Origin of the sequence: Pedobacter sp. 22163 (assembly GCF_052045595.1) — a bacterium.
Lineage (GTDB): Bacteria > Bacteroidota > Bacteroidia > Sphingobacteriales > Sphingobacteriaceae > Pedobacter.
This window is the reverse complement of sequence record NZ_JBQEPM010000006.1, coordinates 1-57,671: the sequence shown is the minus strand read 5'-3', so window position 1 is coordinate 57,671 and position 57,671 is coordinate 1. Positions and strand designations below refer to the sequence as shown.

Genomic DNA, 57,671 nt, shown 5'->3' with positions numbered 1-57,671 from the left:
GTTTAAAATTATGTCGCAAAGGAAAGGAGAAATTCAATGAAAATAATCACGGATTTGCAAGAATCGCTTCGCGGGTGATTACACAGATTTTAGGATTACAAGGATGTTTCAGTTGGCAAGAGAAACCGATTCTTCGATGATATAAATTCGGATTACAGTAGTCTCTTATCTTAAATAAACCCGATCAAAGCGGGATGCCGATATTTTCATCGGCAGAAGCGGGAGCGGGACTGCTGCATCCAAAACGTACAGAAACCTGCTTTTCACATCTAAAAAAAAATTGTGCTTTAAAAAAGATCCTGAATAAATCCGATAGCTATCGGATCAGGACGACGATTGTATCTTAAACCTCCATCAACTTAGTCACATGCTGTGTTAAGGCCACAAAATCAGCCACGGTTAACTGCTCGGCACGTTTCTCGAAGTAGATGTGATCGTCCATTTTATCTTTAGGCATTACGGCAGAAACTGCGTTACGCAAAGTTTTTCTCCGCTGGTTAAAACCAGCCTTAACCACCCGCCAGAATAATTTTTCATCGCAGTCTAAAGTTTCCACTTCGTTTCTGGTTAAACGGATCACCGCCGAATGCACCTTTGGAGGTGGATTAAAAGTGCCCGGTTTAACGGTAAACAGGTATTCAATTTTATAATAGGCCTGAAGAAATACGCTCAGAATCCCATAATCCTTACTTCCAGCAGGTGAAGCACAACGTTGGGCAACTTCCTTCTGAAACATCCCAACCATTTCTACAACCTTGTTGCGGTTATCTAAAATCTTAAATAAAATCTGCGAAGATATATTGTATGGAAAATTACCAATAATGGCAAACTGACCTGGGAAAATAGCATCGAAATCGAGTTTCAGAAAATCACCATTAATCAACCGATCGCCAAGCTGAGGATATTTTTCATTTAAAAAGTGGAAAGATTCGGTATCGATATCGATAAGATAGGTTTCTAAGTCTTTGCGCTGTAGCAAAAAATCAGATAAGATTCCCATCCCTGGCCCTACTTCTAAAACCTGATTGTATTTATCGGTGTTCACCAATGCCTCTACAATCCGGTTGGCAATGCCTTTATCGGTTAAAAAATGTTGCCCTAAATGTTTTTTCGCTTTTACTAAACTCATCTTTTCTTTTTATTTTGCCACGGAGGCACAGAAATCGCAGAAAAGTTTTATCGAAGAATGAGATTATCCTATTTCTTTTCCGTGTAAACCGTGTTTCCGTGGCTACTCTATTTTGTACAAAATAACTAATTTTTATCCGGTAAGCACCTGTTTAAACGAAAATCAGTAATTTGCGCTAAATTTTCCAGTAATTATGAGCGATAAACTTAAAATTGGCATCAGTATAGGCGACGTAAACGGCATAGGTTTAGAGGTAATCATTAAAACATTATCCAATCCTGCCATTTTAAATTATTGCACACCGATTGTTTATGGCCATACCAAGGTTTCATCTTTTCATAGAAAAGCAAATAACCTGGGCGATTTCAGTTTTAACGTAGTTAGCCATGCCAACCAGGCACAGCAAAAAAAAGCAAACATGATTAACTGCTGGGAAGAGGATGTGAAAATCGAATTGGGACAGGTAACGCCAACAGGCGGAAAATATGCCCTTTTATCACTAGAACGTGCAACAGCCGATCTGGTAAATGGCGATATTGATGCACTGGTTACTGCTCCGATCAATAAACATAACATTCAATCAGAAACTTTTGCTTTTCCCGGCCATACTGAATACTTGCAAGAAAAAAGCGGAAGTAAAGATGTGCTGATGTTTTTGATCAGCGAAAATTTACGCGTGGGTGTAGTTACTGGCCACATTCCTGTAAAAGATGTTCCAACCTCTATTACAAAAGAGAAAATTATCAGTAAATTAAAACTGATTAACGAAAGCCTGAAAAAAGACTTCTGGATCGAAAAACCAAAAATTGCCGTTTTAGGTTTAAACCCACATGCCAGCGATAATGGTTTATTGGGCACCGAAGAGGCTGAAATTATTACACCGGCCATTCAGGAAGCCTACGATAAAGGTATTGTTTGTTTTGGCCCATACCCTGCTGATGGCTTTTTCGGAAATGGTAGCTACAAACAGTTTGATGCCGTTTTGGCCATGTACCATGACCAGGGCCTAATTCCTTTCAAAACATTAGCGTTCCATAATGGCGTAAATTATACCGCTGGTTTAAACTTCGTGCGCACCTCTCCAGATCATGGAACAGGCTATGATATCGCAGGTAAAGATTTAGCGGATTCTACTTCATTTACCGAAGCTTTGTTTTCGGCCATCCATATTGTAAAAAACCGTAGGGAGCAAGAAGAAATGTTGGGTAATCAGTTGCGTACAGGTGGAAAAGTGGTTGAAACGCAGTTTGATATTAAAGATGATGCGTCTTAAGGTAAAAGGCTGAGGGTATTAAGGTTGAGGGTTTGTAAAGAGCAGAAAGGCAAAAGCATATAAGAACGATAGGCTATAATAAACTTGACTTCGGACATCTGACCCCAGACTTTCTAAAACCAAGATTGTCGACATTCTTTTTTTGTAAAGCAAGGCCTTGTGTTTCATCGGTTCCGAAAGTCCTGCTATACGTTTCAATCCTTTTCAAACCTATAAAGTTTTGAAAACCTTATAGGTTTAGTAAAAAATATTTCCACTACTATCAGGTTTATTTTTGGTAAAATTGTGCATCAAATTCAAAATGAACGGCACTAAAAAACCCAATTACATCCTCCCCACAATTGTTATTGCGCAGTTTCTCTGTACATCGCTGTGGTTTGCCGGCAATGCGGTATTGCCCGATATTGTTAAAAGTTTTCCAACTGAAACAAACCTATTGGCCAACCTCACCAGCATGGTACAGTTTGGTTTCATCAGCGGAACATTAGTTTTCGCTTTTTTTGCCATTTCCGATATTTTTTCACCCTCGAAAGTGTTCTTTATCTGCGGAATTGCGGCCGCCTTGTTTAATTTGGGCATTTGTTTAGAACTACCCGACATACATTTATTGTTGCTTTTTCGCTTTTTAACTGGTTTTATGTTGGCTGGAATTTATCCTGTAGGCATGAAAATAGCATCTGATTACTTTAAAGACGGACTAGGAAAATCGTTAGGTTTTTTAGTTGGTGCTTTGGTTTTGGGTACTGCCTTCCCTCATTTATTAAAAACATTTACAGCAAATTTTGCCTGGCAATATGTAATCTTTGCCACTTCGGGTTTATCTCTAATTGGTGCAATTGCTATTTTATGGCTTGTGCCAAACGGTCCATTTAGAACAGCCGGACAGAAATTCGATTTTCGGTCTTGTTTTAATGGCTTTAAAAATCCTGATTTTCGATCTGCAGCTTTCGGCTATTTCGGGCACATGTGGGAACTTTATACCTTTTGGGCTTTTTTACCCGGCATGCTGCTGCTGTACAACACTAAACATGCACATGCAACTTTAAATATCCCACTGTTTTCGTTCTTAATTATCGCATCAGGAGGTTTATCCTGCATGATCGGCGGTTTGCTCTCACAAAAATTTGGCGCAAAACGGATTGCCACCATTGCGCTGTCCATTTCAGGATTATGCTGCCTGCTCTCGCCGCTTTTCCTATTCAGCGGCTCGGTATACCCCTTTCTTATATTTTTATTTTGCTGGGGCTTGTCCGGTACAGCCGATTCACCCTTGTTTTCTTCTTTAATTGCCAAACATGCGCCCCAAAGCCTGCGGGGAACTTCGTTAACACTGGTAAACTGTATCGGCTTTGCCATTACGATTATGAGCATCCAGGTGATTAATCTTTTGGCTAAAGAGATAAATTCCCATTATATTTATATGCTACTAGCCATTGGCCCCATTCTGGGAATTTGGGCACTGCTAAAAAAGCCAAATTACAATATTAAATGAAGAAATTTCAATTGATAATTGCCTTATTATGCCTAATAAATATACAGGCATTTGCTTGTACATGCTATGAAATAACAACAACAGAGGCCATTAACAGCGCGCAGATTGTAGTTAAAGGTAAAGTTATTTCAAAAGTTTTAACACACGATTTGTCTGACTTAAGCATTACAAGAACCAGCGACACCACAAATATCAATTATTTGATGACTCAAAGGCTCTTAATGGCCGTGGTAAAAATCAAGGTAAACAAACGTTATAAAGGAAAAACAATATCCGATACCATAACCGTGATCACACCGAACAATAGCGCAAGTTGCGGCTTCAACTTTGTAATAGGAAACGAATATATAGTATATGCCACCAATTACGATTCAACATTTAGGTCAAGCAAATTTGAGCGAAAATCAAAAGACATGAATACTTATTGGACGGATTTATGTAGCAGAACCATGCTGTCTGACCAATCAGAAGAAAATCAGATAAAAAAGATATTAAAAAAACAGAAAATATAATATGAAGCCTCTTTCTCCAATTATAAAACCAGCAGAATTAACCTGGTTAAACCAAGACGATGAAATCGTAATTATCGATGCCAGTGCCGGATCAAAAGCAAGATATGATGACCAACATTTGGCAGGTGCACTTTTTGCAGATGTAAATAACGATTTAGCCAATATTGCAGATTTTGCTATTGGAGGAAGACACCCCTTACCAACATTCGACCAGTTTTCGACAGTTTTACAAAAACTCGGTATCACAAAAAACAGCCATGTGATTGTTTACGACGACAAAAACGGTGGTAACGCCGCTGCGAGGCTGTGGTGGATGCTAAAAGCAATCGGCCATGAAAAAGTACAGGTAATTGATGGAGGCTTTCAGGCGGCTGTTAAAGCAGGCTTCCCGACTACAGATAAAGTAGAAATCCCAAAATCTGTCGAAAAATACGAAATCACAGCATGGAACTTACCGTTATCAGATATCAATGAGGTAGAAAAAGTTGCCAAAACCGACGATTACATTGTGATTGACGTGCGCGATGCCAACCGTTTTGCAGGTCTTACCGAGCCTATCGATTTAATTGCGGGCCATATCCCTGGTGCGGCAAATATTCCCTACACCGAAAATTTAGATGCTGCGGGTGCTTTCCTGGCCCCTGAAATATTGAAAGAAAAATATGCAGAAGCTTTGGCTCACGTTAAACCCAAAAATGTAATTGTACACTGTGGCTCGGGTATTACCGCTTGCCATACCCTATTAGCTATGGATTATGCTGGTTTACCCATCCCTAAGCTTTATGTTGGTTCCTGGAGCGAATGGAGCAGGAATAACAAGGAAATGGTTTTGGCAGACTAAGCTTCTTACAGACCTTAAAGGTTTCAGAAACCTGTAAGGTCTTTCAGTATTTCGATTAACATTCTGAAAACCTGTCCCATTAACATCAACAATTTTTAAAAAACATTTTTAATCTAATTATTTTATCCCTACATTTGCAGGCTAAAATTTTACAGTACTTTGAACCCACTAAAACAATTTTCATTACCGTTTACCGGATTAAAATTGGGAACTCATCAGTTTGATTATGAGCTTGATGACGCCTTTTTTAATGCATTTGAGTATTCGCTAATTAAAAGTGGAAATTTAAAAGTAGACCTGGAACTTGAGAAACAAGAGACCATGTTGCTTCTAAAATTCAAAGTTATTGGTACAGTTAATTTAGATTGCGACAAATGTTTATCTGAGTTTTCATTGCCTGTAAATCTTTATGAAAGGCAGATTGTAAAGTTTGCTGAAGATGAACTGGAGAGCGATGACGAAGAAATTATTTCGTTAAGCCGTAAAGACACCGAGATTGATATATCTGGTCCTTTATACGAAATGATTAACGTAGCGGTACCTTATATCAAAAACTGCGAGCAGGCAGGTAAAGATTGCGATCAGGAGATGATTGATCGTTTAAATCAATTATCGATCGAAAAGCAGGCTGAAGAAAATGAACAAACAAGCGACCCACGTTGGGAAGCCCTTAATAAGTTAAAAAAATAATTAGATTATACACCAATGGCACATCCAAAACGGAAAATCTCGAAACAGAGAAAAAATAAAAGAAGAACACACTATAAAGCGGTTACTCCTTCTTTAGCAACATGCTCGGCAACAGGTGCTATTCACGTACCTCACCGTGCTTACAACGTTGATGGTAACTTATACTACAACGGCAAACTGGTTATCGAAAATACTCAGATAGGGTAATTTTCTTAAAAAATTGTTTGTGTTTTCAGCGGCTTTAGTCATACCTTAGTCAACTGAAAAATTCAGGATTACACCTGACTTAACACAAACAGATTTTTTCTATGAAAATAGGCCTCGACATAATGGGCGGAGACTATGCTCCCAAAGCAATTGTTTTGGGAGCAATAGCTGCTCATCAATCGCTTAACGCTGGAGAGCATTTAGTTCTTATTGGCGATACCGAACAGATTAAACCCATTCTTGCAGAAGAAGGTTTTAATCCAGATCATTTTGAATACGTTCATACTGATGAAGTAATTGGTATGGGCGAACATCCCACCAAAGCAATCGTTCAGAAACCAAATTCGAGCATAGCAGTTGGTTTTAACCTTTTAAAAGAAGGCAAAATCGATTCTTTCGCAAGTGCTGGTAACTCTGGAGCAATGTTGGTTGGCGCAGTTTTTAGCGTTAAAACCATTCCGGGCATTATCCGCCCTTGTTTATGTACAATTCTTCCAAAAATTAAAGGCGGCACAGGCCTATTGCTAGATGTAGGTGCCAATGCCGACTGCAAACCCGATATTTTATTACAATTTGGTGTTTTAGGCAGTTTATATGCAGAAAATCTTTTGCAGATAAATGATCCGAAAGTTGCCCTGATAAATATTGGCGAAGAAGATGAGAAAGGAAATATGCTAAGCATGGCTACTTTTCCGTTAATGAAAGAAACCAACCTTTTCAACTTTGTGGGCAATGTGGAAGGACGAGATTTATTTAACGATAAAGCCGATGTGATTGTGTGCGATGGTTTTACCGGAAATATAATGCTAAAATTAGCAGAATCTTTTTACGTGCTTACCATTAAAAAGGGACTTAAAGATGAGTTCTTCGATCGTTTTAATTATGAACAATACGGTGGAAGTCCGGTTCTAGGCGTTAACGCTCCCGTTGTTATCGGACATGGAATTTCTAGTCCGCTAGCTGTTAAAAATATGGTTCTGCAATCCAGAGAAATGATTACCACAGGATTGGTAGAAAAAATTAGAGTGGCATTTAAATAATTTATTAAAATTCTTAAAATGAGTAAAATTCACGCTGCTATTACAGCAGTAAATGGTTACGTTCCCGACTATGTGCTTACAAACGCAGAGTTAGAAACCATGGTTGATACTTCGGATGAATGGATTACCAGCAGAACGGGAATTAAAGAACGTAGAATTTTAAAGGGAGAAGGTTTAGGTACTTCGGATATGGCTGTTCATGCTGTAAACGGTTTACTTAAAAAGAGGGGAATTGATGCAAAAGAAATTGAACTGATTATCTTTTGCACCACTACTCCGGATTTTACTTTCCCTGCAACAGCAAACGTTTTAGCTGATAAAATTGGCGCTACAAATGCCTGGGGTTACGATTTACAGGCAGCTTGCTCCGGCTTTATTTTCGGGCTTTCTACCGGCGCATCATTTATTGAGTCTGGAAGACACAAGAAAGTTTTAGTTGTTGGCGGCGATAAGATGTCATCAATCATCAATTACGAAGACCGTACAACCTGTATCATTTTTGGTGATGGTTGCGGTTGTGCTTTATTAGAACCAAACGAAGAAGGCTTTGGTATTCAAGATTCTATCTTGAGAACAGATGGTTCGGGAAGAGATTTCCTGGGCATGAAAGCAGGTGGTTCGGTTATGCCGGCAACACACGAAACTGTTGACGCAAGACTACATTTTGCACACCAGGAAGGCCCAACAGTATTCAAATTTGCCGTAACCAATATGGCCGATGTTGCTGCCGAAATTATGGAACGCAACGGCTTAACCGCTGATGATGTTGCATGGTTAGTACCTCACCAGGCCAACAAACGCATTATAGATGCCACTGCAAACCGCATGGGTGTTACTACCGACAAAGTAATGATCAACATTGAACGTTACGGAAATACAACCAACGGAACAATTCCTTTATGTTTATGGGAATGGGAAAGCAGACTGAAAAAAGGCGACAACATCGTTTTAGCTGCATTTGGTGGTGGTTTTACCTGGGGTTCGGTATACCTCAAATGGGCTTACGACTCTAATTAGTCAGAAGTCTTTAGTCGGGAGTCCGAAGTCGGGGTTCGCTTTAAAAAAATAAAACAAAAAAAGTATAACTTAGTTAATTCAATAAACACTATTTTTTACATAACTAGCCTAAAAAATGGATATCAAACAAATACAGGAACTGATTAAATTTGTTTCTCGTTCTGGAGTAAATGAAGTTGCTATTGAGCAGGAAAACTTCAAAATCACGATCAAAACAAACCAAGCACCAACAGTTGTGCATGCTACCGTACCACAGGCTCCGCTTGTACAGGCTGCTGCCCCTGTTGCTACAGCTCCTACTGCACCAAATGCAGCAACACCTGCTGTACCGGCTGCAGAAGACACCTCAAAATACATTACTATTAAATCGCCAATGATCGGTACGTTCTACCGTTCAGCTAGCCCAGACAAGCCAATGTTTGTTAATGTTGGCGACGAAATCAGCACTGGTAAAGTAGTTTGTATTATCGAGGCAATGAAACTTTTCAACGAAATCGAAAGCGAAGTTTCTGGCCGTATCGTTAAAATCCTGGTTGATAATGCATCACCGGTAGAATACGATCAACCGTTATTTTTAGTAGAACCTATTTAGAAGCTGATTTCACAGATTAATTTGATTTACAGATTATCGTGATTCCACTAAAATCAGTGTAATCCTATAATCGGTGTAATCATCAATTAAAAAAATTATGTTTAAAAAAATACTAATTGCCAACAGGGGTGAAATCGCTTTGCGTATTATCCGTACCTGTAAGGAAATGGGCATCAAAACGGTTGCTGTTTACTCTACCGCAGATCGCGAAAGTTTACACGTACGTTTTGCTGATGAGGCTGTTTGTATTGGCCCCCCTCCTAGTAAAGATTCTTATTTAAATATTCCAAATATTATCTCGGCTGCAGAATTAACCAATGCCGATGCCATACACCCAGGTTATGGTTTCCTATCAGAAAATGCTAAGTTTTCTAACATCTGCCGCGAATACAACATCAAATTTATTGGTGCAACTCCAGAGCAGATCAATGGCATGGGCGATAAAGCCTCTGCAAAAGAAACCATGAAAATTGCCGGTGTACCAACCATTCCAGGATCTGAAGGTTTGCTTACAAGCGTTAAAGAAGGTATTGCAATTGCGAATGAAATGGGCTATCCTGTTATTCTAAAAGCAACTGCCGGTGGCGGTGGCCGTGGTATGCGTGTAGTTTGGAAAGACGAAGATTTCGAAAATGCATGGGATAGTGCCCGTCAGGAATCTGGTGCAGCTTTTGGTAACGATGGCTTATATTTAGAAAAATATATTGAAGATCCACGTCACATCGAGATTCAGATTATCGGAGATCAGTTTGGCAAAGCCTGTCACTTATCAGAACGCGATTGTTCTATTCAACGCCGTCACCAGAAATTGGTAGAGGAATCTCCCTCTCCTTTTATGACAGATGAACTCCGTGTAAGAATGGGCGAAGCAGCTATTAAAGGTGCAATGGCCGTAAATTACGAAGGTGCTGGTACAATCGAATTCCTGGTTGATAAACACCGTAACTTCTACTTTATGGAAATGAACACCCGTATCCAGGTAGAGCATCCGGTTACTGAAGAAGTAATCAACTTCGATTTAATCAAAGAACAGATTAAAGTTGCTGCCGGAATTCCGATTTCGGGTAAAAACTACTTCCCTGATATGCACGCAATCGAGTGCCGTATCAATGCAGAAGATCCAGCAAATAATTTCCGTCCATCACCAGGAAGAATCACTAATTTCCACTCTCCGGGTGGCCATGGTGTTCGTGTTGATACACATGTTTATGCAGGATATTCGATTCCTTCCAACTATGATTCGATGATTGCCAAATTAATCTGTGTGGCACAAACTCGCGAAGAAGCAATCTGTACCATGGAACGTGCATTAGGCGAATTTGTAATTGAAGGTGTAAAAACGACCATTCCTTTCCATCTGCAGTTGATGAAAGATCCTAATTTCAGGGCAGGAAATTTCACTACGAAATTTATGGAAACGTTCGAATTTTCGGAATAATAAAATATTTCTATACTTAATAATACAAGAAGGCTATTCAAATAATTTGGATAGCCTTTTTTATTGTTTTAGATTCAGTTATTCTGAGGTAAATACCTGATAATTAATATTTATCGAACACTGTAGCGTTTAATTAACTCCTTACGTTTAACAGTAAAACACTCCAATTATTATGAAAAAAAATCTAATTAACTTACTGCTCTTTCTACTTGTTTTCGCTGTATTTACAGGATGCAAAAAAGACGAGTATGAAATGATAAAGATTGTAAAAATGATTTCGGTTCAGCAAATGAGGGCTTTACCTGTAGGCATGACAAAAGCTATTCCTGCCAAAAAAACCGGAAAAATATACATTTATAACGATTATCTTTTCATTAATGAACCAAATGAAGGTATCCATATCTACAACAATGTTAATCCGGGTGCTCCGATAAACGTGGGTTTTCTACAAATTCCGGGAAACGTAGATTTAGCGATCCACAACAACATCCTTTACGCCGACAATTTTATTGATTTGCTGACTTTTGATATCTCGAATATGAACAACATCAAACAGGTAAAAAGAGTAACCGATGTTTTCAATCAATTGTATGCCACAGGCGTTCAAAAGTATCTCTACATTTATAAAGATACCCTGGTAAAGAAAGAAACTTACAAAGAAAAGAAATATTACGATGCCGCCGCTTACAGCAGCAACTCTTCTTCGGGGCAAGGTGGCTCTATGGCCAGATTTACCTTAATGAATGACTATTTATATACTGTTGGTATGAATAATTTAAGCCTGTTTGACGTTAAGACTGCATCGAACCCAACTTTTTTAAAGGCTATTCCTTTAGGTTGGGGTGTCGAAACTATCTTTCCATACGAGAATAAATTATTTATAGGTACCAATAGAGGCATGCACATTTTTAGTGCTACCGATCCGGCTAATCCAGTACAACTATCTACTTACAGCCATATTTTTGCCTGCGACCCGGTAGTGGTGCAAGGAAAATATGCTTACGTTACCTTACGCACAGGCAATATGTGCATGCAAGCAAGCAATCAGCTGGAAGTTGTAGATATAGAAGATCCCACCAAACCAAAACAAATTGCAGTTTATGCTATGCAAAACCCACATGGCTTAAGTACCAGTGGCGATATTCTGTTTCTCTGCGAAGGCAATTATGGAATAAAAAGCTTTAATATTACCGATAAAACCAAAATAGGAAACAACATGTTGCAGCATTTGACTAACATCAAAAGCTTTGATGTTATTGCTGGCCCTAAATCTTTAATCGTTACAGGAGAAGATGGTGTATATCAGTTTAATTATAACAACGCCGCAAATTTAAAGCAACTGAGTATAATTAAAGGGCAACGTTAAAAACAATTTTTGTAGCTTCTTCTATTTTTGTAGTCATTTCTCATAATAATATAAACTATTTCTATATTTAACACGTAAATACCATTCTATTCAAATAGAATGGTATTTTTGTTTTCAACATGAGCGACACTAAAAAAACTTCACTAACAAAAGCTATCGGACAAAAGAGCACCACATTAGAGGCAGAAATGTCTTTTTTTGATCACCTGGATGTTCTCCGTAAACATTTAATCAGGGCCGTAATTGCCATTGCCGTTTTTACCGGTATTGCTTTTTACTTCAACGAATTCATTTTAGATAAAATCATATTTGGTCCAAAAAAGCCCGATTTCTGGACTTACAGGATGATGTGCAAACTGGTGGAAAAATTTCCTTCACTTGGTGCAGATATGTGTATCACCAAAATTAATGGAGAGATTATTAACACCGAAATGGCCGGTCAGTTTAACCTTCAGTTAAATGTTTGTGTAATGTGTGGTATTGTAGTTGGTTTCCCTTATTTATTATGGGAAATCTGGCGTTTTATTAAACCGGCATTACATGAAAATGAGCGTAAATCTGCAAGTGGTTTCGTGTTCTTCGCTTCGGTACTTTTCATTGTCGGTATCTTTTTTGGCTACTTTATAGTATGTCCGTTATCCGTTAACTTTTTAACAGGTTACACTGTTAGTGCCGAAATCAAAAATACATTTACAGTTGATTCGTATCTATCATCTGTAGCAACTTTAACTTTAGGCACCGGGATTATCTTCGAACTTCCGGTTATTATTTTCGTGCTGTCGAAACTTGGGTTGATGACACCAAAGCTGATGAGATCAAGCAGAAGGTATGCAGCCGTAATTATCTTAATTATTGCCGCTATCGTTACGCCAACGCCTGATATTATGACGATGCTAATTGTAGCTACGCCATTGTTCTTGCTTTATGAGCTCAGCATTTTTGTTTCGGCCTACATCGAAAAAAAGAAGAAAAAGGCTGATGCTGCTTTCTACGCTAACTAACAAAAACATTACGAATAGATTTTATAATTCTCTATAAATTTGACAATGTCTGATACAAAAATTAAAATTGCTATTGGAGCGGATCACGCTGGGTTTGAATACAAAGAAATATTAAAAGATTTTTTACAGGATTACGAAGTAAAAGATTTTGGTACTTACTCAGAAAACTCTGTTGATTACCCAGATTTCGCTCATCCGGTTGCTGCTGCTGTAGAAAATGGGGAATTTACCTATGGGATTTTACTTTGTGGATCGGCAAACGGTGTAGCCATCACCGCGAACAAACATCAGCACATCAGAGCAGGTTTATGTTGGGAGAATGAAGTTGCTTCTTTAGTCCGCAAGCACAATAACGCAAACGTTTTGTGTATACCAGCCAGGTTTGTTTCGGAAGAACTGGCTAAAGAGATTACCACAACCTTTTTAACAACTGAATTTGAGGGCGGGCGTCACCAAAACAGAGTTGAAAAGATTTCGTGCTAACAAGAAACTTAACTAACTATTATCATAATGAACAAAAAGTTTTTAACCCTTGGTCTAGTATCATTTGTTACCGCAAGTTGCTTTAGCCAGGTAAAGCCACTTATACCGAATAAGGATGCAATAAAATTCAGCAAGGCCATTAATCCTGAAAATGCTTACAAACACCTTTCTGTATTGGCTTCTGATGAATACGAAGGCCGCGAAACAGGCACAAAAGGCGCTTGGATGGCTGCTGATTATATCCGCGATTATTTCAAATCTTTAGGCTTAAAAGCTCCTGTAAATGGCAGCTATTTCCAAAAAATCGATTTGGTTAACGTTACCTTAAAAGAAAGCCATTTAACGGTTAACGGCCAGCCTAAAGAATACCAAAAAGATTATCTGGTATCTCCAAGCTTAATCAGCGATCAGGGTTTTACTTTCTCAGCCAACGAACTTGTATTTATTGGTTATGGTTTAAAGAAAGACAGCTATAACGATTTCACAGGCACTGATATTAAAGGTAAAGTGGTTATCATGTTTAATGGCGGAGATCCAACTGTAAAACCAGGTACAAGAATTGATAGAGCAGCTTATCGTGCTACGCTTGAAGCAAGGGCAAAGTATTTTGCAGAAAATAACGTGAAAGCAATTATCCTGATCGACCCAGCAGTTGATAGAATAACCGAAAACACCAAGCAAACCCTTAAAAATGGTAGGGTAATGGTGAAAACCAATGCCGCTATCGAAGCTCAAAAACAAAACGATATTCCACGCATTTCGATATCAGTTGCTTTGGCAAACGAGCTGTTTAAGGCCTCGAACACTACTGTGGCTGATCTGCAAAAGAAAATAGCAGATAGTCAGGCTCCCGCATCGCAAGTATTAAATGTGCCTTTTTCTGCAAGTGCTGCAAAAACAGAAACACCAGTTAGATGCGAGAACGTTCTGGGTTATTTAGAAGGTTCAGACCCGATACTTAAAAAAGAAGTTTTAATCCTTACAGGTCATTACGACCATATCGGACTGGAAACAGATCCAAATGCAAAAGATAAAGTGAACAACGGAGCGGACGATGACGGATCGGGAACTACCGGCGTTTTATTAATGGCAAAAGCATTTACAGATGCAAAAAAAGCAGGAAAGGGTTCCAAACGCAGTATCCTTTTCATGACTGTTGTTGGTGAGGAAAAAGGGCTTTGGGGTTCTGAATGGTACTCGGAGCATCCTGTTTTCCCTGTCGAAAATACCATTGCTGATTTGAATACCGATATGATTGGCCGTACTGGCGAAGAATATTTAGGCAAAGCAGACTCGGCAAATTACATTTACTCTGTAGGTTCAAGAATGTTGAGTAGTGATTTGGCTAACTTAAGTGAGCAAGTTAATGCAACCTATACCAAAATGAAACTGGATTATAAATACGATGATCCAAAAGATCCTGAGCAGATTTATTACCGTTCAGATCATTATAACTTTGCAAAATTGGGTATTCCAATTATCTTCTATTACGATGGCATGTTACAACAAGACTACCACAAACCTGGTGATGAAGTAAGCAAAATTAACTTCCCACTTTTGGCCAAAAGAGCAAAATTAACCTACTTTACCGCATGGGAACTGGCCAACAGACCTAAACGCCCAGCAGTAGATATGGACGGAAAAGGAAATCCAAAGAAATAATAATTCAAAATACTAAGTCCCGATTTTACATCGGGACTTTTTTATGCCCGACGGTGTAACTTTATATTTTAAAATTAAAATGGTATTTTTGATAAAAGCGAGTTTATGGATCAGTTGCATATTTTAGAGAAAATTAAAATGATCCCTGTTGCCTACCAGCAAGAGGTGGAAGACTTTATCGATTTTATTTTACAAAAAAAAGTAAATAAAAAAAATAAAGAAAAGACACAAAGAAAACTTGGTCTACTTAAAGGAAAAATGAAAATGAGCGATGATTTTAATGCTCCACTGGATGATTTCAAGGATTACATGTAGTGAAAAAATATCTGCTTGATACTCACGTTTTACTTTGGATGCAAGATGATAATATTGCACTATCTAAAACAGCAAGAAAAATTTTAGAAGATTCCAATACTCAACTTATTTAAGCATAGTTAGTTTATGGGAGATTACCATAAAACAATCAGTAGGTAAATTACAATTAGAATACTCCTTAGATGAACTCATAGATTCTTGCAACACAAGTAACATTACCATTCTTCCTATAGATTACGGAACACTAAAAGTACTTAAAACGCTACAATTTTTACATCGTGATCCTTTTGATAGAATCATCATTGCAACAAGTATAGAACTGGGTTTAGATCTTATTTCGAATGATGAAATAGCAAAAAAATACATCACCAAAGTTGTCTGGTAATATTCTTTAAAAAGGCAACCTTCTTCTTTGTTTTAATTTCCAAAAATAAACTCAACAGGGTTTCCTATCTTTGATGTTATAACGAAATAGCTAAAAACTAAAATCAGTTAATATTCGTTACCCTATTACAAAATAACTATTGATGAATATTGCCGAGGAATTTTTAGAGAAATCTGACGAGAAAGCTTTCGATCTACCGCATCGTAAAACCATAAATTATAATATTGGGAAATACAATGCAGCTGTTGAACGGGGCTTATCAAAATTCGAAAATTTGGAGGCATCCAAAAAAAAGGCACACGTAATTAAATGGCGTGTGATGGAAAACCTAGATAAATTCTTACCAGAATTCGAATCAAATTTCCAACGCCGTGGCGGTAAGGTAATCTGGGCAAATGATGCCGAAGAAGCCCAACAGGAAATCCTCAACATCATCAAAAGAAACAACGGTAAAACGGTTATCAAATCAAAATCGATGACCACCGAGGAAATCCACTTAAACGATTTCCTGGAAAAGAACAACATCGAATCTTTAGAAAGTGATCTGGGCGAATACATTGTTCAACTACTTGGGCAGGCTCCCTACCATATTGTTACCCCGGCCATGCACCTAAGTGCGACAGATATAGCGCAGTTATTTCACGATAAATTTGGCACACCTATAGATGCCACTCCTCCGCAGCTGGTACAAAAAGCAAGAGAATTACTCCGTGATAAATACCTGAATGCCGATATCGGCATAAGCGGTGGAAATTTTTTAATTGCCGATACCGGAAGTATTGCATTGACTGAAAACGAAGGCAATGCTCGTTTAAGTACTACTTTCCCTAAAATCCACATTGCTATAGTAGGTATCGAAAAGGTAATTCCCTCTATGGCTGATCTTGATCTGTTCTGGCCTTTACTGGCATCGCACGGAACTGGGCAAAACTTAACGGTTTATAATACCATTTTAAGTGGTCCACGCCAAGCCAATGAAACAGATGGGCCAGAGGAAATGTATGTGATTTTGCTGGACAATGGCCGCACCAATTTATTGGCACAAAAAGACCAGAGACAGGGCTTGTACTGCATCCGTTGTGGTGCATGTTTAAATGCTTGCCCGGTTTATAAAAATATTGGTGGGCATACATACAATACAACCTATAGCGGCCCGATCGGCTCTGTTATCACGCCTCACTTAAAGGGTATGGAAGAGTTTAAACACTTAAGTTATGCTTCCAGTCTTTGTGGCAAATGTTCAGAAGTATGCCCGGTAAAAATCGATATCCATAAAATGCTCTTGCTTAACCGTAGAGATGCCGCCGCGGGGCATGAAAACGGCAAAAAAGAGGAAATTGGCTGGAGCATGTTTAGCAGAATGATGCAAAAACGCAAATGGATGGATTTTTTTGGCGGAAAGTTTAAAAACTTTATGCTCAAAAGGTTTTTCAAAAAGAGCTGGGGCAAATACCGGGAAATGCCTAAAGTTGCCGATAAATCTTTTGCAAAACAATGGGAAGAATTGAAAAAAAATAAGGAGTCTTAAATCAGGACTCATTAGTCAAAATAACCAGATATGCAATTTAACAGAGGTGATAAAGACGACAAGTTCTTATTGAACTTATACAGAAGATTGCTTTACCCTCGGATGGTTGAAGACAAAATGCTCAAACTGCTGCGTCAGGGTAGAATTGGCAAATGGTTTTCGGGCATTGGCCAGGAAGCTATAGCTGTTGGCAGCACCTTAGCGATGCAAAGCGAGGAATACATTTTACCCATGCACCGTAATTTGGGTGTTTTTACCGCTCGCGATATTCCTTTAAAAAAATTAATGGCCCAATGGCAGGGCAAAATTACCGGCTTCACCAAAGGCCGCGACCGTTCTTTCCATTTCGGCACACAAGAATATAAAATCATTGGGATGATATCCCACTTGGGGCCACAAATGGCTTTAGCAGATGGCATTGCTCTGGCAGATGTTTTAGCCAATAAACCGCACGCCACATTAGTTTACACCGGAGAAGGGGCAACCAGTGAAGGCGATTTTCATGAGGCGGTAAATGTTGCCGCAGTTTGGAACCTTCCAGTTATTTTTTTAATCGAAAATAACGGATACGGTCTTTCCACTCCAAAATCAGAGCAGTTCAGGTGCAAAAACCTGGTTGATAAGGCCATTGGTTATGGAGTGGAAGGTATTCAGATAGATGGAAATAATATTTTAGAAGTTTATAATACCATTAACCAGCTGGCTATGGAAATCCGAAAAGATCCAAGACCAGTTTTGGTGGAGTGCTTAACTTTCAGGATGCGTGGCCATGAAGAAGCATCGGGCACGAAATACGTTCCGCAAGAATTGTTGGATGAGTGGGGAAAGAAAGATCCCTTGAATAATTACGAAGCGTATTTAATTGAGCAGGGTATTTTAAACTCAGATTCAATTATCGATATTAAAATCAAGGTTAAAAGAGACATTGAGTTGGAAGTTGAAGAAGCTTTTAATGAGGATGAGCCGATTGCTAATGCCGATCGGGAAGAGGCCGATATGTATTTTCCATATCAGCAAGATGTTGTCCAACCTAATAAAACTTCCACAGAAAAAAGATATTTAGATGCAATAACCGATGGATTAGACTTGGCCATGCAAAAGTATCCTAACCTGGTTTTAATGGGGCAGGATATTGCCGATTATGGTGGGGCTTTTAAAATTACAGATGGTTTTACCGCTAAATATGGCAAAGGTAGAGTCCGCAACACCCCTATTTGCGAATCTGCCATTGTAGGTGCAGGTTTAGGCCTATCCATAAATGGTTACAAAGCTGTTGTAGAAATGCAATTTGCAGATTTTGTAACCGTCGGCTTTAATCAGATCGTAAATAACCTGGCGAAAACGCATTATCGTTGGGGCGAAAAGGCTGATGTGGTGGTGCGTATGCCCACAGGTGCCGGAACAGGGGCTGGACCATTCCATTCACAAAGCAATGAAGCCTGGTTTACCAAAACACCGGGTCTAAAAATTGTTTATCCCGCTTTCCCTGAAGATGCAAAAGGGTTGCTGTTGGCAGCGATTGAAGATCCAAACCCAGTGCTTTATTTTGAGCACAAATACCTCTACAGGAGTTTAAGCGCTCCTGTTCCTGATGGCTATTATACTACAGAGATTGGTAAAGCGGTTAGGCTTGCCGAAGGAAATAAATTTACGATCATTACCTACGGATTGGGTGTACACTGGGCATTAGATTACCTGAAACAATATCCAGAAAGCGATGCCACGTTAATTGATCTGCGCACGCTTCAGCCCTGGGATAAAGAAGCTGTAAGAGCAGCCGTTAAAGCAACCGGTAGGGTTTTAATTTTGCATGAGGATACTTTAACAAACGGTTTTGGAGCCGAATTATCTGCCTGGATCGGAGAGCACTGTTTCTCTGATCTCGATGCACCTGTAATGCGCTGTGCAAGCTTAGATACGGCAATTCCAATGAGTAAAGCATTGGAAGAAGATTTTTTAGCTAAAGCAAGATTAGCAGAAACAATTGATAAATTATTGAAATATTAAATAGTTTTGCCACGGAGACACAGAAATCACGGAGAACATTAATTATTAATTCCGTGCCAATCAGTGTTTCCGTGGCTAATTTATATAAACAGCATGAGCAATTTTAAAGTCGAAGGGAATATCATCAACATCACAAAGCGGAATATTTTCTTTGGCGAAGTAGCCGTTGAGGATGGAAAAATAAAATCAATCTCAAAAATTTCTGAGCAGAAAGAAGGAGCACATTTTATCTCACCAGGCTTTATAGATAGCCATGTGCATATTGAAAGCAGCATGTTAATTCCAAGTGAATTTGCGCGGTTAGCAGTAGTTCATGGAACGGTTTCCACAATTAGCGATCCACACGAAATTGCCAACGTTTGTGGAATGGAAGGTGTAGAATTTATGATTGAAAATGGCAATACTGTACCTTTTAAATTTAATTTCGGTGCACCAAGCTGTGTTCCAGCAACTATTTTTGAGACGGCCGGAGCTGAATTGGATCATGATGATGTAAAATCACTTTTAGAACGTCCAGAAATAAAATACCTGAGCGAAATGATGAATTTCCCAGGCGTACTTTATAGAGATGAAGAAGTTTTAAAAAAGATTGCTGCTGCGCACCAGTTGGGTAAACCTGTTGATGGACATGCCCCAGGCTTACGTGGCGATGCTGTTCAACAATACATCAATGCCGGAATCTCTACCGACCATGAATGTTTTACTTCAGATGAAGCGCTGGATAAATTGCAACGTGGCATGAAAATCCTTATCCGAGAAGGAAGCGCGGCCAAAAATTTTGAGGCGCTGATCGATCTATTGAATGATTGGCCGGAAATGATGATGTTCTGCAGCGATGATAAACATCCTGACAGCTTAGTCGAAAACCATATTAATCAGCTCTGTGTCAGGGCAGCAGAAAAAGGGATCAATATATTCAATATACTGCGGGCAGCCTGCATCAACCCTATTCTTCACTATAAATTAGATGTCGGCTCACTTCAGATCAATGATGATGCAGATTTTATCGTGCTGGAAGATTTAAAAACATTCAAGGTTAAACAAACCTATATTGATGGTTTGTTGCTTGCCGAAAATGGCAAGGTGGTAGGCGATTGGGTAAAACATGTCGAAGATCGCGAATCAGTAAACCATTTCGATTGCAGTTTGAAAAAGGAAGAAGATTTTATTTATCCATTCACCGGACAAAAAGAAATTCCAGTTATCGAAGCATTGGATGGACAATTGATTACCAACAGGCTATCTTCGAAACCGAAAGTTTTAAAGCAAAATGTCATCAGCGATCTGGAAAATGATGTTTTGAAAATGGTGGTGGTAAACCGTTATCATGACGCGCCTATTGCAATATCCTTCGTAAAAAACTTTGGCTTAAAACAAGGTGCCATTGCATCAAGTGTTGCACACGATAGTCATAACATTATTGCCGTCGGCGTAGATGATAAAAGCATCTGTGAAGCCGTAAATCTGGTGATTAATGAAACCGGTGGTGTAGTGGCACTGGGGAATGGAAAAAAAGAAGTTTTAGCTTTACCGGTAGCAGGTTTAATGAGCAACCATAACGGCTATCAGGTTGCAGAAAGTTATACCTCAATAGATCAATTTGCAAAGGATTTAGGCTCTACCTTGCTTGCCCCTTTTATGACCCTTTCTTTTATGGCCTTATTGGTGATTCCGCACTTAAAACTAAGCGATAAAGGTTTATTTGATGGGGATGGGTTTAAGTTTGTGTAGCTGATTTGTCATTCTGAGCGCAGCGAAGAATCTGTTTACTATTGACACCTCAAATGGCATTAATCTAAAGTATCTTCAAACGCAAAATGTAATTGCAGAGTTATGTTGCAAAAGATTCTTCATTGCATTCAGAATGACAGCAAATTAATCTCATTCCACCACAAAAACCTCCGCCAAAGGATTAAACAGATATAGCCGTTTATCATCTAAACAAATACAACGGTACCGCTTCCTAATCCGTTCGCCTTTGGTAAAACGCCGGCCATCTTTAATTTTAAAGTTGGTATTAATGGGTAGCTGCTCTAAATGCAAAGTCTCGGTTTTATTGCTATCGTATTTTTTTAGGGCCCGCGATAAATGCAGATCAGAACAGCTGGATGCCGCAGGGTTCGACATATAATTATCAATCGCTTTGTGGATATCGGCTGGAAAGATATTCAGTTCAAAAAAGGGAACCATCATCCGCTGAAAGTTCTTCTTCCACTCTGTGCCATGCGGCTTTACTTTATTCTTGAAATCGTTCCAGGTGAGTAAATGCGCGAACTCGTGTACGGTAGTAACCAGAAAGGCATAATGATTGAGGTTAAAATTCACCGAAATGCGGTGCCCTTTGCCCTGATAAGGATGGCGGTAATCGCCCAATTTTGTAGAACGGGTTTTGGAAATCTTAAATTCGCACTGAAAATAATCTATCCATTTTGCAATTAGCGGTGCCGCTGGTTCGGGCATGTACTGCGCTAAAACTTTAACCTTTTCCATTTAACCGCAAAGTTCGCAAAGTTTTTCGCAAAGAAACAAAATATTCATATAGCTTTTAACCACAGAGGGCATTGAGTTTGCACAGAGAAAACAGAGGCAATTTTAATAACCATTTACTACACGCTTAATTCCATCTTTTAATCTTAAAACATTAAAATTCATTAATAGCCCGAATCTATATCCTCCTAATTTCATATAGGTTAACATTTGTGCAAGATGAATATCATGTAGGGAATCTATACTTTTCAATTCTAAAACCAGTCTATCCTCAACTAAGATATCAATTCGATAACCACAATCCAACTTTACATCTTCAAATCGCAGGGGCATTATTTTTTCTTTTTCAACCTGAAAACCTGCTTTATCAATTTTATAAAACAAACATTCTTTGTAAGCACTTTCAAGTAATCCCGGACCAAGACCTGTATGAACATCTATAGCCAAACCAATAATGGTCCTTGTTAATAAATCCTCTTTCATAATACTTAGTGTTCTCCGTGCCTTACTCTGTTCTCTCTGTGGTAAAAAAAAAATCCTCGAATTTCTTTGCGGTTAAACCTAAGGTTATTCCTCTGATGGGAACAACGATGCCAAGACTAGCTTGATCTCTCCAAAAGAATAATCTTTACCTAAAAACTCCCTTATTGTGGCCATAGATTTTGTTTTCTGACTTTCAATTGCATCGGTAATGTTTTTGATTTTATTGGCTTTTACCAGTTTGGTTACATCCAATTGTTGTGTAGAAACATAATAAGCCAGATGCCCTTCAATGGTACCGGCAGAAAAGCCACGCTCTTTTGCAATTTCGTCGATAGTTTTGCCCTGCTCATAAAGCTCAAAGCTCACTAACTTGGTATCAATCTTTGGCTCTTTTTTCTTTTTCTCTGCTGCAGATTTTACTTTAAGTGTTTCTCCTTTTAGCTGAATGGCTTTTTGGAGCTGATTGTTTCTTTCGACCGTATTTAACAATGCGTCGGTGTCGGCTTTGCTAAATTCTTTCCCAGCAATGAGCGCTTGCAACAATGCTTTACTTTTATGCATTTTTTTCAATTGCTCATACACCAAAATTTCGAGTTCTAACAGTTCTGTAACATAAGTTTTAATCTGCTTTTCTTCTTTTATCACTTCAATTTGGGTCAGAAAACGATCAGAAATTTCCTTAACTAAAGGATTAAAATATTTTAATGCTGCCTCTACCCTTTTCGATACATTAAATAAAGTATGTTCGGTTTGCTGTGCGAACAGGTTTTTAAGCTGATTAACAAACGTATCGGCCGTAGCTGTGATTTTTTGAAAGTCGGTATAAATGGTATCGGTCCAATCTTCGTGCCTTTGCTTAGCTGATTTTTCGCTTTTATCAAAAGTCTGACGGTGTTCCTTTAAGTAATAGCGGATCAGGTTCAGATCGAATGCCGCAAGTAAATAACTGCGGATAAAGGTATAACTCTCTATACTGATCTGCTCGTTTAGCACCTCAGAAGGTTGTTTTGTTTTAGAGAAGTAGTGCACATTTTGGTCCTGTTGCAAACCACTCTCGCGAAGATGAGAAGTTAAAACCAAACCTTTCAGGGATCGTAAACGCGATAAGGCAACATAGGCTTGACCAGGTGCAAAAGCATCACCTACATCAATAATGGCCTTATCAAAGGTTAAACCTTGACTTTTATGCACGGTGATGGCCCAGGCCAGCTTAATCGGGTATTGAATAAATGAACCTGCTACATTTTCTTTAATTTCGTTGGTTGCTTCATCCAATTTATATTTAACATTCTCCCAGGTGTAGGGCGAAATCTGGATCACCATTTTATCTTCAGGCAGTTCGATTTCAACTACATCCTTTTCGATGTGGTGCACCACTCCGATCTTACCATTGTAATACCGCTTTTCGGCAGTCATGTCATTTTTAATGAACATTACCTGTGCACCTACCTTTAATTCTAAACTTTTATCATTCGGGTAAGCATATTCATTAAATTCACCCTGAATCTTTGCATCAAAAAAGTAAGATTTGGTTTTCAGCTGTGTTAACCTTTCACGGTTAATGCTATCAGCTTTATTGTTATGGGTGGTTAAAGTGATATAATTTTCATCTGCCGAGGGTTTAAAATCCTGTTTGAAATGCTGCCTGAGCAAGGCTGTATCTTGTGCGGTGATTTTGTTGTTCCGTAGGTTGTTGAGCAGATCGATAAAAACAGCATCATCCTGACGGTAAATTTTATCCAGTTCGATATAAACCGGTGGATTATCCTGCAGGGCCAGCGCATCGAAGAAATAAATACTCTTATAAAATTTGGCCATAATGCGCCACTCGTCATTTTTTACCACCGGAGGTAACTGGTGCAGGTCGCCTATAAACAATAACTGTACCCCGCCGAATGGAAGGTTTCTGTTCCTCCGTACATAACGCAAGGCAAAATCTATGGCATCGAGCATATCGGCCCGCAACATACTTACCTCATCGATAACAAGTAACTCCAGTTCCTGCAACATGCGGCGCTTATTGCCCTGCATGTTTAAGTGTTTAACTAAAGTTTTGGGCGTATTGAAGTTAAAATTGATATTTTCATTGATCAAGGCGCCAGCAGCATCAGGGAAAAAAGCCCCAAAAGGAAGTTGAAAAAGCGAATGGATAGTTACCCCGGCTGCATTGATTGCAGCAATACCCGTTGGTGCCACAATTAAGGCTTTTTTATGCGTAAGCTGAATGAGTTTCCGTAGAAAAGTTGTTTTACCTGTTCCTGCTTTTCCGGTTAAGAAAACGTGTTTTGAGGTATAATTAACGAATTTAGCCGCAATTTCTGCGGGCATAGAAGTTTCTTCCAAAGTAGGCATCGGCAGTAAAATTTTAGTCAACAATAAACGGAGGGATGAATAAAGCTAAACATTTTAGCACAAAACTAAACAATGATTAGTGAGAAATTTTAAAATTTATTGGATAATTTTTGATTTGAGCCCTGTTTAGCAGATAAAGTATTTAATTATCGGGAATAAAACCCTCAATAGAATTACTGGAGCAGTAACCTAAACCTGCCATAACAAAAGAACCGTTGCTACTGCTTTTCAAAAACAATAAACACGCAACCTATTTTCAATTAAACAATTAACCTATTCAAACTTTAAGCAAATTCCTTATCTTTGCGGCCTGATGAAACAACAATATTCAAATCTTATCGCTGTTAAATTCCTTTAACAAGGTTTCATCACTCTTTATACCCAAAATTTTATTATGCTTAACCCTGAAATAGAAAAACGTAAAACCTTTGCCATTATTAGCCACCCCGATGCGGGCAAAACCACACTGACAGAAAAATTTCTACTTTTTGGTGGTGCTATTAATACTGCTGGTGCGGTAAAAAGGAACAAAGCAAATCAGAGTAATACCTCCGATTTTATGGAGATCGAAAAGCAGCGTGGTATCTCGGTTGCGACTTCAGTAATGGGTTTCGAGTATAGTGGTAAACGCATCAATATTCTCGATACACCTGGTCACAAAGATTTCGCGGAAGATACCTACAGAACTTTATCGGCGGTTGATAGTGTGATTTTGGTGGTAGACTGTGTAAAGGGCGTGGAGGAACAGACCGAAAAACTGATGTCGGTTTGCCGGATGCGCAACACCCCGGTAATTATCTTCATCAACAAAATGGACCGTGAAGGTAAAGAGGCTTACGATTTATTGGATGAAATTGAAGAAAAATTAAATATCAGCCTTTGCCCACTTTCATGGCCTATCGGACAGGGACATACTTTTAAAGGTGTTTACAGCATTTATAACAAACATTTAAATTTATTCAATTCGGATAAAACCAAAGTAACCGATTCGGTTGTGGCGGCAAGCGATTTAAATGATCCATCTTTACTGAATTACCTTAAAGAAAACGAAATCAATACCCTTAAAGACGACGTTGAATTGGTTGACGGTATCTACGGTAAGATAGATAAGGATTTATATACCGATGGTTTGGTTGCACCAGTGTTTTTTGGCAGTGCGATTAACAACTTCGGGATAAAAGAGCTTTTAGATACATTTATCGATATCGCTCCAAGCCCTCGTCACCGTGAAGCTGAAGAGCGTGATGTATTGGTTGAAGAGAAAAATTTCAGTGGCTTTGTATTTAAGATCCACGCCAATTTAGATCCTAAACACCGCGACAGGATTGCCTTTCTAAGGATCTGCTCCGGCAAGTTTGAACGTAATAAATTTTATTACCATACCCGCCAGGATAAGAAACTAAAATTCTCTAATCCGATGGACTTTATGGCGAACGAAAAAAGCATTGTTGAAGAGGCATGGCCAGGTGATGTGGTGGGTTTATACGATAGTGGTAACTTCAAAATCGGCGATACTTTAACCGAAGGTGAAAAACTGCAGTTTAAAGGTATCCCTAGTTTCTCCCCATCTATTTTTAAAGAGGTTGAAAATATGGACCCAATGCGTACCAAACAACTGGAAAAAGGTATTGAGCAGTTAACCGACGAAGGAGTTGCACAGTTATTCGTGATGCAGCCTGGAAACAGGAAAGTGATCGGTGCAGTGGGTGAACTTCAGTTTGAGGTAATCAACTTCAGGTTAGAGCACGAATATGGTGCAAAATGTCGTTTCCGTACCTTAAGTTATACCCGTTCGAGCTGGGTAACTTCTACCGACAGAAAGAAACTGGATGAATTTGTAAAACGTAAACAACAGCACATCGGTTTCGATAAAGAAGCCAATCCGGTATATTTGGCGGATAGTGAATACATGATCAATTTAACAAAACAGGACTATCCTGATATCGACTTCCATAAAACAAGCGAGTTTAAAAGCTAGAATTGAATGAGAGAATTTGAGAATGATTGAATGAGGAAATGTTGGATGAGCGAATTTATTAATAGAGTTGCCTACATCCTCTCATTCAATCATTCAAAATTCATTTATATCCATCTCTTCTTTAGTTTCGTATTGACTAAAAGTTTGTTCTAAACGCTTTTTAATTTTTGAAATCAACAATCGTGGCGAAAGCACTTTAACACACTCTCCAAAGCCTAAAATTTCGCGCTCCAGTTCGTAGTTTAGTACCACATCGATCCTAAAAGTTGTTGTTTTCTCGTTCTTACTTAATACTATTTGCGATTGATGAATCGGTTTCGTTACCACGTAAGGCGCATGATCATTTGTAAATTCGAGGATCACTTTCTGTGCACGGTCACGTTCGCTTTTGGTTACGCCAATTAAATCATCGTAATACCGATCGAAATCTACGCCTTGATAACTTACAAACTCTTCGTTAGGCAATTCCTGAAATTCTACTATCCTATCCAATGCCAAATTTAAGATTCCCGGCCGCTTTTTCGCTTTACAGATCAAAAACCATCTGTTGCGGTATTCTTTTAACAGATACGGATAGTAAATTCCCTGTTGTGATTGTTGCGCCTTGAAAGATTTATATTCTATTAATAAAGATCGTTTGTTTAAAACCGCTTGATACAAGGACGGAATACATTCTAAACCTTTAACCAGCTTATTACTTTCCAATTGAATATTATTGCCACTCTGTTTGGTCGATTTGTAGAGGTTATTTTCTAAACGGGCAATCATATCGCTCATTTCGTCGAAATAATTGAAGGCATTAAACTGTTTCAGTACACCTACAATTTCTTTCATTTTATCTACATCAGCGTTATTGATCGGTGCTTTGGTAATACTAAAACCAGAATCTTCGTAGGCATAAAAGCGTTTATCCTTCACCACAATCGGCGCATTATAGCCAAGCTTATCACTCCGCATGAGCTGGATATCTGCCTGAATCGTTCGCTTGCTCACCCCGGTGGTAATCCCTTCGAGCTCATACAGGGTTGCCGACACCTTTTCGATAAGATCATCTAGTGTCCATTTACGGTAACGGTTCTTCAAACAATCGTCGATGGTTTTATACCGGATAAGCGCCAATTTATTTACTGCCATTTTTAATCAATTTGAGTTTCAAGCAAAACATCTGATCGAAAAGCTTAACTAAATATAGCAAAGCATTTATCATCTACGCAATACAACTGCGTAATTGAAGGATAAAAGTAAAAATATAATGGGTAAATTAAATTTATAACTCTAATTATCAGATACTTAATGATTTAATAACAAAATAAATTTCACTGCGCAAATTGGCCGCGCAGTGGTGGTGGCATCTTTGTAATGTCGCCAGTCGATAAAGTTCTTTGATAAATATTAATAACACAATATGATTGACAGAAACAGTTTACTGTTCTAAATGATATGCGCTCTCGTTTATGAAGCCCCTGTTCGGGATACGCCGGACAGGGTTACATTAATAGTGGTTATCATAATCAGATTGATATAAAGAAATCCCGAAAGGGATGGCAATACTAAATAAAACTTATCCAATGTTGTGGGTTTCGGAATAGCCCCAAAGTATTCGGGCAAATTGCGTAGAATATACTGATAAGAATTATGATAGATTGTCTAAAACACGTTGTGTGTCGTGGGTTCGAATCCCACTTCCGAGCAATCGGAATAATTCAGGGGTAGAATAACAACAAAACCATGCAGGTTCGAATCCTGCTTCCAACCATCACTTGGAATAGCTAATTGGTAAGCGTTTAGGACTCAAACTCCAAAACAAAAAGAAGAGCAACTTTTAAAATCGCTCAAAAGAACAGCATTGTAAAACCGCATTCGGCTTTAAGATTTTTAATAAATCTGAAATGCAATTTGCCTTTTGCTTTGAAAGTAAAAAAGATGAAAGAGCTGATTTAAAAATCAAATCTCGCTGAAAAATTTATTTAAGTCCTCGGATTTACCTACTTGCTAAAGCTTGATTTCATTCTTAAAAACATCCAGATTCAATTTGCTTCCGCAAGAAAAAAATGAATGTGCTTTTGCAATGCCTTGTAAAACAAAAATTAAATAATTATAAATCTTAACATCAAAAAAACATGAAAAGAGTAACAATTAACACCAATTATGTTGGATTGGTGTTTAAAAAAGGAAAATTAAAAAATGTTTTAACAGCTGGAACTTACTGGTTAGGTTTCGGTGAAGACATGATTTTGTATGATATGGCAAAAGAGTACTATTACACGGTTGCCGAATTGGATATCTTATTGGAAAATACAGATTTTGTGAATTTAATTCACTTGGTAAGTGTTGCCGATAATGAATTGGCCTTGGTTTATCAAAACAAAAATTTCAAGAACGTTTTAACGGCTGGCAGACATGCCGTCTGGAAAGGTTTGTCTGCATATAACTTTATTAAAGTAGATATCAGTAACATCAAAATTGATGAAAGCATTGATAAAAATTTGTTAGAGAAAGCACCATTATTGAATTACATCAGGGCCTATAAAGTAGAATCTTTCGAAAAAGCTTTGTTATTTATCGATGGTAAATTTGAAAACGTATTGGAAGCAGGAAACTATGTTTACTGGAAAAACAGTACGACTGTTCAAATTTTGAAAACCGATATGAGGCAATTGAATATGGAAATCATCGGACAAGAAATTTTAACCAAAGATAAAGCACAATTGAGGGTAAATTTCAGTATTCAATATAAAGTTGATGACATCATCAAAGCATTATTGGAGAACAAAGAATTTGAAAAACAATTGTACATCACCATGCAATTGGCGTTAAGAGAATGTATTGGCTTAATGACTTTTGACGAATTGATGGAAAGCAAAGAAAAAATTGCCGAAATGGTAATGGCCATCACCTTGGATAAGGTTGAAAACTTGGGTGTAAAATTAACCAACTGTGGTGTTAAAGACATCGTTTTACCTGGTGATGTTAAAGAAATCATGAACCAGGTTTTAGTGGCCGAAAAAAGAGCCCAAGCCAATATCATTACCCGGAGAGAAGAAACGGCCTCAACCAGAAGTTTGTTAAATACGGCTAAATTGATGGAAGACAATGCTATGTTGTATAAGTTGAAAGAGATGGAGTATGTGGAGAAAATCGCAGAAAAAATCAACAACATCAGCTTATCGGGTAGTGGACAAATTGTAGATCAATTGAAACAAATCTTCGTAAAATAAATTAAATTTAGAAACCCCCTCGGTTAGGTGAGTATTACCTGCCGGGGATTGAACAAGAAATAAAATGAACAACAACATAACAGGGAAAGACCTTATAGAAATAGGTTATTCCGAAGGAAAAATAGTAGGCCTGGCTTTAGATATCCTAAAAGAAAATTTTGCGGATATTGAGGAAAAAGAATTACTGGCCTTATTTAAAAAAGTAAAAGATTATCCGGAAAGTTTTTTGGATGACGAAATATTAAATGTATTGGCAACCGCTGTGATCGAGGAAGCCAATCCAAAATCAGATGGAACCATTGAATTGATCAAAAACGCTAAGGACTATTCAATTTTTGGTGCTGATTATATAGAAGAAGGAGCCAGAAATCAAATGGATATTGCCATGAAATTGCCTGTTTCGGTAGCCGGGGCATTAATGCCTGATGCCCACCAGGGCTATGGTTTGCCCATTGGCGGTGTATTGGCCACCAGAAATACAATTATCCCTTATGGTGTAGGGGTAGATATCGGTTGTAGAATGGCTCTAAGTATTTTCGATATCCCAGAGAAACATTATTTCGGGAAAGATGCAATGTATAAACGCGAGTTAATTGCTTTCACCAAATTTGGTGCAGGTCAAAATTTTAAAGGTAATGAAAGAGCTGATCATGACGTTTTAGAAAATGACGCATTTAACTCCACGCCCTTTCTTAAAAATTTACACGGAAAAGCTTGGGCACAACTGGGGACTTCGGGTGGTGGAAATCACTTTGTAGAATGGGGGATTATTGATTTTGTCGAACGCGACGAGATTTTAAATATCGATAAAGGCCGTTACGTAGCATTATTGACCCATTCGGGTTCCCGTGGTTTTGGCGCAACCATTGCAGGTCATTACACCAAACTGGCAAAAGAGATCTGTAAACTCCCAAAAGAGGCTGCAAACCTGGCTTATTTAGATCTAAATTCTGCCGAAGGACAAGAGTATTGGATTGCCATGAACTTGGCTGGCGATTATGCTTCTGCCTGTCATGAAGTGATCCATAAAAGATTAACCAAAGCGATTGGTGCTAAAGTTTTGGCCAAGGTAGAAAACCACCATAATTTTGCATGGAAAGAAATGTTTGATGGGGAAGAAGTAATTGTGCACCGAAAGGGTGCTACACCTGCAGGTAAAGGTGTGATGGGGATTATTCCAGGAAGTATGACCGCTCCAGGATTTTTGGTTAGGGGAAAAGGCGAAATGAGTGCGATCAATTCAGCATCTCATGGAGCAGGACGTCAAATGAGCCGAACCAAAGCGATTCAATCGATTACCAAATCGGATATGAAAGCCATTTTAAAAGATCATAACGTTACCTTAATCGGAGCAGGTTTAGATGAAGCGCCAATGGCCTATAAAGACATTAACAAAGTGATGGCAGCACAAACTGAACTGGTTGATGTAGTGGCCAAATTTGAACCAAAAATGGTGAGAATGGCTGATGATGGAAGTAGAGAGGACTAGTTGGAAGTTTTTAAGTTTGGGGTCTTGAGTCCAAAGTCCTTAGTCGGAAGTTAAATCGTCATTGCGAGAAGGAACGACGAAGCAATCTTATAACTTAAGGTCATAGCGACCGCGTTAGGATTGCTTCGTGCCTCGCAATGACGATCATTTGTAGAAATTAATTAGAATAAAAAAACCTCTTCAAATTAACTGTAGAGGTTTTCTTATATGCTTAGAATCTTATTTTAACTTACTCAAAGCGGTTTTAATCCTTGGTAACATATCTTTGATATCCTGCAAGGTACAAGCCCCAACCGAAGCCCTGAACCAAGGCATACTGTCTTCATTTCCAAACGCAGAGAATGGAACCAAAGCTGCTCCGGCTTCTTTGATCAGGTAAAAATTTACATCTGCACTGTCTTTTAAAAGCTGACCATCTTCAGTAGTTTTCCCGATATAATCAATTTTGATTGTTAAATAAATTGCACCCATTGGTTCAACAGCATCAACATTAAAACCCTCAGCTTTTAATTCGTTAAAGCCATTATAAAGTGCGTTTAAGCTATCTTGAATCTGGCCTTTAAAACTTGTCAAAAAATTATCAACCTGTGCTTTATCGTTAAAATAATTAGACATAGCCACTTGCTCGGCTTTTGGCGCCCAGGCACCCATATGACCGACCAAAGCTTTCATTCTATTGATAATATCCTCCGGACCAAAACCCCAGCCTACACGTACACCCGTTGCAGCCAAACATTTCGAGCTACCATCAACAAAAACGGTAAAAGGACGCATTGCAGGGCGCAAAGAAACTGGGTTTACATGCTCTTTTCCGAAAGTTAAAAGCGAATAAATCTGATCATACATCATGTATAACGGTTTTTCATCAGCTCCACGTGAGGCATTTTCTTCTAAAACGGCATCACAGATTTCAGCTAAGGAATCTGCATCAAACATGGTTCCTGTTGGGTTTAATGGCGAACACAAGGCCAATAAAGTTGCTCCTTTTAAATGCGGTTTTAATTGCGCTGCTGTTGGCATAAAATTATGCGCAGCATCAGTTTCTACCGCAATTGTTTTTGCCGAAGTTAAGTGAGAATAGTGGTTGTTGTTCCAAGATGGAGCGGGGAAAACCACAGTATCTCCAGGATCGATCAAAGCCAGGTAAGTAGCATAAATTAACGGACGTGAACCGCCAGAAACTAAAATGCTATTGGTGTTGTACTCCAACCCAAATCTATCCTTTAATAATTCTGAAACCGTTTCGCGCAAAGGCAAAACACCATCAGCAGGCGGATAATTGGTTTGGTTGGCATTGTACGCATCAACAATTCCAGCTTTTAATTCAGTTGGGATTGGGTAAATGTTTGCGTCAAAATCGCCTATGGTTAAATTAGCGATTGAAGCACCTTTACGCTTCATTTCGTTAACTTCATTACCGATTTTTATAATTTCTGAGCCAATTAATGAACTGGCTAATACTGAAACTTTCATATATTATTATTTATTATCACCTTTATAATTAGCGAATTAAATCTTCTATTGCTTTATTCACTTTTCCGAAGCCAAACTGAGATAATACCCCATGCATTGCTGCTGCAATCTGCTCGTTACAAAGGTTGCCGATGCTTCCCTCATGCGTATGATGTATTTGGCCAGATGGTGCAAAACTACCATTTTCTATCTGTTCGCCAACAATTTTATAAGCCTCTCTAAATGGAACACCTTGGAGCGCCAGATCATTCACTACTTCAACGCTAAACAGGTAATCGTATTTTTTATCTTTCAAAATATCATCCTTTATCGTGATGTTCTGGAACATAAAAGTAGCGATCTCCAAACATTCGTTTAAAGAAGTAATCGCCGGAAATAAATTTTCTTTTAGCAATTGCAAATCGCGGTGATAACCTGATGGCAGATTGGTAATCATCATGGCAATTTCATTCGGCAAAGCCTGAATTTTATTGCAACGCGAACGGATCAACTCAAAAACATCAGGGTTTTTCTTGTGTGGCATAATACTCGAACCTGTGGTAAGCTCTGCCGGAAAACTAATAAATCCGAAATTTTGATTGATGAACAAACACACATCCATCGCCATTTTAGCTAAAGTTGCTGCAACTGCACTCATTGCCTGAGCTAAAATTCTTTCCGTTTTACCTCTGCCCATCTGCGCATAAACTACATTATAGTTTAAGCTTTCAAAACCCAGCAAATTAGTTGTCAAAGTCCTGTTTAAAGGGAATGACGAGCCATAACCTGCTGCAGAGCCCAGAGGATTTTTATTGCAGATTTTCCAGGCAGCCAACATCAGCTCCATATCATCTGCCAGGCTTTCGGCATAAGCCCCAAACCACAAGCCAAAAGACGATGGCATAGCAATCTGCAAATGTGTATAGCCAGGCATCAATTTATCTTTGTGCGTATTGCTCAGCTCAATTAGTTCATTAAACAAAGTTGAAGTTTGGCCAACCATATCTTCGATGCAAGCCCTAAAGAACAGTTTCAAATCAACCAGCACCTGATCGTTGCGCGACCGGCCACTATGGATTTTCTTGCCTGCTTCGCCAATACGCTGCGTAAGCAACCACTCCACCTGTGAGTGTACATCTTCTACACTGTCTTCGATGGTGAAATTTCCAGCTTCAATTTCAGCGTAAATGTTTTTCAACTCTTGTTGAACCGTCTTCAGTTCTTCAGCTGTTAGCAAATTAATGGTTTCTAACATCTGTGTATGCGCCAAAGAACCCAATACATCAAACTTTGCCATTTGCAGATCCAGTTCACGGTCTTTACCAACCGTAAAACGCTCTACAAACTGATTTACATCTATATTTTTTTGCCAGATTTTCATTCTTGTGATTGCTCTATTTTATACCTGCACAAAGGCAGTCGAAATACCCGCAAAAGTACAACAAATACATTAGAAATCAGGAATGAGATTGATTGTAATGCACATTAAAACGCCAATAAACTCAATTTTATATGGCTACTCATAATTCTTGGTTTAAAAGCTTATTTTCGTATAAACTTAAACTTATTATGAAATCCCTAAAACTGTTCTCCACCGTTTTTTTCATGCTTGTAATACACAATCTGCAGGCACAGGAAAAACCAGCATTAGGCTGGAAAGATGTTTCTAAATGGACCTTTAACAGACCTGCTACCTTATCGCCCAACGGTGAATGGATTGCCCTGGCCAGCGGACCGGTTGAGGGAGATCTAAAGATGACGATCAGAAAAACCAATGATACTTTAAGCCGCAACTACCCAATTGGTGCAACGGCTAATAGCATCTCATTTTCAAACGATTCAAAATTTGCTGCTTTTAAAGTTGCACTTAAGGATAGCGAAGCCAAAGCAGCGAAGAAAACAAACAAACCGGTTTATGATAAACTCTTATTGGTTTCGCTGAGTGATAACAAACAGACGACTTTCGAAAAGGTAAAAAGTTTTAGCTTTTCTGAGAAATCACCTGAATGGATTGCCATCCAATTTGCTCCGGCAGAAAATGCTTCTAAAGAGAAAGATGCACCAAAAGGTACCGATGTACTGCTTTACAATCTTATCACCAAAAAAAGTTACAACCTCGGTAATGTTTCAGAGTTTGCATTTAACAAAACAGGAAACCAGTTTGCATATGTTATCGATGCAGCAGGGCAAAATGGAAACGGTATTTTCTTACGTGATATGAAAACAGGCATTACCACTGCACTTGATAATGATAAAGCTGTTTACCAGAAACTTGGGTGGAATGAACAGGGAACTGCGTTTGCCTTGCTAAAAGCTAATAAAAACGACAAATATAAAGATGACGTTTACAGCATGCTCGGTTTTAACAAAATCAACGGAGATTTAACAAACAAAGTAATATACAATGGTATTGACGACAAAATATTCCCAGCCAATATGGGCATCAACATCAATGCTACCCCATTCTGGTCTGACGATCAAACCGTGTTGTTCCTTGGCGTTAATACATTAACCAAAAAGGAAGAAAAGAAAGATGAAAAAAAGGAGGATAAGAAATCAGATACTTTAGCTAAGGCAAAACCTGAGGTTAAAAAAGATGATATCGAGAAACCTGATATGATTATCTGGAATTGGCAGGATAAGAGATTACAATCGGCCCAACAAACGCAAGAAATGCGTGATAAAAACTTTAGTTATTTAAGTGCTTATCGCATTGCGGATAAAAAATTCATCCAGCTTGCAGACAGCAATATGCGCTCAGTTAGTGTAAACCCGAAAAGTTTATACGCGATTGGGTACGATAATTCGAAATATGAACTGATGGGAAATTTAGATGGGCAAAGTTATGTTGACGTTTATCTGATCAACCTTAAAACCTTTGGCAAGAAATTACTATTTGAAAAAATGTATGCCTCTAACGGAGGAAGGCTTGTAGTTGCACCAAACGGAAATTTAGCCAGTTATTATGTTGACGGTGTATTTTATAGCATCAATTTAGAAAGCGGAAAAACGGCTAATCTCACCGGCAAGATTAAATCTTCTTTTGTTGATGAATTGGATGACCATAATGTAATAAAACCAGCCACACAAAACCTGGGCTGGTCAGCTGATTCTAAGTACGCATTGATTAAAGACAATTACGATTTATGGAAAATCTCTGCTGACGGGAATAGTGTTACTCCGCTATCTGATAATTGGAAAAACAAGAAAACCGAAGTAGTCACCCGTTTCCGCGTTGATGCAGATGAAAAAGGTGCTGATTTAAGCAAAGACCAGTATTTTGCAGTATTTAATACCAAAAACAAGAAAAACGGCATTGGGATTTTACCTGCAGGTAAATCTAAGATCAATATCTTGTTCCTGGATGACAATGCTTACCAAAGTTTTTCAAAAGCCGAACAAGCTAAAGTTTTTACCTATACCAAAAGTAATTTTCAGCAATCTCCTGATTATTATGTAAGTACAGCGGGCGATTTAAGTACTGCCAAAAAAGTAACCACAAATACTCCAGATCAGGCCAAATATGCATGGTCATCAGGTGTAAAACTAATTGACTATGTGAGTGCAAATGGCGATAGCTTACAAGCGGCCATTTATTTACCTGCCAATTATATTCCCGGAAAGGCTTATCCTACCATTACATACATTTATGAAAGATTAACTGATGACCTGAATACTTATACCATGCCTACATTTCCTGGTGGAGGTTTCAATAAAGCGATGTACACCAGCAATGGATATGCGGTTTTAATGCCAGATATAAAATATAAGCTAAATGATCCGGGCATGTCGGCCGTTGCCTGCGTAGTACCTGCAGTGAAAGCAGCCATTGCCACCGGAATTGTTGACGAAAAAAATGTGGCTATCCATGGTCACTCATGGGGTGGTTATCAAACTTCATTTTTAATTACTCAAACCAATATTTTTAAAGCGGCCGCAGCTGGAGCACCTTTAACCAACATGATCAGCATGTACAGCTTAATTTACTGGAATAGCGGAGGCACAAACCAAGCCATTTTCGAAGCCAGCCAAGGTAGGTTAACGCCTGGTTATTGGGACAACTGGGATGCTTTCGCACGCAACTCTCCAGTGTATCACATCAAAAAAGTACAAACCCCGTTATTGCTTTTACACAATGATAAAGATGGGGCTGTAGATTTTACCCAGGGTATTGAATATTACAACGGCTTAAGAAGGTTAAACAAACCAGTTGTGATGATTACCTATCGCGGTGAAAATCACGGAATAGCAAAATTACCAAACCGTAAAGATTATGCCGTACGGATGATGGAGTATTTCGATTATATGCTTAAAGGAAAATCTGCTCCCGAATGGTGGAGTAAAGGTGTAAACCGGTTAGATATGGAAAAACACTTAGAAGCCCGGGCTTTTGAAGCTGAGGACAATAAATAACCAGCAAAAACAAAAATGGCATTTCAGAACTGAAATGCCATTTTTGTTTTAATATTCTTTTTTATAGTCGATAACCAATTCTCAAATGCAGGTTAACGGCAAGATCATCTTCATCTTTTAAGTAACCCGCGCTTTTTGCAAAAATTCTTCTATAGCCTAATCCAATACCTGCTTCGTAATTAAAATGTTTACCTATATTCCGTCTGATTCCCCAGGTTGGCACAATTGATAAATCACTTACAATACTAATATTTTCGTAGTTTGAAATCACGAACCAATCGGGGTGATAACTCGTTTTTAACGAAAGAAAATTTCCGCTGTTACCGTCAATTCTTTTCGATTTTGCTTTCCTGTTATCCAAGTTATAATACCATCTCGGTTCGGCTGTAATAACAGGTGTAAATACATAACCCGTTTTATCATAAAAAGAACCGCCCCATATTCCGCTGTCAAAACCTAGTTCAGTTCTTAAGGCAATCTGATCCGATAACCGGGCTTCGTTGTGCACCCATATGCCTAAAAACCCAATCTGTGCACCAAAAACCGATTTTTCAACACTTGTATCTTGAGCTTTAGCTGTTTGAAATAATAAAAAAAGAGATAAAAAGAAGAGCGTTTTTTTCATAAAAATAAAATTGATTTAATTATTTACCGTTGATTACCGGTTTTAACATATTAACATATCCCTCAACTCCTTCGGCTACTTCTCTAACATATAAAAACTCATCAGCCATGTGCGAGCGGCCAGAAAACCCTGGGCCACATTTTACCGATGGGATATCCAACAATGCCTGATCGGAAGTAGTAGGTGAACCATAAGTAGTTTTTCCAAGGGCAACACCGGCCTGAACAACCGGATGGTTTTTATCAATCGACGAGGGTTTTAAGCGGATAGACCGTGGGGTAACATCACAATCAACATTTGCCCTGATGATCTCTAAAACCTCTTCATTAGTGTATGCATCTGTTACGCGAACATCAACCGTAAAAGTACAATTTGCCGGAACAACGTTATGCTGTGAACCAGCGTTGATAATCGTAACCGTCATTTTTAATGGCCCGAAAACTTCGGATACTTTTGGAAACTGATAGTTTCTAAACCATTCGATATCTTTTAATGCTTTGTAAATTGCATTTTCTCCTTCTTCACGTGCCGCATGACCAGCTTTTCCATGCGATACACAATCCAACACCAACAAGCCACGTTCTGCAATGGCTAAATTCATTTCTGTAGGCTCGCCTACAATTCCAAATTCAAGCTCACCTAAATCAGGCAGAACCAGTTCTAAACCATTGTTACCAGAAATTTCTTCCTCAGCAGTCGCTGCCAAACAGATGTTATATTTTAAACCTTCTTGTTCGTAGTAGTATAAAAATGTACCAATTAGCGACACTAAACAACCACCTGCATCATTACTGCCCAAACCAAACAGTTTATCACCTTCAATTGCAGCATCATAAGGATCGCGGGTGTAACCAGAATTAGGCTTAACCGTATCGTGATGTGAATTCAACAAAAGTGTTGGCTTAGCCGGATCAAAATGTTTGTTGTAAGCCCAAACGTTATTCATTTTACGCTGAGTCTTAACCCCTCTCTCCTCCAAAAACTGCGCAATTAAATTCGCCGTTCGATCTTCTTCTTTACTAAAAGACTGGATTCGGATCAACTGTCGCAATAAATCCAGACTTTCTTTTTGTATATTTTCTAATAACATAGTATCAAGTAATTAGTATCAAGTATCAAGACTAAACCTGTCTTTAAACTTTCTACCTTTATTTTGGCTTTCAGTTTTATGTTTGTAATTAAGACCTTATGCCCTAAACCCTACACCTTTAACCTTCTTTAGTATACAGATTCCCTGCTTTTAAAGCCGAAAGTTTAATACCTTTTATCAATGATGAGCTAAAACCGTTATGTTCCATTTCATTTAAACCTGCTATGGTACAACCTTTCGGCGAAGTTACTTTATCTATTTCTGATTCAGGGTGTGTTCCATGTAATAAAAGCAAATCGGCCGCTCCTTTAGCCGTTTGAACTGCCATTTTTAAAGCTTCGTCAGCATGAAAACCGATTTCTACTCCACCTTGCGATGCAGCCCTGATTGCCCTTAAAAAGAACGCAATCCCGCAGGCACAAAGTGCTGTTGCCGAAGTCATTAAGTCTTCATTAATTTTCACCACTGAGCCTACTGTTTCGAACATTTTAGTCACACTTGCAATATTTTCTGCTGATGCATTATCGCTGGCCATGCAAGTCATCGATTGACCAATAGCAATTGCCGTGTTAGGCATCACCCTGATTACCTCAACATCGTCGCCTAATTTTTCTCTAACCGCAGCACAGCTCACGCCAGAAATCACCGAAATAACCAAATGTTTGGCCGGAACAATTGAAGTTTGGATTTCGTCTAAAACGGTATTTAATTGTTGTGGCAGAACAGCCAAAATCACAACATCAGCATCAACTACAGCCTGTTTATTGTTATTGCTTACATTAAAACCGGCTTCGGCAAAAGATTTTAAATGGTCGATGTTTCTACGGGTAAGCGTAATGTCGGCAGCTTGGGCAAAGCTGGCTTTCACCAAACCTTTCGCTAAAGATAAACCGATATTTCCGCTACCAATTATGGCTATTTTTTTTGTCATGATTATTAATTTTCCTGCGGGTTAGTTACACAGATTAATTGATTATACAGATTTATGTTTCCTTTTGAAAAGCAATTTCAGCAATTCTATTGATGTTCAGTCCTGCTATCCGTTGCAAGTCCCAATGAAAAATCGGGAGCTTTTCACTACTATCAGGTTTAGATGGCAAAGTCAGCAATTAATCGGTTTCTTTTCCATACCAGGGCAAAACTTTTTACCACTAAAGCGCAAGGACACTAAATAGATTAATAATCCTTTGTGTTCTTCGTGTCTTGGTGGTTAAAAACTTACTTTAACATCTTAGTCCCAAAGGTTCCTTCTTCAAGCTCATCAAGTTCATCGGCCTTACCGATATAAACTGCAGAAACTCCTTTCTTAATCGCTTCAAAGGCATTATGCAGTTTAGGGATCATTCCACCTTGCACAGTTCCATCGGCTTTTAAACCTTCAAACTCATCAGCTTTAATTTCTCTTACAACAGAAGCGTCATCATTAACGTCTCTAAGTACCCCTTTTTTCTCAAAGCAATATACCAAACGCGTTTCATATAAACTTGACATAGCCACAGCAACAGAAGAGGCAATGGTATCGGCATTGGTATTTAAAAGCTGGGTATCACCATCATGTGTAATGGCACATAAAACCGGAACAAAGCCAGCATTTAATAAAGCGCCTAAAGTATTCGCTGAAACAGAATTTTCATCTAAATCGCCCACAAAGCCGTAATCAATAACTGCACCTGCCATAGGGCCTGCCTCTGCACCATAAGTTTTGGTACTAACAGGCCTTTTTTTCGCTTTAATGATATTACCGTCTGCGCCGGTTAAACCAATCGCATTACTTCCTTTGGCCTGTAGTTGGGCAACCATATTTTTATTGATCAGTCCGGCGTAAACCATCGTTACAATACGTAGTGTTTCGATATCGGTGATTCTTCTCCCTTCAACCATTTTGGCTTCAATGCCCAACGATTCACTCAGTTCAGTCGCAATTTTACCCCCGCCATGCACCAGGATTTTATCTCCTGGCAATGCCGTAAAATCCAATAAAAACTGGTGTAGGTTTTCGGAATTATCGATTACGTTTCCGCCGATTTTTATGATAGTGAGTTGTTTATTCTTCATTTCTATAAAAAATTTCTGAAAGTTGATGTAGTTTTTCTGCTAGCAACTTTTTATCGATTAGTTTAGTTTCATAATCGGCAATTAGTGCTGGCGACAAGTTTCTGGCCAAGGCATATTCCACGACTTCAACATCTTTACCTTTACACAATAAAACACCAATACTGGGATTTTCATGAGGCCGCTTAACATCTCGATCCAATGCTTCAAGATAAAAGTTTAATTTTCCCAAAAACTCAGGTTGAAATTCTTCTATCTTCAACTCAAACAAAACCATGCACTGCAAATCCCGATGGTAAAATAACAAATCTGTATAGTAATCTTTATTACCTACCTGCAATCTATATTCGCTGCCCATATAAGTAAAACCTTTGCCCATTTCCAATATGAAATTTTGCAGGTTTTTAATTAATGCTTGCTGCAGATCGTTTTCTGAATGAATTTCGGGTAAAGCTAAAAACTCAAAAATATAGGGATCTTTAAAAATTCCTTGGGGCAGTTGTTTCGTCATTGCGAAACTAAACTTATTACCAAGCATAGTCCGTTCAAAAGTAGCAGAATTTAATTGGCGCTCAAGTTCTCTTACCGATAATTTTTCTTTGATAGAATTATAGATATAAAATAACTTTTCTTCTATAGTTTTTGTTTTGTTTAAAATGTGTAAATGAGAAGACCACGGTATTTGTGTCAACACTGTTGTCACAAATCTATCAGACTTATCATCAGCATCTTGAAATTGTGTCAACAGTGTTGACACAATTTCGTTATCACCGTAAACTTCATAAAATTGTTTCATCCTATAAAGCCCACGGCGGTTAAATCCTTTTAACACAGGCTGTTTCTCTGCGATATAATCTGCTAAATCATTTACGGTTCCGTCGCCCCACTTACCGTTAACCACTTTTTCTGAAACGATTTTGCCAACATTAAAATATAACATCACCAGTTCTGCATTCGCTTTACTGTAAACCCGGTTCCGGGCTTCTGTAATAAGCAAAATAATCTGCTTAAAATCTGTTGTTATATTTTTCATTGGCTTTCCCATCCAGCTAATGCTATTTCAATTCCTCCAACATCGCTTTAATCACCGCCTGTGCTGCCCATAAACGGTTTCCGGCTTCATGAATAACCAATGAATTTGGTCCATCCAAAATCTCAGACGATAATTCTAAATCCCGACGAACTGGCAAACAGTGCATCACTTTAGCATCGTTTGTGAATTTCAGTTTATCATTATTCATCATCCAGCCATCAGGATAAGTCAACACTTTACCGTACTCTTTATAACTACTCCAGTTTTTCACATACACATAATCAGCACCAGCTAAAGCCTCTTCTAAATTATACTGAATATCGGCATTAGGCGTAAAATCTTCCGAAAGTTCATAACCCTCTGGTTGCGCAATGGTAAAATCGATCATCCCTTCTGCCTGAGCTTTGCACATCCACTCTGCAAAAGAATTTGGTACTGCCTGAGGTAAAGCCTTTACATGAGGCGCCCAAGCCAAAACTACCTTTGGTTTGCGTCCATCGGGTTTCTTTGTCCAGGTTTCGTGGATGGTAATAATATCGGCAAAGCTTTGTAGTGGGTGACGTGTTGCACTCTCTAAACTCACTACAGGCACGGCACAATATTTAACGAATTTATTGAAGAAATCTTCGCTATAATCTTCCTCGCGGTTATTCAGTTTTGGAAAAGAACGCAAGCCTAAAATATCGCAGTATTGGCCCATCACCGCAGCAGCTTCGCGGATATGTTCAACTGTCGAGCCATTCATCACTACACCATCCTGTGTTTCTAAAGCCCAGCCTTCTTTATCCAGATTCATCACCATTACATTCATACCTAAGTTTAAGGCCGCTTTTTGGGTACTTAACCGGGTACGTAAACTTGGATTCATAAAAACTAAACCTAAGGTTTTGTTCTTACCTAAATCTTGGTGCGCATAAGGATTCGCCTTTAACGCTAGCGCATCATTTACAAACTGTTTGATGCTTGGAACATCGTGTACGGAAGTGAAAAGTTTCATATTAAGGTATAAGGTTTAAGGTGTAAGGTTTAAGGTTTTTCCTTTCCACCTGCTCTTAAAAATTTCAAAAAAGAAATTAGCATTGCCCTAACTTCATTAATTGCTTGGTTAACTTTTAAATATTCTTCTTCGCTTATGTATTTTAATTCTGAAGCACATAAACAACAATAATCAATTTTATTAGTTGAGCCCAACGCTGTATCTAAAAAATGGGCAAAATCTTTATCGGTAATCTTCTATATCCTTCAACAATATTTAAAGGTATAGATAGTACTGCTCTAGTTAATTGAGACGTTAATTCAAACCTTTCTTCTTTTGGAAATCTAATCGCAATATCTTTCTTGATGAACATATTTAATTCATGAGCTTTTTTCCAAACGTCAAGTTTTTTATAGTCTCTCATCACCCTAAACCTTATGCCCTACACCTTTTACCGCTTTTTCAAAAGCTGCTAAAAACTCATCAGCATGTGCTTTTGTTAAATTTAAGGCAGGCAATAAACGGATCACGTTCGGTTTTGCCTCGCCAGTAAAGATATGGTGTGTAAATAATAATTCTTTTTTAACATGCGCCAGTTCGGCAGGTAGCTCGATACCGATCATTAATCCACGGCCACGTACTTCTACTACCTGCTCAAATTTCTTTAATTCGGCAATTAAGTAACTGCCCACCTCTTCAGCATTTTTCATCAGGTTCTCTTGTTGCATTACCTCTAAAACAGCTAAAGCAGCAGCACAAGCTAAATGGTTGCCACCGAAAGTTGTACCCAACTCTCCATGCCAAGGTTTAAATTTAGGCGCAATAGAAATCCCAGCTACCGGAAAACCGTTACCCATTCCTTTCGCCATGGTATAAACATCTGCTTCAACCCCAGCGTAATCGTGCGAGTAAAAAGTACCAGTTCTACCATAGCCGCATTGTACACTATCGGCAATGTAAACTGCATTATATTCATCACAAAGTGAACGGATTTTCTGCAAGAAACTTTTCGAAGCTTCTTTAATGCCGCCTACACCTTGAATGCCTTCAATAATAACAGCCGAAATTTCATTGCCCTGTGCTTTAAAAGTTTCTTCTAATGCAACCTCATTATTAAAAGGCAAAAAGATTACATTCTCGGTCTGGTTAACCGGTGCCACAATTTTAGGATTATCCGTTACAGCGACTGCCAAAGATGTACGTCCGTGGAAAGCACCCGTAAAAGCAATTACCTTTTTTCTTCCGTTATAAAATGAAGCCAATTTTAAAGCATTTTCATTTGCCTCAGCTCCAGAATTACATAAAAAAAGTTGAAAGTCTTTTTTACCAGAAACAGTTCCCAATAATTCTGCAAGCTGAACCTGCAAAGGAATTTTTACTGAATTTGAATAAAAACCAACTTTATTTAATTGATCGGTTAAGCGGTTTACATAGTGCGGGTTGGTATGCCCGATTGAAATTACAGCATGACCGCCATACAAATCTAAATATTGCTGATCATTAGCATCCCAAACATTACTGCCTGCTGCTTTGATTATTTCTATATCGTTAAGTGGGTAAACGTCGAATAGTTGCATTTTTTTTGAGGTATAAGGTTTGAGGCGTAGGGTTTAAGGTTTTTTCCCTCCACTTCTCAAAAATTTTAAAAATGAAATTAGCATTGCCCTAACTTCGTTAATTGATTGGTTTACTTTTAGATAATCATCTTCACTTATATACTTTAATTCAGAAGCACATAAACAACAATAATCTATCTCGTTGGCAGAACCTAAAGCATTATCAAGAAAGTGCGCAAAATCTTTATCTGTAAATCTTCCACATCCTTCAACAATATTCAAGGGTATAGATAAGGAAGCCCGGGTAAGTTGTGAGGTCAATTCAAATCTCTCCTCTTTTGGAAATTGAGTTGCAATATTCTTTTTGATGAACATATTCAATTCATGTGCCTTTTTCCAAACGTCAAGTTTTTTGTAGTCTCTCATTGCTTTACCTTACGCCTTAAACCCTACACCCTTTACCTTAATTAAAAGTTGGCTGCTTTTAACTTAAGTCCTGCTGTTTCATCCAAGCCGAACATTAAATTCATATTCTGAACTGCTTGTCCGCTGGCACCTTTTAACAGGTTATCAATAATACTGATGATAAATAATTTACCACCGTGTTTTTCTATATGTACCAATGCCTTGTTGGTGTTCACAACCTGTTTTAAATCGATGTTTTTCCGGCTTACATGTGTAAATGGATGAGCACTGTAGTATGCTTCGTAAATGTTTTGTGCTTCTTCTAAACTTAAATCACTTTCGAGGTACATGGCAGCTAAAATACCTCTGGTAAATGCACCACGCTGTGGGATAAAACTTAAAGCTTCAGAAAGTGACGGTTGCAACTGCAACAAACTCTCGGTTATCTCATTCAGATGCTGGTGTTCGAATGCTTTATAAATCGAAAGATTATTGTTTCTCCAGCTGAAGTGCGAGGTTGTAGACAAACTTTGTCCTGCACCGGTAGATCCCGTAGTTGCATTGATATGAACTTCATTCTTGATCAAACCTTTTGAAGCCAAAGGCAACAAGCCCAATTGGATACAAGTTGCAAAACAGCCAGGGTTAGCAATATTTTTAGCTGCTTTAATTTTATCGCGGTTTAGTTCGGGTAATCCGTAAACAAAGTCTTTGCTCGAAAAGTTAGCATTTGCATGCAACCTGAAATCCTGTGACAAATCGATAATTTTAATGTTATCGTTAATTGGATTAGCGGCTAAAAACTTCTTCGCATCGCCATGGCCAACACAAAGGAAAAGCACGTCGATATCCTGCGGAATATCGCTTACGAATTTTAAATCCGTATCGCCAATTAAGTCAGTATGTACATCAGAAATTAAGTTTCCGGCGTTGCTTGTACTGTTTACGAAAGCAATTTCAACATTTGGGTGGTTAACCAAAATACGTAACATTTCGCCTCCAGTGTAACCCGCACCACCAATTATTCCTGCTTTAATTTTCATATTTAAAAAGGTTTAGGGTTTGAGGCCTAAGGTATAAGGTTTAAATGCTAATGCAGCTTTAAAGCTTAAACCCTCTACCTTCTACCTTTGAGGCTATGCCTCGTTATTTACTTTATGCCAGATCATTACCTGGTTACCAAATATTTTAGAGAAACCTTTAACGTCTTCTCCGCTCCAGGCATTATTCATTTCGCCATAGCTACCAAATTTATTGCTCATTAAATCATGGTTTGATTCAATTCCGATAACCTGGAAACGGTATGGTAACAACTCTACAAATACTTTACCGCTCACAAATTTTTGTGTATCAGTTAAAAAAGCTTCAATATTCCGCATAATCGGATCGTGGAACTGACCTTCGTGCAACCAGTTACCATAGAAAGAAGATAGCTGTTCTTTCCAGCTTAACTGCCATTTGGTTAAGGTGTGCTTTTCTAAAGTATGGTGTGCTTTGATAATGATAATGGGGCCAGCCGCCTCAAAACCTACGCGGCCTTTAATGCCAATAATGGTATCGCCAACGTGGATATCTCTACCGATGCCGAAAGGTTGAGCGATTGCCTGTAATTTTTGAATAGCCCTAACAGGCGCTAATTTTTCACCATCAATAGCAACCAGTTCACCTTTTTCGAAGGTTAATTCTACCCTACGAGATTCAGTTTCCGAAACCTGCGTTGGCCAGGCGCTTTCCGGTAAAGTTTCGTGAGAAGTTAAAGTTTCCTTTCCTCCTACCGAAGTTCCCCATAAACCTTTGTTGATTGAGTATCTGGCTTTCTCTGCACTATATTCTACACCATGTTGTGCTAAATATTCTATTTCCGCTTCGCGGGATAATTTTAAATCTCTAATTGGGGTGATGATTTCAACCCCTGGGATAAGGATATTGAAGATCATATCGAAACGTACCTGATCGTTACCTGCACCGGTACTTCCATGAGCTACATAATCTGCACCAATGTTTTTCACATAGTTGGCAATAGCTGTTGCCTGACTAACACGCTCAGCACTTACCGATAATGGATAAGTAGCATTTTTTAATACGTTACCAAAAACCAGGTACTTAATACATCCTTCATAGTAACTTTCAGTTTCATCTACAACAGCATGCGATTTTACGCCTAAAGCATATGCTCTTTTCTCAATTTCCTGTAACTCTTCATCAGAAAAACCACCAGTATTTACAATTACTGAATGAACTTCTAATCCACGGTCTTGTGCCAGGTAAATACAACAAAATGAGGTATCTAAGCCTCCGCTAAATGCTAAAACAACTTTTTTCATGCTATTTAAATAAAAAGGTAAATAAAAATAAAATGGCTTTTAAGCCAGTTTTCGGCTTAGGTTTAACAACTAAACGCTGCTTAATGCGCATAAAGCGCTCGTATAATTTGGGTTTCTTTTGCAGTTCTTCGGCAAATTGCTTGGCTACCTCATGTTTCTTCTCTGCCGGATCGTAAAGCATAGCTGTACACATACAGTTTTTGCGTTCCTTCATTTTTAAAATCTCGAAGTTTACGCAGCTTTGGCAGCCTTTCCAAAACTCTTCATCCTGGGTAAGTTCGCTGTAGGTTACAGGCTCATAGCCTAAATCTGAATTGATTTTCATTACAGCCAGGCCTGTTGTTAAACCAAATATTTTTGCCTTTGGGTACAACTTTCTCGATAAACCGAAAATTTCATTTTTGATGGCTTTTGCTAATCCCGCTTTGCGGTATTTAGGACTTACCACTAAACCGCTATTGGCCACAAACTGTCCGTGGCTCCAGGTTTCTATATAGCAAAATCCTGCCCATGAGCCATCCTTATGGAAAGCAATAACCGATTTGCCTTCTTGCATTTTATTAGAAATATATTCCGGCGAACGCTTAGCAATCCCTGTTCCACGAGCTTTTGCCGATTCTGCCATTTCGGTTACTATTTCTTCTGCAAATACACGATGTTCAGGAAGTGCAACCTGCACTATAAATTCGTTAATATCCATTCGTTTTCTAACGAAAAATTATAAGTATTCTTGTTAATTGGGTTTTTAGAGAGGATCAATTCCTCGTTACGTTTAGTGTAGGTACTAAATACGTGGAGTGAAATTTTGCCGGCTTGTGGGATAATAAAACACGGGCTGAAAATGATTAATAAACATACCTTTTCCAGACACATTTTGTGCTGTGGAAACAGAAAGTTTATGTAAAATTTGTTTAATCATTTCTTGCGTATTAAAACGGCTTTAACTCTATTGAGGTGCAAAGGTTTAAATAAAAATCGAGTTACACAATAATATCATCATTTTTTTATGTTAAGCTTTCAATTTTATTGAACTAATCTGACTTAATCAAGTATTGAGGCACTTATAAATTTTAAAAAAACCGGGTATCGTACATTTCAGTTGTTAGGTTCTATTGCCAATTTTAACATTGTTAAAAAAATGCAACAAACTTTAACATCTGCTTAACATCATTTAACATCCCGTAATAAGGTTTAAACTCAATATTTGTATGTCTGTAGCGAATGCGATCTGGCTATCGTTTTATGGATACTCCTTAAAATATTAAATCAAATTTTAACCGTATGAAAAATTTTACGCCATTTCATTTCAAATCGATCCTTTTATTTGTTCTAATTGCTTTTACAGCATTAACTTCATGTAAAAAAACCGAAACTGCCGATCCCAACATATCTTATTTAAGGGTAATCAATGCATCACCTTCTTTGGCTACCTACAACGCTTACTTTAATGGCAGCATGGTTAATTCGGCAGCTTTACCATTTGGAGGCTCTGCAGCCTATGTTTCTTATGCCGCAGGCGCTTACAGTTTAAAATTTACGACGGCCAGTAGCGCAGAGAGTTTGTTAACCAAAACCATTACTTTAAATGCAAGCACCTATTATTCTGCTTATTTAATTAATAAACCGACTGCGCTAGATGTTTATACCATTGGTGATGATCTTTCTATTCCATCAACTGATAAAGCCTACATCCGCTTTATCAATTTATCGCCTGATGCACCAGCTTTAGACCTGGCAAAAACGAGCGCAACTACCACGCTGGCTACCAATAAAGCCTATAAAAGTGCGAGTGGTTTTATTGCTGTAGATGCAGGAACTTATACATTGGATGCTAAAGAAACTCCATCCGGAACAGTTATAGCTACTTCCGCCAGCACCAGTTTTACAGCGGGCTATCATTATGACATTATTTGTGGCGGTTTGGTAACACCTTCAAATGATACTGAACGCCCTTTAAGTTTACAGGTGATATTGATCAAATAAGAGATAAAATATTTTTATGATCGCTTTATATTATTGGGCTCAATATATAAAGCGATTTTTTATTTGAGAATGAAACTGTATTTTTTTGCCACCGTATCAACGTTATCCAGATACAACCAATCTTTATAAACCAGTTTGGCATTCTTAAATTCAAAAAAAGCATTTCGTTGAAAGTTGACTCCATATTTTTCCAATTCAAATCCTTCATCAACGATGAATTGTATATTGGAATTTTTTATCGAATCTAAAACCTCTGCATTATTGCTGGGGATTATAACTATTTTTTTGTAATCCCTAAATTTATTTTCCTTCTTGTCTCCAAGTTGTTTGAGAAATTTAACAGTCTTTTCTGTACAGGAACCACAATTTCCGGAAATTACAACTATGAAAAAATTATTTAATTGAAGTAGATCGGTATTTTGCTTTTCTTTAAAGTACATATCTAAATGTTTTTCATCAACTGATGACTTTTCATTATTACAGCTTATAATTACTAATAAAAACAGTATTATACTAAGTATTTTCATATTATTTTTTCTTAGAGATTTGTATAATATCAAATTTTAAATAGGAAGATTCGAAAACTTTGTTCTTTACATGTGTTGGCGAAATAAACAGACCTTCTTTAGTAAGAAACCAAGTGTTAATTGCGTATTTATACATAGGTAATACTAACTCCTTAATCACTTCAAATTTTTCGTTAAACACCATTAATGTCAATGGTTTATCTAAAATAGTATTAAAATAATTCCCGTTTTTTTGTGATATGTTCTCCAAACTAAATCTATAATATAATTTTCTATACTTATCATATATCACATTAAAAAATTGAGGGTTCTCTACATGATGAGTTACCCATTTATTTATATCGTCATCATTTTTATATGAAATTGAGTCAACTAAATTTTTTCCTCTCGATACCTTTGCTCCGTAGCAAGTAATAGTTGAATTTTTAGGATTGTATTGATATATATTTGATTCGTAAATAAAACTATAGGTAATAAGATCGTGATCGTTCTTTTGAAATTCACTTGTAATCACAGAAGATAAAAAACCGGCATTTCCCTTAATATTATATAAGTAATCAGAATATGTGATTGGAAGATTAGTCAATTTTGCATTTTCTAAATTTAATGCGGCAAATACAGGAACTCTTATTTTCCAATTATAATTGGAGTAAAGTTGTTTTAAAACAAGACGATTTCCTGAAAAAAACATCTTAAAATCATGACTATAAGAGACAAGTTTAGTGGGTATATTACTACCAATGACTATACTATCTAAGGAAATTATTTTTTTGCACCGCAGAGCAGTATCTAAAATAATTATTTTTTTATTCCCATAATTAAGGATAATTGAATCCATGTTCCTAGCCAATATATCATTAACACTTCTTGATTTATCCAAATCCTTTTTATCAAGATTTGAAATTGAGAGTTTTTTGCTGTACAAATTCAATCTTTTGATAAATAATCTTTCATCCAAATCATATATATCAATACTTGCTAATTTTGGATTATAGCCAATTAAATAGTTTTTGTTTCGTTGATTTAAAATAGTATAAGTAAAATACTGTCTAATAAGATTGTTACATGGGATTTTAACCGATTTTATTTCAAGTATATAATCATTTGTATTCTTTGCTTGTTTAGTTTTTACGATATATTTATTTTCATCGCTATTTTTACATGCAAAAAAACAAAAAGATAAAAAGAGTAAATAGAGCAATGCGAATTGTAATCTCAACATATTTTAACAATTTTTAGAGTTAACTGAACTGAAAAAAGTTCGTCTCCATAAAACCAATGTAAGGATACAAACCTGGTTTATTAATCTGAAAATTTTCCAAGCCAGATCCAAGGCATAATCCTTTGTTTATTTTAATATAAGAGGAGGGGCATAAATGATTATTTAGTATATAATATAAATGGTAAATCAATCCGGCGGTGTTTGACAATTTACCAAGGGACTACAACCCGGACTTCCACCAAGAGGAGCGCCTGAAAAGCAACCGTAAGCAATGCTTCCATAATTACATGGTGAAGGATGATTTTCAGGTTTAACAACAGATGGACATGTAACTTGTTGCACACATCCAGGAGCTGACGAATAGTCTGTTTGACATCCTTTTGCATTGGTTCCAGGACAAGCATATTGATGTAGACCTAAAAACTGTGTGGAATCTAATCCGGCAGCAATTATTTTTGAATCAAAGGAAATTGTCTTATCTAAAGACATCACCTTAGAAGTCGTATAATTTAGTTCTTTATCCTTTTTACAGGAAAAGATTAAAATAACCGACAAAAAAAATAAACAAATAGTGAAAAACCTCATAAGCGTTGAGAATTAAGATTGAATGTAAAAAGTTTAATTGAGTTTTGAGATTAAATAAAGTTCAGTTATGCCCCTTATAACAAATACTAATCTATAAATTCATAACCATAGTAAACATTATGTTTTTAGCAATAAACAACCGCATTTTAACACAAAAAATACAACTCTTCATATTTAATCCTACATTATTATGCTGTTATTATAGATAAAAAATAATATTAATCATACTTATACTCACATTCACAGCTCACGAATTGATATTTACATGCTTTTATCTACAATAATTCATTTGTTTACTTCAAACCCAAATTTCAAAAACATAGACAATCATATCCAATAGCTCGTTGGCAGAAAAATCAAGATTGGTATTAATTGGATTATGTTATCAAACCACACACCTACTTACTATCGAAACATTACTATTTAGAATAATTCAAAATAATTTGGATAATCCGATTTTGTACCGTTATTTTGCGACTGTTTAGAATTGATCCAAATAAATACTACCATGCTTAAAATCAAACTTTTCAGTTTAACATTTCTTTTAACTTTTACCAGTATACTTTCATTTGCCCAGCAGTTTTCGACCATAAGTGGTACTGTTACCACTTCAGATGGCAAACCTGCTGCTTATATTTCGGTTGGTTTAAAAGGAAAAGGCCTGGGGAATGTAACCAATGAAAAAGGTATTTTCGAAATCCAGAGAGTTAAACCAGGCTCTTATACCTTAAGGGTATCTGCTGTTGGTATCCAAAACATAGAAAAACCATTGGTTATTACTGCTGGCGAAAACAAAACGGTTGATTTTGTAATCAACCAAAACTCAAATCAGCTTAATGAAGTAAATATTAACCAGGGCGTAAATAAGTATATCGCTAAGAAAAGTGGATTTGTTTCAAAAATGCCCCTTAATAACCTGGAAAACCCTCAGGTTTATACCACGATTACGAAAGAAACAATGGTCGATCAGCTTGTGTTTTCAGTTGATGATGCAGCCCGTAATGCAACCGGTGTTCAAAAAATGTGGGAAGCAACCTCCCGTGGAGGTGATGGTGGTGCTTATTACGCATCAAGAGGTTTTATTGTACAGGCTAAACTCAGAAATGGAATTGCAGGTAACGTAACCGGCCGCAACGATGCTGCTAATTTAGAAAATGTAGAGTTTATTAAAGGCCCATCTGCTACTTTATTCGGTAGCACATTAACCTCATATGGCGGCTTAATTAACCGCATAACCAAAAAACCTTTCGAAGGAATGGGAGGTGCAGTAAGCTTTTCTACAGGCAGCTATGACTTTAACCGGGTTAGTACCGATTTCAATTTTCCTGTTGATAAAGATAACCACATTTATGCCCGGTTAAATACTTCTTACAATTACAAAGGTTCTTTCCAGGAGAATGTTTACGACAAAGGTTTCTTCATTGCACCTAGCCTGTCATATAAAGTAAACGATAAATTAGACTTTGTTTTCGATGCCGAAATTGCCAACGGTACAAGCACCCTAAAACCTTTCGTTTTCTTCTATTTCCCTGTAAAAGACCTTGGTTTTGATAGGGCGGATCAATCTGGCATACCGTACGACAAATCCTTCACTGCTGATGCGATGAAGCAGAAATACAATAGCTCAAACTTCTTCGGACAAGCTAATTACAAGTTTAACGAAAACTGGTCATCACACACCAGCTTTTCAAGCAATTATAGCTTCTCTAACGGCCGTGGCACCTATTTGTTCTTAGTCCCAAACAACTATCCTCCACTGGGCAACCCAACGGCTGCACCAGGTGCCGATTTGATATCAAGAGCAGATCAATCAACCGATAATAGTAAAATCTTTACCTACGAAGTACAACAAAATTTTAATGGCACTTTTAACTTAGGTTCGGTAAAAAACAGAATGGTTTTAGGCCTGGATTATTTACGACAAAATTCAGATCAGTTATTTTATTCGATCGATACTTTTGATCTGACCAATAAAGATGGGAGCGGCGCTAACTACAATAACTTTACTGAACATAATTTAGCAGCATTTTATGCGGCACTTCCTAGTGTTCCTAAATATCCGTATAACTTCAAAACCAATACATACAGTGCTTATGTTTCTGATGTGATTAATTTAACAGATAGGTTAATTGCCTTAGCTGCATTAAGAGTAGACAGGTTTGATAATAAAGGTAATTCCGATCGTGCAGGCTCGGCACCAAAAGGCGCGTACAAACAAACTGTTTTTTCTCCAAAATTTGGCTTGGTGTTTCAACCGATTAAAGATCAGCTATCATTATTTGCCAATTACCAGAATGGCTTTAACAACTTAAACGGTATAGATTATCAAGGTAATGCTTTTAAACCAGAGCAAGCAAACCAAATTGAGGGTGGAGTTAAAACAAATATATTTAATGGTAAGCTAACAGGCGCTGTATCTTACTATTACATTAAAGTTAAAGATATTGTTAGGGGTTATAACGGAGATCCATCAAATCCAAATGCACAAATCCAGGATGGCAATAAAATCAGCAAAGGTATTGAAGCCGAAATTATTGCAAACCCGGTTAACGGTTTAAATATTATTGCAGGTTTCGCTTATAACGATAACCATTTAGAAAATGCATCGCCAGATGTTGAAGGCAGAAGAGATGCCTATTCTGCAGCGCCTTATTCAGCAAATTTATGGATCAGTTATAAATTCGCTACAGGATCACTTAAAGGTTTTGGATTGGGCGCCGGCGGTAATTATGCCAGCGATAATAAAATTGTAAACAGTGTTAGCCAAGGCGTATTTATATTACCTGCCTATGAGGTTTTCAACGCATCAGTATTTTATGATCATCATAGATTCAGACTTGGTGTTAAAGCAGACAATTTTACCAATCAAAAATACTGGACAGGTTACAGCACCATGAATCCTCAGGACCTGAGAACCTTCACTGGAAGTGTTACTTACAAATTTTAATTAAATCAATCAGGAGCAACTGGATCAGATCTTTTGCTCCTGATCTAAACCCAAAACCAGAAAATATGAAAACTAAAATCTCATTATTATTTTTCTTTCTAACCTTTAGCATTTCGAGCGCTTTTGCACATGCTTTATGGATAGAAACGGCCTCAACAGGCAAAAAAGGACAAACTCAGGAAGTAAAAGTTTTCTTCGGAGAATACGAGAGCAATGAACCAGATTCTGCAGCAAAATGGTTCAGCAACTTAAAAGAATTTAAGCTGGTTTTAACTGCTCCAAATGGAACAACCAAGGTTTTACCAACCACTGCTGATGTACGTTTCTTCAAAGCCAGTTTCACACCAGATCAAGAAGGCACTTATAAACTTTCTGTAGTACATGAAGTTGCGGCGGTTTATGAAAAAGCTAAAATTGAATATTATGCTTTTGCAGACGTTGCCGTAGGGAACGCAAAAATAAACGCTACTTTTCCGGCAGCTGCGGCATTAACCATCAGACCAGATAAACACGCTTTAACCGTTGGAGAAACTTCAGTTCATCAGGTAATTTACAACGCAGCGCCTTTTGCAAAACAAAAGTTAACCGTTGTAAACACTGATCGAAAAGCACAACCTACTGAAACCGATGCGGAAGGAAAATTCACTTTCAAGCCAGAAAAAAAAGGAAATTATTTCCTGGAAGCTTTTACTGAAGATAAAACGCCTGGAAAATTAAATGGAAAAGACTATGATAAAGTTTGGCATTTGGTAACTTATACTAGCGAAGTTAAATAGTCGAAAATTTTATAAAATTTAAAGCCAATTAGTCTTAAAAAAGGCTAATTGGTTCTTTTATTCATACAGCTTTGCTAATGGCACTAACGAAAGCATCAACCAAATCAAAAAACAAGAAATCGCGTTTAAGGCGGATAAGCGACTGGCTGCACCTGTGGCTGGGTATCGCATCTGGTTTAATCGTACTGATGTTGGGCGTTACCGGTTGTATTTATGTTTTTCAAAAAGAAATTACCGAACTCATTCACCACAAGGAGATTTTTGTAGAAGTTCCATCAAATCCTAAAACCCTCCCTTTAAGTGTACTACAGGCCAATGCCGAAAAAGCACTGGGGAATAAAAAGAAAATCACCTTTGTTTCTGCTTATAAAGCACCAGGAAGGGCATGGGAACTTGGCGTTTATAAACCTGGCGACCCTAAGGCATTCTGGTATTTCGATTCTATCGATTATTATGATGTTGTGCTGATTAACCCTTACACCGGAAAAGTAACTTTAGTTGCCGATTATAAATATGAGTTTTTTGGCGTAGTTAAAATGATCCATTGGAGTTTGTTGATCAATCATCCCATTGGCCAGCAGATTATCGGATGGTCTACCTTCATATTTGTATTTCTCCTCATTTCTGGCATGGTGATGTGGTGGCCTAAAAACCTCAAAAAATCAAACTTCGATAAGAGCTTTAAAGTAAAATGGAAGGCCAGGTTTAAACGGGTTAATTACGACATGCATAATGTGCTGGGTTTTTATGTAATGCTAATCTGCCTAATGCTGGCCTTAACTGGTCTGGTTTGGGCATTTCAATGGTTCCAAACCACAGTTTACGTAGTAGCCTCGGGAAGTACCACGCCCCCAAAAGTGGTAGAAGTTAAATCAGATTCAACCAAAACCATTACTGCAATTCCTTTCGATATTGCTTTTGAGCAAGCCAAAAAAATTTTTAAAAATGAAGATCGCATTGCCATGTCGCCTGCCAATGGTGGTTCGGCAACCATTTACGCCACAGGATACCGGGGCAAAGAAACATTTTGGAATTACGACGTACTTCAGTTCGATCAGTATTCCGGCAAATTGTTGCACAGCGCAAACCAGTCTGAAAAAAATGCAGGAGAAACGGTAATCGGGATGAACTACGATATCCACGTAGGGGCCATTTTAGGATTAACCGGAAAAATAATAGCCTTTTTTGCCAGTTTAATTGCCGCAAGCTTACCCATAACCGGATTCATTATCTGGTGGGGAAAAGGAAAAAAGAAAAAAAATACCGCAGTAGCGGAAAGCTAAGTACACCCTAATTAATAATAAAAATGAAATTTTTAAACCTAATTTTAGTATTAACCGGTTTAATTACCCTTAATACTAATGCACAAACAAAAGTTGACTCTCCGGAAGAAAAACTAGAAAAGGATAGAAAAGCAATAAAATCATTGGCTGGTTTTTACGAAGTGAATTTCAACTACGGTGAAGTTACCGCCCCAGATCCAAACTACAAATTCAGTAAGCCTTACGAAAGCCATGGCAACGAATGGGCAGAGATTATTGTTGATGAACCTAAAAGAATTGTAATTCAACACATGTTGGCCATTAACGATACCACTGTTATTAAACACTGGCGCCAGGACTGGACGTATGAAGACACCAATATTATGCTTTATACCGAAGGTAATGCATGGAAAAAAGGCAATTTAACGCCAGCCAATGTAAAAGGAAAATGGACACAAAAAGTTTATCAGGTTGATGATAGTCCACGTTACCAGGGTTACGGCACATGGAGCCACGTTGGTGGCCACGATTCTTGGTCGAGCGAAACAGATTCTCCACTACCAAGAAGAGAATCTACTGTGCGTAAAGATTACAATGTATTAAACCGTGGCAGCAGAATCACCATTACTAAAAATGGTTGGATGTTTGAGCAGGACAATAAAAAAATCGTACGTTCTGCTGATGGCGATAAACTTTTAGCTGTTGAAAAAGGTTACGAGGAATTTACGAAAATAGACCCTAAAACTTTCGCATATGCACAAAAATGGTGGGCCAGCCAACACACCTACTGGGCTGATGTTCGCGGTGTTTGGTCTGATATTATTGGTTCGCAAAATACATTCAAAGTACAAACTATGGCGAATGGCAAATTGCTTTACGAAACACTTTTTAACCTGGGCGATCAATCTATTAAAGAAAAATGGACAGCAAGCCAGAACAAAGAAAAAATTAAAACAGCTTTACAGCCTTATCTGGTAAAGTAAAATAATTGTTTTTATAGTGAGTGGTTGATGGTTAATGGCAATGGCCTGTTAACTGTCAACCATTTTTTTTTGCATAAAGCTTACAAGCTATAAGAGCCATTTTAAATTTAACCGCCAATTGACAAGTACGTTCCCTAAGCTAAGCAACGATGGGGTTTTTGATGGCTCCGCTGCGTTCTGGCACCGATAAAACCGCTACATAATCCTTACAATCCAAAACGCAGATTTACAATACTAAAGTACCCCACAGGTTTCAAAATACCTGCGCAGCTTTGATTCGCCTAGTCTTTAAACTTAAGAACTACAGACTCAGGTTAAATAAACCTGATAGAACGGAAAGCCCGGAACGAGGCACGTGGACTGCCCCCAAAAAGTTGGACACTTAAAGAGGAGCATTTTATGAGCAGAAAAATTAAGTATAGCCTGGAATTTAAACTGGCTATCATCGGTCAGGTCTTAAGTAGAGAGAAACCTT

51 protein-coding genes are annotated in these 57,671 nt (G+C 37.9%); 28 read left to right on the top strand and 23 right to left on the bottom strand.

The features are described 5' to 3' along the window. Positions 1-343 precede the first annotated feature (343 nt). Positions 344-1,129, bottom strand: a complete 786-nt coding sequence (gene rsmA, locus ACTJKN_RS16290) for a 16S rRNA (adenine(1518)-N(6)/adenine(1519)-N(6))-dimethyltransferase RsmA (RefSeq protein WP_029274158.1) — start codon at positions 1,127-1,129, stop codon at positions 344-346. Positions 1,130-1,322: 193 nt separating this feature from the next. On the opposite strand from rsmA, the gene pdxA reads away from it, so the two are divergent. The 19 genes from pdxA to ade all read left to right on the top strand — a co-directional run bounded on the left by pdxA (position 1,323) and on the right by ade (position 20,709). Beyond that, positions 1,323-2,402 (top strand): 4-hydroxythreonine-4-phosphate dehydrogenase PdxA, encoded by a 1,080-nt coding sequence (gene pdxA, locus ACTJKN_RS16285; protein WP_440826636.1) that lies wholly within the window; start codon positions 1,323-1,325, stop codon positions 2,400-2,402. A gap of 301 nt (positions 2,403-2,703) precedes the next feature. Continuing rightward, positions 2,704-3,894 (top strand): MFS transporter, encoded by a 1,191-nt coding sequence (locus ACTJKN_RS16280; protein WP_440826634.1) that lies wholly within the window; start codon positions 2,704-2,706, stop codon positions 3,892-3,894. Beyond that, positions 3,891-4,406 carry a hypothetical protein gene (locus tag ACTJKN_RS16275; RefSeq protein ID WP_440826632.1) on the top strand — a complete coding sequence of 172 codons (516 nt, stop codon included), beginning with the start codon at positions 3,891-3,893 and terminating at the stop codon, positions 4,404-4,406. Before ACTJKN_RS16280 ends, ACTJKN_RS16275 begins: the two co-directional genes overlap by 4 nt. Before the next feature lies 1 nt (position 4,407). Further along, a complete protein-coding gene (locus tag ACTJKN_RS16270) occupies positions 4,408-5,247 on the top strand; it encodes a sulfurtransferase (RefSeq protein WP_440826631.1) in 840 nt (279 codons plus the stop codon). Positions 5,248-5,406: 159 nt separating this feature from the next. Continuing rightward, positions 5,407-5,937, top strand: coding sequence for a YceD family protein (locus ACTJKN_RS16265; RefSeq protein WP_440826629.1), 531 nt, complete (start codon positions 5,407-5,409; stop codon positions 5,935-5,937). A 15-nt stretch (positions 5,938-5,952) separates the two neighbouring features. Next, positions 5,953-6,144 carry a 50S ribosomal protein L32 gene (rpmF, locus tag ACTJKN_RS16260; protein WP_025143959.1) on the top strand — a complete coding sequence of 64 codons (192 nt, stop codon included), beginning with the start codon at positions 5,953-5,955 and terminating at the stop codon, positions 6,142-6,144. A gap of 101 nt (positions 6,145-6,245) precedes the next feature. Then, positions 6,246-7,184, top strand: coding sequence for a phosphate acyltransferase PlsX (gene plsX / locus ACTJKN_RS16255; protein ID WP_440826627.1), 939 nt, complete (start codon positions 6,246-6,248; stop codon positions 7,182-7,184). A gap of 18 nt (positions 7,185-7,202) precedes the next feature. Beyond that, positions 7,203-8,201: a beta-ketoacyl-ACP synthase III gene (locus tag ACTJKN_RS16250; RefSeq protein ID WP_440826625.1), complete on the top strand. Its 999-nt coding sequence runs from the start codon at positions 7,203-7,205 to the stop codon at positions 8,199-8,201. Between the two features lie 115 nt (positions 8,202-8,316). Further along, positions 8,317-8,793, top strand: coding sequence for an acetyl-CoA carboxylase biotin carboxyl carrier protein (gene accB, locus ACTJKN_RS16245; protein ID WP_029274148.1), 477 nt, complete (start codon positions 8,317-8,319; stop codon positions 8,791-8,793). A 97-nt stretch (positions 8,794-8,890) separates the two neighbouring features. Then, positions 8,891-10,231 carry an acetyl-CoA carboxylase biotin carboxylase subunit gene (gene accC / locus ACTJKN_RS16240; protein WP_029274147.1) on the top strand — a complete coding sequence of 447 codons (1,341 nt, stop codon included), beginning with the start codon at positions 8,891-8,893 and terminating at the stop codon, positions 10,229-10,231. 172 nt (positions 10,232-10,403) lie between these two features. Beyond that, positions 10,404-11,597 carry an LVIVD repeat-containing protein gene (locus ACTJKN_RS16235; RefSeq protein WP_440826622.1) on the top strand — a complete coding sequence of 398 codons (1,194 nt, stop codon included), beginning with the start codon at positions 10,404-10,406 and terminating at the stop codon, positions 11,595-11,597. Between the two features lie 119 nt (positions 11,598-11,716). After that, positions 11,717-12,598 (top strand): twin-arginine translocase subunit TatC, encoded by an 882-nt coding sequence (tatC, locus tag ACTJKN_RS16230; RefSeq protein ID WP_440826620.1) that lies wholly within the window; start codon positions 11,717-11,719, stop codon positions 12,596-12,598. 45 nt (positions 12,599-12,643) lie between these two features. Continuing rightward, the gene (gene rpiB / locus ACTJKN_RS16225; protein WP_057931793.1) at positions 12,644-13,081 is read left to right on the top strand and encodes a ribose 5-phosphate isomerase B; all 438 of its coding nucleotides are present in this window, start codon (positions 12,644-12,646) and stop codon (positions 13,079-13,081) included. A 27-nt stretch (positions 13,082-13,108) separates the two neighbouring features. Next, complete coding sequence (locus ACTJKN_RS16220; protein ID WP_440826618.1) at positions 13,109-14,743, top strand: M28 family peptidase; 1,635 nt, start codon at positions 13,109-13,111, stop codon at positions 14,741-14,743. Positions 14,744-14,848: 105 nt separating this feature from the next. Continuing rightward, positions 14,849-15,058 (top strand): type II toxin-antitoxin system VapB family antitoxin, encoded by a 210-nt coding sequence (gene vapB, locus ACTJKN_RS16215; RefSeq protein ID WP_440826616.1) that lies wholly within the window; start codon positions 14,849-14,851, stop codon positions 15,056-15,058. Between the two features lie 115 nt (positions 15,059-15,173). Beyond that, a complete protein-coding gene (locus ACTJKN_RS16210; RefSeq protein WP_440827159.1) occupies positions 15,174-15,443 on the top strand; it encodes a type II toxin-antitoxin system VapC family toxin in 270 nt (89 codons plus the stop codon). Positions 15,444-15,585: 142 nt separating this feature from the next. After that, on the top strand, positions 15,586-16,971 hold the full coding sequence (locus ACTJKN_RS16205) for a LutB/LldF family L-lactate oxidation iron-sulfur protein (RefSeq protein WP_440826615.1): 1,386 nt from the start codon (positions 15,586-15,588) through the stop codon (positions 16,969-16,971). Positions 16,972-17,001: 30 nt separating this feature from the next. Next, positions 17,002-18,978, top strand: coding sequence for an alpha-ketoacid dehydrogenase subunit alpha/beta (locus tag ACTJKN_RS16200; RefSeq protein ID WP_440826613.1), 1,977 nt, complete (start codon positions 17,002-17,004; stop codon positions 18,976-18,978). A gap of 93 nt (positions 18,979-19,071) precedes the next feature. Then, positions 19,072-20,709: an adenine deaminase gene (ade, locus tag ACTJKN_RS16195; protein ID WP_440826611.1), complete on the top strand. Its 1,638-nt coding sequence runs from the start codon at positions 19,072-19,074 to the stop codon at positions 20,707-20,709. 150 nt (positions 20,710-20,859) lie between these two features. Here the strand turns inward: ade and ACTJKN_RS16190 are convergent, their stop codons facing one another. The 3 genes from ACTJKN_RS16190 to ACTJKN_RS16180 all read right to left on the bottom strand — a co-directional run bounded on the left by ACTJKN_RS16190 (position 20,860) and on the right by ACTJKN_RS16180 (position 24,300). Next, positions 20,860-21,468, bottom strand: a complete 609-nt coding sequence (locus ACTJKN_RS16190; protein WP_440826609.1) for a SprT-like domain-containing protein — start codon at positions 21,466-21,468, stop codon at positions 20,860-20,862. Positions 21,469-21,570: 102 nt separating this feature from the next. After that, on the bottom strand, positions 21,571-21,948 hold the full coding sequence (locus ACTJKN_RS16185; protein ID WP_440826608.1) for a GxxExxY protein: 378 nt from the start codon (positions 21,946-21,948) through the stop codon (positions 21,571-21,573). A gap of 84 nt (positions 21,949-22,032) precedes the next feature. Continuing rightward, entirely contained in the window at positions 22,033-24,300 is a 2,268-nt protein-coding gene (locus tag ACTJKN_RS16180; RefSeq protein WP_440826606.1) for a helix-turn-helix domain-containing protein, read from the bottom strand. Positions 24,301-24,694: 394 nt separating this feature from the next. Between ACTJKN_RS16180 and ACTJKN_RS16175 the strand changes: the two genes are divergently transcribed. Further along, positions 24,695-26,278: a peptide chain release factor 3 gene (locus tag ACTJKN_RS16175; protein WP_029274134.1), complete on the top strand. Its 1,584-nt coding sequence runs from the start codon at positions 24,695-24,697 to the stop codon at positions 26,276-26,278. 93 nt (positions 26,279-26,371) lie between these two features. Here the strand turns inward: ACTJKN_RS16175 and ACTJKN_RS16170 are convergent, their stop codons facing one another. Then, positions 26,372-27,412, bottom strand: coding sequence for a helix-turn-helix transcriptional regulator (locus tag ACTJKN_RS16170; protein ID WP_440826604.1), 1,041 nt, complete (start codon positions 27,410-27,412; stop codon positions 26,372-26,374). 986 nt (positions 27,413-28,398) lie between these two features. Between ACTJKN_RS16170 and ACTJKN_RS16165 the strand changes: the two genes are divergently transcribed. Then, positions 28,399-29,496, top strand: a complete 1,098-nt coding sequence (locus tag ACTJKN_RS16165) for a slipin family protein (RefSeq protein ID WP_440826602.1) — start codon at positions 28,399-28,401, stop codon at positions 29,494-29,496. A 64-nt stretch (positions 29,497-29,560) separates the two neighbouring features. Next, the gene (locus ACTJKN_RS16160) at positions 29,561-30,985 is read left to right on the top strand and encodes an RtcB family protein (RefSeq protein ID WP_440826600.1); all 1,425 of its coding nucleotides are present in this window, start codon (positions 29,561-29,563) and stop codon (positions 30,983-30,985) included. 219 nt (positions 30,986-31,204) lie between these two features. Here ACTJKN_RS16160 and ACTJKN_RS16155 read toward each other — a convergent pair whose 3' ends face one another. Together ACTJKN_RS16155 and argH are read right to left on the bottom strand one after the other, a co-directional pair. Further along, positions 31,205-32,458, bottom strand: coding sequence for a pyridoxal phosphate-dependent aminotransferase (locus ACTJKN_RS16155; protein WP_440826598.1), 1,254 nt, complete (start codon positions 32,456-32,458; stop codon positions 31,205-31,207). 28 nt (positions 32,459-32,486) lie between these two features. After that, positions 32,487-33,818 (bottom strand): argininosuccinate lyase, encoded by a 1,332-nt coding sequence (gene argH / locus ACTJKN_RS16150; protein WP_440826596.1) that lies wholly within the window; start codon positions 33,816-33,818, stop codon positions 32,487-32,489. A gap of 188 nt (positions 33,819-34,006) precedes the next feature. On the opposite strand from argH, the gene ACTJKN_RS16145 reads away from it, so the two are divergent. Beyond that, positions 34,007-36,850, top strand: a complete 2,844-nt coding sequence (locus ACTJKN_RS16145; RefSeq protein ID WP_440826594.1) for an alpha/beta hydrolase family protein — start codon at positions 34,007-34,009, stop codon at positions 36,848-36,850. Positions 36,851-36,911: 61 nt separating this feature from the next. Here ACTJKN_RS16145 and ACTJKN_RS16140 read toward each other — a convergent pair whose 3' ends face one another. The 13 genes from ACTJKN_RS16140 to ACTJKN_RS16080 all read right to left on the bottom strand — a co-directional run bounded on the left by ACTJKN_RS16140 (position 36,912) and on the right by ACTJKN_RS16080 (position 47,611). Continuing rightward, entirely contained in the window at positions 36,912-37,475 is a 564-nt protein-coding gene (locus tag ACTJKN_RS16140; protein WP_440826592.1) for a hypothetical protein, read from the bottom strand. Between the two features lie 19 nt (positions 37,476-37,494). Next, entirely contained in the window at positions 37,495-38,565 is a 1,071-nt protein-coding gene (locus ACTJKN_RS16135) for a M20 family metallo-hydrolase (RefSeq protein ID WP_440826591.1), read from the bottom strand. A gap of 118 nt (positions 38,566-38,683) precedes the next feature. After that, positions 38,684-39,496: a pyrroline-5-carboxylate reductase gene (proC, locus tag ACTJKN_RS16130; protein ID WP_440826589.1), complete on the bottom strand. Its 813-nt coding sequence runs from the start codon at positions 39,494-39,496 to the stop codon at positions 38,684-38,686. 287 nt (positions 39,497-39,783) lie between these two features. Next, positions 39,784-40,620: an acetylglutamate kinase gene (gene argB, locus ACTJKN_RS16125; RefSeq protein WP_440826588.1), complete on the bottom strand. Its 837-nt coding sequence runs from the start codon at positions 40,618-40,620 to the stop codon at positions 39,784-39,786. Next, positions 40,610-41,650: a PDDEXK nuclease domain-containing protein gene (locus ACTJKN_RS16120; RefSeq protein WP_440826586.1), complete on the bottom strand. Its 1,041-nt coding sequence runs from the start codon at positions 41,648-41,650 to the stop codon at positions 40,610-40,612. Before ACTJKN_RS16120 ends, argB begins: the two co-directional genes overlap by 11 nt. Positions 41,651-41,672: 22 nt before the next feature. Further along, positions 41,673-42,647: an acetylornithine carbamoyltransferase gene (locus tag ACTJKN_RS16115; protein ID WP_440826584.1), complete on the bottom strand. Its 975-nt coding sequence runs from the start codon at positions 42,645-42,647 to the stop codon at positions 41,673-41,675. A gap of 29 nt (positions 42,648-42,676) precedes the next feature. Continuing rightward, positions 42,677-42,841, bottom strand: a complete 165-nt coding sequence (locus ACTJKN_RS16110) for a hypothetical protein (protein ID WP_440826582.1) — start codon at positions 42,839-42,841, stop codon at positions 42,677-42,679. 8 nt (positions 42,842-42,849) lie between these two features. Next, a complete protein-coding gene (locus ACTJKN_RS16105; protein WP_440826580.1) occupies positions 42,850-43,050 on the bottom strand; it encodes a four helix bundle protein in 201 nt (66 codons plus the stop codon). Positions 43,051-43,054: 4 nt separating this feature from the next. Further along, positions 43,055-44,203, bottom strand: coding sequence for an aspartate aminotransferase family protein (locus ACTJKN_RS16100; RefSeq protein ID WP_440826579.1), 1,149 nt, complete (start codon positions 44,201-44,203; stop codon positions 43,055-43,057). 33 nt (positions 44,204-44,236) lie between these two features. Beyond that, positions 44,237-44,608 (bottom strand): four helix bundle protein, encoded by a 372-nt coding sequence (locus ACTJKN_RS16095; RefSeq protein WP_183767535.1) that lies wholly within the window; start codon positions 44,606-44,608, stop codon positions 44,237-44,239. Between the two features lie 41 nt (positions 44,609-44,649). Beyond that, positions 44,650-45,630 (bottom strand): N-acetyl-gamma-glutamyl-phosphate reductase, encoded by a 981-nt coding sequence (gene argC / locus ACTJKN_RS16090; RefSeq protein ID WP_440826578.1) that lies wholly within the window; start codon positions 45,628-45,630, stop codon positions 44,650-44,652. 93 nt (positions 45,631-45,723) lie between these two features. Beyond that, complete coding sequence (gene argG / locus ACTJKN_RS16085) at positions 45,724-46,911, bottom strand: argininosuccinate synthase (RefSeq protein WP_440826577.1); 1,188 nt, start codon at positions 46,909-46,911, stop codon at positions 45,724-45,726. A gap of 1 nt (position 46,912) precedes the next feature. After that, positions 46,913-47,611, bottom strand: a complete 699-nt coding sequence (locus ACTJKN_RS16080) for an N-acetyltransferase (protein WP_108197890.1) — start codon at positions 47,609-47,611, stop codon at positions 46,913-46,915. Positions 47,612-48,192: 581 nt separating this feature from the next. Here ACTJKN_RS16080 and ACTJKN_RS16075 point away from each other — a divergent pair. Further along, entirely contained in the window at positions 48,193-48,894 is a 702-nt protein-coding gene (locus ACTJKN_RS16075; protein WP_440826575.1) for a DUF4397 domain-containing protein, read from the top strand. Between the two features lie 59 nt (positions 48,895-48,953). Here ACTJKN_RS16075 and ACTJKN_RS16070 read toward each other — a convergent pair whose 3' ends face one another. The 3 genes from ACTJKN_RS16070 to ACTJKN_RS16060 all read right to left on the bottom strand — a co-directional run bounded on the left by ACTJKN_RS16070 (position 48,954) and on the right by ACTJKN_RS16060 (position 51,228). Continuing rightward, positions 48,954-49,421 (bottom strand): hypothetical protein, encoded by a 468-nt coding sequence (locus tag ACTJKN_RS16070; RefSeq protein ID WP_440826573.1) that lies wholly within the window; start codon positions 49,419-49,421, stop codon positions 48,954-48,956. A 1-nt stretch (position 49,422) separates the two neighbouring features. Beyond that, positions 49,423-50,643, bottom strand: coding sequence for a DUF4221 family protein (locus ACTJKN_RS16065; protein WP_440826571.1), 1,221 nt, complete (start codon positions 50,641-50,643; stop codon positions 49,423-49,425). 186 nt (positions 50,644-50,829) lie between these two features. Continuing rightward, positions 50,830-51,228 (bottom strand): hypothetical protein, encoded by a 399-nt coding sequence (locus ACTJKN_RS16060; RefSeq protein ID WP_440826569.1) that lies wholly within the window; start codon positions 51,226-51,228, stop codon positions 50,830-50,832. A 508-nt stretch (positions 51,229-51,736) separates the two neighbouring features. On the opposite strand from ACTJKN_RS16060, the gene ACTJKN_RS16055 reads away from it, so the two are divergent. The 4 genes from ACTJKN_RS16055 (at position 51,737) to ACTJKN_RS16040 (ending at position 57,196) form a co-directional block, all read left to right on the top strand. Then, complete coding sequence (locus ACTJKN_RS16055) at positions 51,737-54,175, top strand: TonB-dependent receptor domain-containing protein (protein ID WP_440826567.1); 2,439 nt, start codon at positions 51,737-51,739, stop codon at positions 54,173-54,175. Between the two features lie 65 nt (positions 54,176-54,240). Beyond that, a complete protein-coding gene (locus tag ACTJKN_RS16050; RefSeq protein WP_440826566.1) occupies positions 54,241-54,951 on the top strand; it encodes a DUF4198 domain-containing protein in 711 nt (236 codons plus the stop codon). A gap of 77 nt (positions 54,952-55,028) precedes the next feature. Continuing rightward, complete coding sequence (locus ACTJKN_RS16045) at positions 55,029-56,234, top strand: PepSY-associated TM helix domain-containing protein (protein WP_440826564.1); 1,206 nt, start codon at positions 55,029-55,031, stop codon at positions 56,232-56,234. A gap of 23 nt (positions 56,235-56,257) precedes the next feature. Then, the gene (locus tag ACTJKN_RS16040) at positions 56,258-57,196 is read left to right on the top strand and encodes a DUF6607 family protein (protein WP_440826563.1); all 939 of its coding nucleotides are present in this window, start codon (positions 56,258-56,260) and stop codon (positions 57,194-57,196) included. Positions 57,197-57,671: the final 475 nt, after the last annotated feature.

What these genes read in the sequence shown, in the direction of transcription:
- rsmA (WP_029274158.1), bottom strand. Translation starts at nt 1,129, where the DNA reads ATGAGTTTAGTAAAAGCGAAAAAACATTTAGGGCAACATTTTTTAACC.
- pdxA (WP_440826636.1), top strand. Translation starts at nt 1,323, where the DNA reads ATGAGCGATAAACTTAAAATTGGCATCAGTATAGGCGACGTAAACGGC.
- ACTJKN_RS16280 (WP_440826634.1), top strand. Translation starts at nt 2,704, where the DNA reads ATGAACGGCACTAAAAAACCCAATTACATCCTCCCCACAATTGTTATT.
- ACTJKN_RS16275 (WP_440826632.1), top strand. Translation starts at nt 3,891, where the DNA reads ATGAAGAAATTTCAATTGATAATTGCCTTATTATGCCTAATAAATATA.
- ACTJKN_RS16270 (WP_440826631.1), top strand. Translation starts at nt 4,408, where the DNA reads ATGAAGCCTCTTTCTCCAATTATAAAACCAGCAGAATTAACCTGGTTA.
- rpmF (WP_025143959.1), top strand. Translation starts at nt 5,953, where the DNA reads ATGGCACATCCAAAACGGAAAATCTCGAAACAGAGAAAAAATAAAAGA.
- plsX (WP_440826627.1), top strand. Translation starts at nt 6,246, where the DNA reads ATGAAAATAGGCCTCGACATAATGGGCGGAGACTATGCTCCCAAAGCA.
- ACTJKN_RS16250 (WP_440826625.1), top strand. Translation starts at nt 7,203, where the DNA reads ATGAGTAAAATTCACGCTGCTATTACAGCAGTAAATGGTTACGTTCCC.
- accB (WP_029274148.1), top strand. Translation starts at nt 8,317, where the DNA reads ATGGATATCAAACAAATACAGGAACTGATTAAATTTGTTTCTCGTTCT.
- accC (WP_029274147.1), top strand. Translation starts at nt 8,891, where the DNA reads ATGTTTAAAAAAATACTAATTGCCAACAGGGGTGAAATCGCTTTGCGT.
- ACTJKN_RS16235 (WP_440826622.1), top strand. Translation starts at nt 10,404, where the DNA reads ATGAAAAAAAATCTAATTAACTTACTGCTCTTTCTACTTGTTTTCGCT.
- tatC (WP_440826620.1), top strand. Translation starts at nt 11,717, where the DNA reads ATGAGCGACACTAAAAAAACTTCACTAACAAAAGCTATCGGACAAAAG.
- rpiB (WP_057931793.1), top strand. Translation starts at nt 12,644, where the DNA reads ATGTCTGATACAAAAATTAAAATTGCTATTGGAGCGGATCACGCTGGG.
- ACTJKN_RS16220 (WP_440826618.1), top strand. Translation starts at nt 13,109, where the DNA reads ATGAACAAAAAGTTTTTAACCCTTGGTCTAGTATCATTTGTTACCGCA.
- vapB (WP_440826616.1), top strand. Translation starts at nt 14,849, where the DNA reads ATGGATCAGTTGCATATTTTAGAGAAAATTAAAATGATCCCTGTTGCC.
- ACTJKN_RS16205 (WP_440826615.1), top strand. Translation starts at nt 15,586, where the DNA reads ATGAATATTGCCGAGGAATTTTTAGAGAAATCTGACGAGAAAGCTTTC.
- ACTJKN_RS16200 (WP_440826613.1), top strand. Translation starts at nt 17,002, where the DNA reads ATGCAATTTAACAGAGGTGATAAAGACGACAAGTTCTTATTGAACTTA.
- ade (WP_440826611.1), top strand. Translation starts at nt 19,072, where the DNA reads ATGAGCAATTTTAAAGTCGAAGGGAATATCATCAACATCACAAAGCGG.
- ACTJKN_RS16190 (WP_440826609.1), bottom strand. Translation starts at nt 21,468, where the DNA reads ATGGAAAAGGTTAAAGTTTTAGCGCAGTACATGCCCGAACCAGCGGCA.
- ACTJKN_RS16185 (WP_440826608.1), bottom strand. Translation starts at nt 21,948, where the DNA reads ATGAAAGAGGATTTATTAACAAGGACCATTATTGGTTTGGCTATAGAT.
- ACTJKN_RS16180 (WP_440826606.1), bottom strand. Translation starts at nt 24,300, where the DNA reads ATGCCTACTTTGGAAGAAACTTCTATGCCCGCAGAAATTGCGGCTAAA.
- ACTJKN_RS16175 (WP_029274134.1), top strand. Translation starts at nt 24,695, where the DNA reads ATGCTTAACCCTGAAATAGAAAAACGTAAAACCTTTGCCATTATTAGC.
- ACTJKN_RS16170 (WP_440826604.1), bottom strand. Translation starts at nt 27,412, where the DNA reads ATGGCAGTAAATAAATTGGCGCTTATCCGGTATAAAACCATCGACGAT.
- ACTJKN_RS16165 (WP_440826602.1), top strand. Translation starts at nt 28,399, where the DNA reads ATGAAAAGAGTAACAATTAACACCAATTATGTTGGATTGGTGTTTAAA.
- ACTJKN_RS16160 (WP_440826600.1), top strand. Translation starts at nt 29,561, where the DNA reads ATGAACAACAACATAACAGGGAAAGACCTTATAGAAATAGGTTATTCC.
- ACTJKN_RS16155 (WP_440826598.1), bottom strand. Translation starts at nt 32,458, where the DNA reads ATGAAAGTTTCAGTATTAGCCAGTTCATTAATTGGCTCAGAAATTATA.
- argH (WP_440826596.1), bottom strand. Translation starts at nt 33,818, where the DNA reads ATGAAAATCTGGCAAAAAAATATAGATGTAAATCAGTTTGTAGAGCGT.
- ACTJKN_RS16145 (WP_440826594.1), top strand. Translation starts at nt 34,007, where the DNA reads ATGAAATCCCTAAAACTGTTCTCCACCGTTTTTTTCATGCTTGTAATA.
- ACTJKN_RS16140 (WP_440826592.1), bottom strand. Translation starts at nt 37,475, where the DNA reads ATGAAAAAAACGCTCTTCTTTTTATCTCTTTTTTTATTATTTCAAACA.
- ACTJKN_RS16135 (WP_440826591.1), bottom strand. Translation starts at nt 38,565, where the DNA reads ATGTTATTAGAAAATATACAAAAAGAAAGTCTGGATTTATTGCGACAG.
- proC (WP_440826589.1), bottom strand. Translation starts at nt 39,496, where the DNA reads ATGACAAAAAAAATAGCCATAATTGGTAGCGGAAATATCGGTTTATCT.
- argB (WP_440826588.1), bottom strand. Translation starts at nt 40,620, where the DNA reads ATGAAGAATAAACAACTCACTATCATAAAAATCGGCGGAAACGTAATC.
- ACTJKN_RS16120 (WP_440826586.1), bottom strand. Translation starts at nt 41,650, where the DNA reads ATGAAAAATATAACAACAGATTTTAAGCAGATTATTTTGCTTATTACA.
- ACTJKN_RS16115 (WP_440826584.1), bottom strand. Translation starts at nt 42,647, where the DNA reads ATGAAACTTTTCACTTCCGTACACGATGTTCCAAGCATCAAACAGTTT.
- ACTJKN_RS16105 (WP_440826580.1), bottom strand. Translation starts at nt 43,050, where the DNA reads ATGAGAGACTATAAAAAACTTGACGTTTGGAAAAAAGCTCATGAATTA.
- ACTJKN_RS16100 (WP_440826579.1), bottom strand. Translation starts at nt 44,203, where the DNA reads ATGCAACTATTCGACGTTTACCCACTTAACGATATAGAAATAATCAAA.
- ACTJKN_RS16095 (WP_183767535.1), bottom strand. Translation starts at nt 44,608, where the DNA reads ATGAGAGACTACAAAAAACTTGACGTTTGGAAAAAGGCACATGAATTG.
- argC (WP_440826578.1), bottom strand. Translation starts at nt 45,630, where the DNA reads ATGAAAATTAAAGCAGGAATAATTGGTGGTGCGGGTTACACTGGAGGC.
- argG (WP_440826577.1), bottom strand. Translation starts at nt 46,911, where the DNA reads ATGAAAAAAGTTGTTTTAGCATTTAGCGGAGGCTTAGATACCTCATTT.
- ACTJKN_RS16080 (WP_108197890.1), bottom strand. Translation starts at nt 47,611, where the DNA reads ATGGATATTAACGAATTTATAGTGCAGGTTGCACTTCCTGAACATCGT.
- ACTJKN_RS16075 (WP_440826575.1), top strand. Translation starts at nt 48,193, where the DNA reads ATGAAAAATTTTACGCCATTTCATTTCAAATCGATCCTTTTATTTGTT.
- ACTJKN_RS16070 (WP_440826573.1), bottom strand. Translation starts at nt 49,421, where the DNA reads ATGAAAATACTTAGTATAATACTGTTTTTATTAGTAATTATAAGCTGT.
- ACTJKN_RS16065 (WP_440826571.1), bottom strand. Translation starts at nt 50,643, where the DNA reads ATGTTGAGATTACAATTCGCATTGCTCTATTTACTCTTTTTATCTTTT.
- ACTJKN_RS16060 (WP_440826569.1), bottom strand. Translation starts at nt 51,228, where the DNA reads ATGAGGTTTTTCACTATTTGTTTATTTTTTTTGTCGGTTATTTTAATC.
- ACTJKN_RS16055 (WP_440826567.1), top strand. Translation starts at nt 51,737, where the DNA reads ATGCTTAAAATCAAACTTTTCAGTTTAACATTTCTTTTAACTTTTACC.
- ACTJKN_RS16050 (WP_440826566.1), top strand. Translation starts at nt 54,241, where the DNA reads ATGAAAACTAAAATCTCATTATTATTTTTCTTTCTAACCTTTAGCATT.
- ACTJKN_RS16045 (WP_440826564.1), top strand. Translation starts at nt 55,029, where the DNA reads ATGGCACTAACGAAAGCATCAACCAAATCAAAAAACAAGAAATCGCGT.
- ACTJKN_RS16040 (WP_440826563.1), top strand. Translation starts at nt 56,258, where the DNA reads ATGAAATTTTTAAACCTAATTTTAGTATTAACCGGTTTAATTACCCTT.